Raw genomic sequence first — 55,433 nt, 5'->3', positions numbered from 1 at the left:
CTGGAACACGGCCAGATTGTCGGGCGGCTGGTCTATGAACGCATGATCGCCCGCCCCGATCAGCTTTACGGCGACGGGATCGCCTCGAACTATCAGGGACAGGGGCTGAAGCTGGCCAAGCAGTTCCGCTGAGCGGGCCGGTCAGCGGCTCATCCGGCGGGCAAGCTGGGCGGCCTTGCGGGCGCGCTTGACGCTCTCGCGCGCGGCCCTGGCCTGCTTGCCGGCCTGCGGCGCATCCGCCTTGCCGGTGCGGGCATCCTTACCTGCCGGGGGCGCAGGGTTCTTGCGTGCAGCCCGCTTCAGCAGCCTGCCCGCCAGAAAGCGGCCCATCCTGCCCATCATGCCGTTCAGGTTCATCGATCGTCCCTCAGTCGCCGAAAAGATCTTCGCCCGGCGCGTCGTCCTGCGCTATATCGGCCTGCGCCGCGCCATGGGCAAGCCCTGACTGCGCCGCCATGGGGCCGGCAGGGTCCAAAAGCCCGGCGGCGCGCAGCTCGGCCAGGCCGGGCAGGTCACGGGTGCTGGACAGGCCGAAATGATCCAGGAACGCCTCGGTCACCACGAAGGTGACGGGGCGGCCGGGGCCTTGCCGCCGGCGTCCCAGCCGCACCCAGCCCATCTCGATCAGCTGGTCAAGCGTGCCGCGGCTGACCGCGACGCCGCGGATCTCCTCGATCTCGGCGCGGGTGACGGGCTGGTGATAGGCGATGATGGCCAGCGTTTCCGTGGCGGCACGCGACAGGCGGCGCGTTTCGACCACCTGATCATGCATCAGGAACCCGAGATCGGGCGCGGTGCGGAAGGCATAGGCATCGCCGATGCGCGCCAGCTCCACCCCCCGATCCCGATAGCGAAGGGCCAGCCGCCGCAGCGCCTCGGCCGGGTCGCTGCCGGGCGGCATCCGGGCGGCCAGCTCGGGCACGCCCAGCGGCCGGGCACTGGCGAACAGCATCGCCTCAACCATGCGCTCCTGCGCCTCGATCGGTGTCGGCGCAAAGGGGGCGGGCGCATCGGTCATCGGGGGCGCAGGGCGATGGGTGCAAAGCTGCCGTCCTGCCGCAGGTCGATCCGGCCCTGCTTGGTCAGTTCCAGCGCCGCGGCAAAGGTGGCGGCGGCGGCCGACCGGCGGCGCGGCTCGGTCTCTGACCAGCCAGGGGGCAGAAAGGCCAGCAGGTCTGTCCAGCCCATTGCCGGGCCGATCGACCCGGCCAGACGTTCAAGCGCCTGTTCCAGGGTGCAGATGTCGCGGCGGTCAAAGGCATAGGGCCGAAACTCGTCGCGGGTGCGCAGGCGGGCATAGGCCTGCATCAGGTCGATCAGGCCGGCCTGCCAGCGGACCGTCCTGCTGCGCGCCACGGTTTCGGGCGCCCCGCGGGGGAAACGGTCCAGCCCCAGCCGCGGCCGCCCCATCAGCCGCGCCGCCGCCGCGCGCATGGCGTCCAGCCGTTCCAGACGGAAGGCCAGATGCGCGGCCATGTCCTCGCCCTCGGCATCGCCGGACTGCGGATCGGGGGGCAGCAGCAGACGCGATTTCAGAAAGGCCAGCCAGGCCGCCATCACCAGATAATCCGCAGCCAGTTCGATCCGCAGGCTGCGCGCCTGTTCGACAAAGGCCAGATACTGCTCGGCCAGCGCGAGAACGCTGACCTGCATCAGGTCAACCTTCTGCGTGCGGGCCAGCGCCAGCAGCAGGTCGAGCGGCCCGTCATAGCCGGGCACGCCCACGATCAATGTCTCGCCCGCCAGGGGCTGGATTTCGTCAGGCGGCGCCGGCATGGCCATCACCCCGCAGCCTGGGACAAGAGGGGCGCCAGGCCGATGGCGGCCGGCCCGACACGGCCCCTGGGCAGACAGTGGCTGCCAGCCGCGCCAGGGCGCAGATGCGGCACAAGGTCACGCCGCCCAGCTTGCGCGGCGTCGCGCAGGGCCGCATGGGGCGCGGAGTGGCAGGCGATGTTGCCGGCCTGTTGCGGCGCCTGCCCCTGCCCCGGCCTGGTGCATCGCCTTGTGCGGCGCGAGGCCTGAAAAAACCCCGCCGCCCGCATGCCGCGCGGGCCGGCGCCCCATGAAAAACGCCGCCCCATAGGGGACGGCGCTGATTGTGAAGGCACAGGCGCGATCAGTTCTTGGCGTAGTATTCGACGACCAGGTTCGGTTCCATCTGCACCGCATAGGGCACATCGCCCAGCGCGGGGGTGCGCACGAAAGTGGCGCTCATCTTGCCGTGGTCCACATCCAGGTAATCGGGCACGTCCCGTTCGGCAAGACCGACCGCTTCCAGCACGATAGCCAGCTGGCGGGATTTGTCGCGAACGGCGATCACATCGCCTTCCTTGACGCGGTAGGACGCGATGTTGACGCGCTGGCCGTTCACGGTGACATGGCCGTGGTTGACGAACTGGCGCGCGGCAAAGATCGTGGGCACGAACTTGGCACGATAGACGACGGCATCCAGCCGACGCTCCAGCAGGCCAATCAGCATCTCGCCGGTGTCGCCGCGCAGGCGCTCGGCCTCGGCATAGATGCGGCGGAACTGCTTTTCGGTCAGATCGCCGTAATAGCCCTTGAGCTTCTGCTTGGCGCGCAACTGGGTGCCGAAGTCGGACAGCTTGTTCTTGCGGCGCTGGCCATGCTGGCCGGGGCCGTATTCACGCTTGTTCACCGGGGATTTGGCACGGCCCCAGATGTTCTCGCCCATGCGGCGGTCGATCTTGTATTTGGCAGCGGTGCGTTTGGTCATCGCTGATCTCCTTCGTTCGTGTGAAGGGCGTTGTCCTTTCCCGCAAGCGGGCGACAGGCTTCCCCTTGCGGGGTCCACCAACACCAATGGAAGCGCGCGTTATAGGCCCATGCGGGGCCAAGTCAACCGCCTGCGCGGTTCAGCTGCGCATGAACCCCATGATCCACCATGCCAGGGCCGAGCAGACCAGCGCCGCCGCCGTCACCGGAACGGCGCTGCCGTCATAGGCCTGGCCGACCGGCGCCGCGATCAGCACCGCGCCCAGCGTCGACAGCGCCGAGACGACCGAGGCGGTCATGCCCGCGATATGGCCCATGCGCTGCATCGCCATGGCGTTCAGGTTGCCGAAGGTCAGCCCGGCCATCGTGAACAGGCTGACCGCCCACAGGAAGAACGCGGCAAAGCGCAGGCCCTGCGGCAGGAACCCCGTCAGCAGCGTCAGCAGAAAGACCCCGGCGATCACGATCTGCGCGCCATAGGCCCTGCGGGCGATGCGATACATCCCGATCCGCATGACCATGCGCGAATTGGCAAAGGTTCCGCAGCCCGACAGCACCGCCATGGCCGCGAACCACAGCGGAAAGCGATCGCCCCGTCCATAGGTTTCCCCGAACAGCTGCTGGGCCGAGGAAAGCAGCGCGAACATCTGCCCAAAGCCCAGCGCGATCACGACGGTGCACAGCACCACCTCGCGGTCGGCCAGCACCTCGCGCGCCCCTGCGATCAGCGGGGCAAGCGCCAGGGGGCGGCGGGCCGGGGCCGGCAGCGTTTCGGGCTGGCGCAGGCCGAACCACAGCCAGCCGACAAGGCCGAAGCCGATGAAGGCGTAAAAGACGCCGTGCCATCCCAGCGCGCGGCTGAACACCATCCCCAGCGAGGGCGCGATCGCCGGGACGATCATGAACACCATCATCACGACGCTGGTGATGCGGGCCATCTCGCGCCCCTGGTAAAGATCGCGCACCAGCGCCGTGCCGACGATCCGCGGCCCCGCCGCCCCCAGCCCCTGGACAAAGCGCGCGGCCAGCAGCAGCTCGAGCGAATTGGCAAACAGCGCCGCGGCGGCTGCCAGCAGATAGATCGCAAAGCCAATCCCCATGGCGCGCTTGCGGCCGATGGCATCCGATATCGGCCCCGCGAACAGCGTGCCCAGCCCCATGCCCGCCACGAAACTGGTCAGGACCAGCTGCGCCCGGTTCGCCCGCTCCGGGGTCAGCGCGGCCGCGATCTCCGGCAGGGCCGGCAGCATCGCGTCCATCGAGAAGGCGACCGTCGCGAACAGCAACGCGAGCAGCGCGATCAGTTCGCCCTGCGGCAGGCGGGCGGATGAGGACGGGGTGGCGGCGGAGGACATCGGCAGGCTCCCATGCCGCACAGCGGGTCGGCACTGTGTTCGGCTTTGCGCGACCGCTTAAACCCCGGGCGGCGCAGCGGCAAGGCGCGGCACGCCGGGGGCGGGGCCGGATGGCAGGGCGACAGGCGTGGGGGCGACCGCCCGCAGGCCGCCAGCCAGCCGCCAGCCATGGCCGCGCATGGGGGCACCGGCCGGCCCCGGCCCATCATCCGGGAGGGCGCTGGGCAGCAGCCGGGCTAAGCCTTGCGCCTTGCACTGACGGCTGCCCGACGGGCAGGCCGGGCGCCTGCGGGTATGATCGTATTTCCTGTGCGGCCCTCGCGCCGGGCAAGGCGCAGGGCCGGATCGTCGGCCCCTGCCGCATGCCTGACGGAAACATCCGTCCGGGTGATGACGCCCTGCTGGCAAACAGCTATGCTGGACCCGCGCCCTCAGGGATGATGGAGAGCTTGATGATCGCGCTTGCGCAGACCCCCATGCCACCCCAGCCACGGCCCGAGCAGCCCTTTCCCCGAACGGCGGGAATCCTGCTCGGCCTCGGCCTGGGCGGGTTTTTCGATGGGATCGTGTTTCATCAGATCCTTCAATGGCACCACCTGCTGACCTGCGCGGGCTTTCCCGCCGACAGCCTGCGCAATCTAGAAATCAATACGCTCGCCGATGGGCTGTTCCACGCCTCGACCTATGTCTTCGTGCTGCTGGGGCTGGTGGTGCTGACGCGCGCCGGGCGGCGGGCCTGCCTGCGCTGGTCGGCGATGCTGGTGGTCGGATCGGTGCTGATCGGCTTTGGCCTGTTCAACCTGGTCGAAGGGATCGTGGATCACCAACTGCTGGACCTGCACCACGTCAACGAAACCGTTCCGGTGGAACAATGGATCTGGTGGGACATGGGCTTTCTGGCCTGGGGCGCGCTGATGCTGGTGGCTGGCTGGCAGATCCACGCCATCGGCCGTCAGCGCGCAGCCTTGCACCGCCCCTGAGCGCAGGGGCAGGGGCCGGATGCCCGGCCCTGCCCCCCCCGGTCCCCTGGTCAGGGTGTCATGACGCATTTGATGCATTCAGACCGCTTGTCGCGGAAGGTTTCGTAAAAGCCAGGCCCGTCATCCAGCGTGCCGCGATGGGTGATGATGACGCTGGGGTCGATCTCGCCCGCGACGATGCGTTTCAGCAGGCGGTCCATATAGGCGCGGGTGTTGGTCTGCCCGCCCCGCAGCATCAGCCCCTTGCCGAAGGCGGCGCCGATGGGAAACTTGTCCACCAGCCCGGCATACACGCCGGGGATCGACACGGCCCCGCCCTTGCGGCAGCACATGATCGCATCGCGCAGGGCGTTGGGCCGGTCCGTTTCCATCATCAGGGTCGTCTTGATCCGGTCATAGGCCTTGCCGATGATCGACGCGCCATGCGCCTCGAGCCCGACGGCATCGATGCAGCGGTTGGGCAGCTTGCCGCCGGTCAGCTCCATCAGCGTGTCATAGCTGTCCTGCTTGGACAGGTCGATCGTCTCGGCCCCGGCCTCGCGCGCAAGGGCTAGGCGGCCTTCCTCGAAATCGAGGCTGAACACCCGTTCGGCCCCCAGCATCAGGGCCGAGCGCAGGGCGAACTGCCCCACCGGGCCGGCCCCCCAGATCGCCACGATATCGCCAGGCCCGGTGCCGATCTGTTCGACGGCCTGATAGCCGGTCGGAAAGATGTCGGTCAGGAACAGCACCTTTTCGTCGGGCAGGCCCTCGGGCACGGCCAGCAGGCCCACATCGGCATGGGGCACCCGCACCAGTTCGGCCTGTCCGCCCGCATAGCCCCCGAAAAGATGGGAATAGCCGAACATCCCGCCGCCCGCCTGGCCATAGAGCGGCTCGAGCTTTTCATGATCGGGATTGGTGTTGTCGCACAGCGAATAGGCATCGGCCCGGCAGAACGAACAATGCCCGCAGGCGATGTTGAAGGGTACCAGCACCCTGTCGCCGACCTTGTGACCGGTGACGGCGCTGCCCGTGGCGACGATCTCGCCCATGAATTCATGGCCCAGCACGTCACCCTTGCGCATCTCGGGCATGAAGCCGTCGTAGAGATGCAGGTCCGATCCGCAGATCGCCGTCGAGGTGACGCGGATCACCACGTCGGTGGGCTGTTCGATGGTGGGGTCTTCGACGGTATCGACCTGCACCTTGCCGGTGCCCTGGAAGGTGATCGCGCGCATGCTGGAAAGTCCTTTGGGGTTTCGCCCGTCAACGCGCCATGCCGGGCGGGGTTCCTTGCCGCCGGGCCGCGCAGCCCCGCCTTCCGAGCCGCAACCACCCCCCGGACCAAGCAGCGGGGGATGGCCGAGCCCGTTAAGCCCGGTCCGGCTTTCGCGGCACCGCATCTGCAAAGCGGGCTGTGCGGCGAATACCTTTCGCGTGATCTCACCGGCCGGCGCGCTGTCCCCTGCGCCGCGGCCTCAAGGGTGGCGCAGGGGCCGATCTGGCGCCAAGCCGGCAAGGGACCGGGGAAAGGACAGGCGGTTTGATCATCCGCAGGCCCGCCGGGCCGCCAGGCCGCTTGCCTGACGGGCCGGCGTCCTTGCGGGAGGGGATGTCGTTTCTATGTTCTGAGGCATGGAACTCACTCCCCTTCATGATCAGATGGCGCCTGACCGGCATGCCGGCCCGCCCCTGCTGGCCGGGTTCGAATGCGGCCGGCTGCACTGGAACGGCCACGACCTTCTGCACTCGACCGGGCATCTGCCCGATGGGCGGATGCAGCACCATTACGGCGTCGCGCTGGCCGAAGGGGCGGCAGGCGCGCGCGACGGGCTGTCATGGCGCCACGACATAGCCGCCCGCATCCGCGCCGTGCCCGAAGGATTTCCGGTCATCTGGGATCTGGCGCATTTCGACCTGCCGCCCCGCCCGGCCCAGCACGCGATCGCCTGCGCGGCCGCCCTGCCGCCCGGATCATGGGCCATCGCCGTCAACGAGCCCTCGGTCGGGCGCCGCGTTGCCGGGGTCATCCGCTCGCGCGCCGTCGATGCGGCGCTGCGGATGATGACCACGGTTGCGATGCTGCCGAACCGCCCCCGTTTCGCGACCTGCGATCCTTTCCACCACCTGCACCCCGAGGTGTTCCGGGCCACCGACCGGCTGGTCGCCAGCGGGCTGGTCGAGATGGTCGGCGTCAACTATTACCCCCATCACGCCGTCGAGCCGCTGCACCATGTTCTGCGCGTGGTCGCCGAACGCTGGCGCCTGCCGGTGATGATAACCGAAACCGGCTGGCACCAGGGCCTGCGCGCGGCGCACCAGCGCTTTCCCCATGTCCAGGACCGCTGGGACTGGCTTGCCCATGTGCGCGCCGAGGTCGCCCGCGCCGATGTCGATGTGCGGGGGATCTGCTGGTATCCATGGCTGGACATGCCAGACTGGCAGGATCCGGGCCGCGGCCGCTGGCCCTGCGGATGGCCGGGGCGGCAGGGCTGAAGGCGTCAACCCCGGGTTGCGGGTCAAGCCGCCCTGTCGCCTTGCGAGAGCGCCGCGATCCGCCTAACCCTCGGGGCATGAAGACGACCCTCGCCCATCATGCCGATTACCGCATCACCCTGCACCAGGCGGGATCCGCGCCGGCGACGCGGCTGGTCATCACCTTCGGCGGGCAGCCCTCGGACCTGCGCGACGATGGCTTCGGCACCGATTTCTGCCTGAAGAAGGGATGGGACAACATCTACGTCGCCCAGCGCCACGGCACGCAGTATCAGGGCCTGCCGCTCGACGCCTTTGCCGCGGCGGTGGCCCCCCTGTGCAAGGGCCGCGACGTGCTGACCTATGGGCCGAGCCTGGGGGGCTATGCCGGGCTTTACTATGGCGGGGTGATCGACGCGCGCATCATCGCCGCCGCCCCCATGCTGCCGGCCTGGCCGCCGCTGGGCCACAAGGCCTATCGCGACCTCGTGCTGACGCATCAGCCTCTGGCCAGGGCGCCGCGCGCCACCCGCGCGCCGGTGGTGATCCTTGATCCGGCGCTCAGGAACGATTCGCGCATCCTGGCCGAGATGATCCGCCCCGCCTATCCCGCCGTGCGCGTGGTCGAGGTGCCCCATGCCGGCCATGCCGTGCTGATCCCCCTGCAACGGGCGCGGGTGCTGGGGCCGCTGGTCGTCGGCCTGGTCGAGCGGGACGAGATCATCCCCTTTGTCCCGCCGGGCGAGGGAACGGCCATCTATCACGGCCAACGCGGGCAGGAACTGCTGCAAAGCGACCGGACGGCCGCCATCGAACAGCTGCGCATCAGCCTTGCGATCGAATCCAGCAAGCGTTTTTTCGGCATCCTCGTGAACACGCTGATCCGCTCGGGACGGCTGAAGGAAGCGCAGGCCGAGATCGACCGCGCCGCCGCCGCGGGCGACAAAAGGCTGACGCTGACCCCGCGCCTTGCCGCCGATGCCGCGTCCGCCGGCCTGCGCCTGCCCGCCTGAGGCAGGCGCCCCTGCCGATCCGCTGCTGGCCGCAAGGCGGCAGGCGGATGAGGGCCGGTCAGCTCGCGCTAGGCAGGCAGGGCACCCGGCCCGTGCCCCTGCCCCAGCAGGCAGCCGCTGCCGGCAGCGGGTGCGCGGGCTTTCTGCCCGCCAGCCGGGACAGGGCGGCGCTGGTCGCGGCCGGCAGGAACAGATGGTCCCAGTCATACTGTCCCGTCGCAACAAGCGCGGCAAAATCGTTCAGCCTGACCTCGAACCCGGAAAAGCTGCATATCCCTTCGGCGCGCAGCTCGCTGATCATCCGGTTCGTGTGCACGGCCGTCATGCCGCAAGCTTCGCCCAGTTCGCTCTGACTGATCGGCAGCTCATAGCCATCCAGCCCGCAAAGCCCGCGCGCGTAAAGGCGCACAAGCATTTCCGCCAGGAAGTTGGCGATGCGCGCGCGCCCCGCCAGCCGCCCCACCCTGAACACCTGATAGCGCTGGATCGCCGCATCGATCAGCACGATGCGCCACAGCATGTCATAAAGGGCCGGCGCCGTCTGGTGCAGGTGACCGACCGCCCGATAGGACAGATCCCTGACCGCGCCCTCGCCCAGCGTTTCCACGTCATGATCCAGATGGCCCATGCGATAGCTGGACAGGTCCACGAAATCGCCGGGGATCTGCACGGACAGGATCTGCCGCCGCCCCAGCCTGTCCGCACGGTGGCGGCTGACAAAGCCGCGGACCAGATAGACCGACCGGTCAAGCGGCTGATGGGCGCGGGCCAGGCATTGTCGGGGGCCAAGGGGGGTTTCGGTTCCCAGAAACGAGGCAAGCAGCTGGGCATCGCCTTCGCTCAGAAGTCCGGCATAGGCCCGGACGATGTCGATTCCCTGCACCGATTGCCCCCTTGGACATTAAGATCAATCATAGAACATCGCGCCATGGGCGAAAAGGAGGATCGCCGGCCGCAAGGGGCGCCGCCATGATCGGCCGGGCCGGCAGGGTGCCGGCCCCGGCAGGAGGGACGCAGGGTGCGCAATCCTGGCCTGCCGGCGCGGCTGTGTTCATGCAAGGGGGCTGCAAAACATGGCGCGGCCCGGCAGCAGCGGACAGCGGCGGGTGCGATCCTCGCGCGGGGATTCCCCCGCTCGCCCAAGGTGCCGATGATGGGCGCGGCGGGCAGTGGGACGGGCACTCCGTCCAAGATGCAGGCCAAGCGCGTGATCTGCCCGGCCTGCCCGGCTGCCCTCGCTCAGCGGCGGCGGCGCTGTGTCAGCAGGATCGCGGCCGTTGCGGCCAGCCCCAGGCCCAGTGCCAGCTTGGGCACGGCAGGGCTGCCCAGGCTGCGCGAATAGACGCTGGGCCAGCCGGCCTGCGGCCCGTCCTCGTTGCCGCCCGACAGGGACATGCGCAAGTTGCCGGCCCGCGGTGGATGGGGGTCGCCCAGCTGCGCCTCGTAAAGGGCCGTCGCGCTGACCCGGTCGGCCAGGGCAGGCATGAGCGCGCCCAGAATGCCCATGATCGGGGCAGCGCCGCCGACATAGACCTCGCGCACCGGATGGGCCACCGCGCCCAGAATGACGCGGGCAGCCTCCTCGGGGGCATAGACCGGCGGGGGCAGCTGCGCCTCGTGCCCGGTGATGTTGCGCGCATGGCGCGTCAGGGGCGTGCCGATCGAGGCCGGCTTGACCAGCGTGACCTGGATGCCCGCGCCGTCATGCAGCAGTTCGGCCCGCAGCGCGTCGGTGAATCCGCGCACCGCATGCTTGGACGCGCTGTAGATGCCCTGCAGGGGAAAGGCGCGTTCCGACCCGATGCTGCCCATGTTGATGAGCGTGCCGCCGCTGGCGCGCAGATGCGGCAGGGCGGCCAGGCTGCCGTGGACCACGCCCCAGAAATTCGTCTCGAACAGCTGGCGCATGTCGGCTTCGGATACCTCTTCCAGCCGTCCCCAGATCGACACGCCGGCATTGTTCACCCAGGCGTCGATCCGCCCATGGCGCGCAACCGCCGCGCCAGCCAGCGCATCGACCTGATCGCGCCGGGCCACATCGGTGGGAACGGCGATCGCATTGCCCCCTTGGGCGGTGATTTCATGCACGAGCCGGTCCAGCACTTCGGCCGAGCGGGCGGCCAGCACCACGCGCGCGCCCCGGTCTGCGGCGCGGCGCGCGGTGGCAAGGCCGATGCCGCTGCTGGCCCCGGTGATGACGATGACCTTACCGGACAATGATTCCGTCATGGCGATTTTTCCTTTTGCGTGGGCGGGACGGATGGCCCCCTGTCCCTGTCGGCTTGCGGCCCGCTCAGCGGGCCAGCGCGGATCGGTCATAGGCCGCCAGCAGGGCGGCCGCGTCGTCATGGATCTCGACCGCGCCGGCATCGGCCAGCGCCGCGTCGCCAAACCCGCCCGAACGCAGCGCGATGGCGGCGATCCCGCAGCGGCCCGCGGCCTCGATGTCATAGGGCGTGTCGCCGACGACGATCGCCTCATGGGGGCCGATGCCGTCCAACCTGCCAAGCGCGGCGGCAAAGATGTCCGGCGCGGGCTTGGTGTTTTCCACGTCGTCCGAGCAGGTGGTGGCCGCGGCCAGTTCCTGCGCCTTCAGAAGGTCGAGATAGTGGTCCACCTCGCCGCGCGAGGCGGATGAGGCCAGCACCACCCGCTGCCCCGCGGCATGAACGCGCGCCAGCAGCGAGCCGGCCTGGGGGAAAGGCATGATGCCTTGCAGGAAACGCTCCTTGAAGATCGCGCCATGCGCCTTGCCCAGCGCCTCGATGCGGGCCTCGTCAGCATCGGGCAGCAAGGCGGGCACCAGCATGTCCGCGCCCTTGCCCATCTGCTGATGCACGGCCTGCCGGTCGGGCGATGCCCCGACCTGTGCCAGCGCCTCCAGCCAGGCAGTCACATGCTGCTCGTTGCTGTCCACAAGTGTTCCGTCAATGTCGAAAAGAACGGCCTTTATCATGAAGGCTCCTGCCAGAATGGGTCATGCGGCGGCCGGGTATCGAATGATGCGGACAATGCGGCGGCACCGGAAAGGCCGGGGCAGCAGGCCCTTGCCTTTCCTTGTCGGCGGTCATGGCACCAGCCCGTATCCCGGACACCTGAGTGCCGTCGAACGCCTCAGCGCCTGCAGGGTTTCGCCAACAGATGTTTAGTCATGGCCCGCCCGGGCTCATCCACCAGGGCGCGGCGCCCGCCATGCGGCACCGTCGATCACCCGGAAATCACGTCCCGCAGCCAAGGATTGCACCGCCTTTCATGCCCCCATCCTTGCTGGCGGCCAGCAGAGGCAGCTGGCCGTGGCGGTGGCGGCTCCTGGATCGACTGCCCGCCTGCGACGGCGCAACATGGCTCTGCACGGCGCCCCGGGCGGCGCCGCGCCGGTGCCCCGCCCGGCCCGCCTCGCCCCGCCGCGGGCAGGCAAGGACAGCGCCCGGCAGGCAGCCACGTCCTGGGATCAGGCCAGGCCCAGCCTGCCGCGCAGGTTGGACAGATCCTCGGCCAGCGTGTTCACGGCGGCGGCCAGGACGTTCCGATCCTCGTCGGTCAGCTTGTCATAGAGGGCAAATCCGTCGCCTTCGCGATACTTGTCCAGAATGGCGTCCACGGTGGCGAAATTGGCGTCCACCTTGGCGGTGAAGGCGGCGTCGTCCAGCAGCGGGCGGACCAGTTCATAGATCTTCTGCGAGCCGTCCACATTGGCCCGGATATCCCACAGGTCGGTGTGGCTGTAGCGGTCTTCCTCGCCGGAAATCTTGGTGGCGGCGACTTCCTCCATCAGGACAGCGGCGCCCCCGACGACCACCTGGGGCGGAAAGGTCAGCCCCTCGATGCGGCCCTGCAGGTCGGTGACATCGGCCAGCAGGCGGTCCGCCGCGGCCTGAACGGATGCGGTGCTGTTTTCCTGCCACAGCGCATATTCGATGCGGTGAAAGCCGCTGAAGTCGGGATCCTTCTCGCCCCCCTCGAAATCATCGGCGCGGGCATCCATGGACAGGTCGAGATCGCTGAACAGTTCGGCGATCGGCTCGATCCGTTCATAGCCTACGCGCGTTCCGGCATACAGCGCCTTGGCCCGGTCCAGATCGCCCGCCTTGATCGCCGCGGCAAACACGGTGGTATCAGCCACCAGCTTGTCGGCGTTTTCGGTCACATACAGCTTGTAATCGCTGATCGGCCCGACCAGGTCGAGGCTTGCCTGCTGGGCAAGGGCGGGCGAGGCCATCAGGGCGCACAGCGCGGTTGCGTGCAGTCGCGTCATTCACATCTCCATCAGGGTCGGGACAGGCTGGCGATGAGCTTGCGTCCAAGATAATCGTCATCGTCCGCCATGCCGGGCAGCACGAAGAAATAGCCGCCCCCCACCGGCTTGACATATTCCTCCATCGGCTCGCCGTTCAGGGCGTTCTGCACATGGATGAAGCCTTTCTGCAGATCGGCCTGGTAACAGATGAACAGCAGGCCCTGGTCGATCTGGCCATTGCGCGTCACGCCGTTGGTATAGTTGAAGGGCCGGCGCAGGATCAGATGGGCGTCCGCGCCCGGACCCCGGGGATTGGCAAGCCGGATATGCGCCCTCAGCGGGGTGTGCCGGCCATCCGGGTCAGCGGCATAGTCGGGGGTGTCGAACTCGGTCCCGTCGGGGCGGTCGAGGGGCGCGCCGGTGATCTTGGAGCGGCCGAAGACGCGCTCCTGCTCGGCCAGGGGGGTTCGGTCCCAGCGCTCGACGAAATTGCGGATGATGCGCACGGCCTGATAGCTGCCGCCCTGCGCCCAGTCCGGCTCGCCCGCGCCGGCCCAGACGATGCGGTCCATCAGCCCATGGTCGGCCGCGTCAGGGTTGGCCGAGCCGTCGCGGAAGCCCAGGAAATTGCGCGCATTGGGCAGCCGCCCCGGTTCGGTCGCCGTCACCTGGGGGACCGATCCGGCCTGCATCCAGCCCAGCACCAGCCGGTCCGACAGGGTCTTGACCACGTCGCGCAGCGCATGGACGCATGCATCCGAACTGTTGGCGCAGATCTGCAGCGACAGATCGCCATGGCACAGGGATGCGTTCAGCGCGTCGTTGGGAAAGGCCGTCATCCGCACCAGCCGGACGGGGCGATGGGGGCGCAGCCAGTCATGGCGCTGGAAAAGCTGATCGCCCAAGGCAACGGTGATCGTCAGCGCATCGGGTTCGATCACCGGGCCCAGCAGGCCCGAATCGGCGGGGGGAAAGCGCGGGTCCAGCACCGGGACCGGCCCCCCGGCGGCCAGAAAGACGATCCGCGCCGACAGCCGCCGCAGCACATCCTCAAGATCGGCGGGCGATTGGGCGATCACGGCAAAGCTGGCCAGCAGCCCGTGCGCGGGGCGGGGCGTGGTGATCCCCGCCTGATGGATGCCGAAGGGCGCGATCCGCTCGGCGGCCTTGACGGCGCAGGCGCGCGGGGCGGCGGTGACCGAGGCATCGGGGGCAGCACCTGCGGGGGCTGCGGGCGCAAGGGCATCGGGCGCGGGCACCGCCCCCTGGGCGGCGCGGCCGGCCAGCGGGGCGACGGCCGCAAGGCCCAGGCCGCGCAAAACCGCGCGGCGGCTGCGGCTGGCGGGGGGCATGCTGCGAGTCATCGGCTCTCTCCCTCAGTCCAGGGCGATCGCGGCGGCGGCCCGCTCGATCGCGGGGGCCAGCAGGGCCGGATCATCGGCCCCCAGCGCCGCGTCCAGCGCAGCCGCGGCATCCGAATCGGCCGCAGCGACCAGCGGGCGCAGCAGCATCATGGGACGGGCGATCCCCTCGCGCAGGGCCTCCGACTGGGACGGATCGGCCGGCGCGTAAGGAGCAGCGGCCTCTTGGCGGCGGCCCGCGGCCTGCGCCGCCATCCGCGGCAGATCGCCCGGCTCAAGCCGCAGCGCCGCCAGCCTTGTGCCCAGATCGGCCGCATCGGCCAGCAGGGCCTTGGCCGTGGGTTCCAGCCCCTGGGCGCTGCCCTGCCGCCACAGCCCGTATTCGATGCGGTGAAGGCCGGTAAAGCCGGGATCATCCTCGCGCCGGGCCAGATAGATGGCCTGCGGCGCCATGCGGGCCGACAGGTCGGCAAACCGGTTCATCACCGGCGCCAGCCGCGCCCAGGGCAGTTGCGCGGCCTGCCAGGCAGAGCGTGCATCCGCCACGTTCCCCGCCGCGATCGCGGCATCCAGATCCGTCAGGGCCGCGTTCAGCCGGCGCGACTGGGTGATGAGGAACACCCGGTATTCCGACAGCGGCCCGATGAAGTCGGCAGCGGGCGGGGCGCTGGTCCGGGCTGCCGATTCGGCGGTTGCCTGGACGGTCAGCGTGCCGCGGGGATTGGACAGCAGGCCGCAGGTGATGGCGTATTCGCCCGGGCGCAGCTGTTCGGTCAGGGTGGCGGTCAGGCCGGGGGCGATGTTCTCGCGCTCGGCCACGACCATGACACCGTCGAGGATTTCCCATTCAAGCGGGCGATCGGAATCGTTGCGGACGACAAAGCGGGTCCGGCCTGCCGGAACCGTCAGCGCCATCGGCTCGCAGGCACTGCCGGTGACGCGCACGGCAACCGCCCCGTCCAGTTCCGCGGGGGCGCGGCCGCGCGCGGCCGCCCAGAACGCCCCCGCCCCCGCGATCACCAGCGCCGCCGCGCCCCCCACGGCCCACCACATCGCACGCCCTGGCGCGCCTGCATTCGCTTTGTCGGTCAATGAACTGCCCTCCGGCCGGATCGCGGCTCATCCTGCGGGCGCAGGAACAGCCACAGGGACGGGATCAAAACCGCCGCCCACAGCATCACCTCGCCCACCGCCGGCCGATCGTGATAGCCGAACAGGCCCGACAGGATCGCACCGGGAACCGAGCTGACCGGCAGCAGCCGGCCCAGATCCCAGGCGGTCTGCTGAAGATGGTTCCAGATGCCCGCCTCGTGCAGGCTGCGCAGCACCGTCGCGGCCAGCCCCGCGGCGACGACGATCACCAGAACGCCCGTCCAGCGGAAGAAGCGCGCCAGGTCGAGCCGCACCGAGCCGCGGTAAAGCCCGACCCCCGCCACCGCCGCCACCGCCAGCCCGGCAAGCGCGCTGAGCGGCACGGACGGGCCGGGCGACTGCTGGAACAGGGCCAGCAGGAAGAACACCGCCTCAAGCCCCTCGCGCGCGACGGCCAGGAAGGTCGTTCCGATCAGCGCCCAGGTGGCGCCGGCCGAGGCGAAGGCCCGCTCGACCCCCCCTTCCAGGGTGCCGCGCACCGAGCGCGCGGCGCGGCGCATCCAGATCACCATGGACATCAGCACGACAACGGCAACCGCGCCCAGTGCCGCCTCGAACAGCTCCTGCATGCGCTGGGGGAATTCGGCGCTGGCAAGCTGCAGCGCGGCGCCCGCGAACAGCGACAGGGCCACGGCCAGCAGAACGCCCACCCAGACCGCAGGCAGCCAGGCAGCCCGGCCTGTCCGCCCCAGATAGGCGGCGATGATCCCGACGATCAGCGCCGCCTCGACCCCTTCGCGAAACATGATGAGAAAAGCGACGAGCATACCGAACCGTCCAATTTTGACCTACCTTTTCGCTCAGCTTCAGCGCCGATGCAAGATGGCATGCTACACGACCCCGTGCGCGCCTGCGGGCCAGCGCGCCTGGTGCATGCAAGGCCGGCCGGGCGCTGGCCCTCAGGTGGCGGGCATCAGGGGGCCATAGAGGATCAGCGCCGGATGGGGACTGGCCCCGGCCAGCGCCGCCGCAAGCTCTGCCACGGTCGAGTGCAGCAGCTTCTGCGCCGGGGTTCCGACCGCCTCGGCCAGCAGCGCCGGGGTATCGGGGGGCAGGCCATGTTCGATCAGCCCGGCCGCAAGCACAGGAAATGTCCGCCGGCCCATATAGACGACGGTGGTCGCGCCCGGATCGGCCAGCGCCGCCCAGTTCAGCGCCTGCGGCAATGCGCCCGTCACATCGGCGCCGGTGACGAACTGCACGCGCCGCGCGGTCAGGCGCCGGGTCAGCGGCAGGCCCGCGACCGCCGCCGCCGCCGATCCGGCCGACACGCCGGGCACGATCTCATAGCTGATGCCCGCGGCAGTCAGCGCCATGATCTCTTCCTCAAGCCGGCCGAATATGCCGCTGTCGCCCGACTTGAGCCGCACCACCTGCGCGCCGCCTCGGGCATGCTGCACCAGCAGGCGGTTCACGTCCTCCTGCCGCGCCGAGGGCCGGCCCGCGCGCTTGCCCACGCTGACCAGCGCCGCGCCGGCCCGCGCCATGGACAGGATCGGGCCGGAGGCGAGGTCATCATACAGCACCACATCCGCCGCCCGCAGCCGTTCGGCCCCGCGCAGCGTCATCAGCCCCGGATCGCCCGGTCCGGCCGAAACGAAGGTGACAAAGCCGCTCATGCCGCCGGGCCGGCCCCGGCAGATCGGGACGGGCACACCGCCGCGGGCCGCGTCCGCGGCACAAAGGCGGGATGACGTTCACAGGAGGGTGCCATTGTAATCTTGTCCTTGCAGGCGCGACGGTCCCGGAAAGCTACAGCATATACACAGCGCCCGCGCCGATGCACGGCCCGCCTTGCGCCCTTCGCATCCCGCAGGCCCGGCCCGAAGCGGCATGGGGCACAACCCCTTGCCTGCCCCCATGTCCCGCGCGACCGGGCCTGGCACGTCCCTGGGTCGCGAGGCCTTGGCCCGTATTGCGGCCGCCCTTCCTCCCTGGCCGAAAGGCTGAACCCCGCCCCGTCGCGCAGCAAACGCGCCGCCAGTCCAGCAGACGCGCCTGCCCCGAAATCACAGCCCGCCTGTCACACCATGCGGGAAACCCGCCGCTTCCAGCAGCAAGGGGGCGCGGCCACGCAGCTTGCAGCCGACAAGCCGCAGGATCGAAGGGATGGGATGGAGCGGGTGAAGGGAATCGAACCCTCGTCGTAAGCTTGGGAAGCTTCTGCTCTACCATTGAGCTACACCCGCATGCGCGCTGCGATAGCGTGCGGCGCGCGCGCGGTCAAGCGCCCCGCGCGCGGCGGGGCGGAGCGCGCGTCAGAGCAGGCCCATCTCGGCCAGTTCGCGCGCCAGCCGCGGCGGCAGGGCCGCTTCGGCAGCGCGTCCGGCAGGCAGGTCGGGCGGCGCATCGGCGGCCGGCAGATAGCGCCAGCCCTGAAAAGGCCGGCGCGGCACCCCCGCCACCCGGATCAGCTGCGGATCGAGGATCAGCGCGCAGCGCGCGATCCCGTCATCGCCCTTGCGTTCCTCAAGGCCGATCAGGCGCTGGCGCGCCAGCATCGTGCCCCGGAACACCCAGTAGATCGAGCCGCCGGCCAGCAGCTCGTCACTGCGCTTGGGCCACATGCGGGTGACATGCTCGGCGGGGCCGCCGCCGAACCGCTCGCGCTGCCAGCATTCCAGAACCGCCGGGTCTGGGGCGCCGACGCACAGCTTCATCATGTGCAGGGGGGTCGTCATGGGGGCGATATGGGGATGAAGGGCGGCGGTTCACAAGAGGATCAGTGGACCGACTCGGGGCGGTCGCCAAGCCGCTTCATCAGATGGGGGGCGGCAAAGCCGTGGAACACCATCGACACCAGGATGACCAGCGTCATCACCGCCCACAGCCGGTACCCGATCTCGACCGAAAAGGGCGCATGGCTCAGGCCGTAGGCCATGTAGTAGATCGACCCCACCCCGCGGATGCCCAGCACGCTGACCGCCGCGCGCGAGGGCCGCGACAGCCCCGCGCCCGCAAGCGACACCCAGCCCGCCAGGGGCCGCACCAGCAGCAGGAACAGCAGCGCGACCGCGACCCCCGACCAGCCCAGCGGCCGCAGCAATCCCTGCCCCACCGTCATACCCAGCACGAACACGACCACGATCAGGCCCATCACCTCGGTCTGTTCGACGAAATGGTGCAGCTCGCTGTGGATCTTGTGCCGGTCCTCAAAGCGCCGGAACGTGATCGCGGACAGGAACACGGCAAGAAAACCGTATCCATGAAGGGCTTCGGTCAGGCCATAGGACAGCAGCATCAGCCCCAATGCCAGGAACGCATCGGCAACCCCGCCGCCCGATGCCAGGCGGAAGGCAAGCCAGGCCGTCACCCAGCCGACCGCCGGCCCGATGACCAGGCCGACGGCCAGCCGCCAGACCACGTCATGCATCAGCCAATCGCCCAGCACATGAATGTTGAACAGCCCGTAATCGCCCGGAATACCCACCTCGGCCGTCAGCGCCGCCGCGCCGGCCAGCGCCAGGTGGACGAACGGAAAGGCCAGCCCGTCATTCAGCCCGGCCTCGGATGTCAGGGCAAAGCGGGCCTCGTCGCCATCGCCCTCGCCGGGCGGGCCGACCTGCACCGAGGCCGCCAGCACCGGATCGGTGGGCGCCAGCGCCGCGCCAAGCAGCAGCGCCGCGGCAAGCGGCAGCCCCAGCAGCGCCCAGCCCAGCAGCGTCATTCCGGCGATGCACAGCACCATCGTCGGGCCCAGAAGCCGCCAGGTCGTCCCCCAGGACCGCCAGCCCGGCGCACGGTCGATCTTGAGGCCGCATCCGGTCAGCGACAGCAGCACCACGGTTTCCGTCACATGGGTGATGACCGTCCCGCCGTCGAGCACATCCAGCGTGGGCAGGTCGAAGAACCGCCCTACCACGATCCCGCCCAGCACGCAGCCGATAGGCAGCGTCATCACCCGCGGCAGGCGATAGCGTGAAACGATCGGCGGAATGAGCGCGGCGAGCAGGATGGCGGCCCCGAACAGCGCCAGCAGCAACGGATAGGTCAACGTGATCGTCAGGCCGGACATGGGCGTTTTCCTCGGGTCAGGGGCGTTGCCTTGCTGCAGGCAGTGCAGAACGCGCAAAAGCCCGGCGCGTTGCACACAATCTGCACGCATATGCGGCGGTCGCCGGTTTTCGTCCGCCCCGGAGGGGCAGGCGCGGCCTTGCAGGCGCGCCGCTGCCGCGCCAGTGTGCCCCCCACACCCAGCGGAGTCCGACGGATGTCCCATTTCATGCTGCTGCTCGTCGCCGGATTTCTGGGCGGGATGCTGAACGCGGTCGCAGGCGGGGGCACCTTCATCACCTTTCCGGCGCTGGTGTTCACCGGCGTGCCGGTGGTGGCGGCCAATGCGACGACGACCGTGGCGGCGCTGCCCGGCTATCTGGCGGCGGCGGCCGGCTTTCGCCGCGACATGGCGCGCATCGGGGGGCCGCTGATCCTGCGCACGACGCTGTGGACGATGTTGGGCGGGGCGGGCGGTTCGGCGCTGTTGCTGGTATCGTCCAACAAGGCATTCGCGGCAGTGGTGCCGTTCCTGCTGCTGGCGGCGACGCTGGTGTTTCTGGGGGGGCCGCGCATCCGGGCGGCGGCCGCCCGGCACCGCGGGGGCGTGGCCGCCTTTGGCGCGGGCACGATGATTCCGGTGGCGGTTTACGGCGGCTATTTCAACGGCGGTCTGGGGATCGTGCTGCTGGCGCTGTTCTCGTTGTGGGGGATGACGGACCTGCACATGATGAACGGGCTGAAAAGCTGGCTGTCCTTTGCCCTGGCCGTCATCAGCACGCTGATCTTTGCCGCAGGCGGGCAGATCGCCTGGCGCGAATGCGCCATCATGGCGGCGGGCACCGTCATGGGGGGGCTGCTGGGGGCGCCGGTCGCGCGCCGCATCGCCCCGCCGGTGCTGCGCGGCTTGATCGCGGTCGTCGGCTTCGGCATGACGGCGGTATTCTTCTGGCGCCTAATGAACGGAGCGTGAGCATGGCGGATATCAAGCGGATCGAATGCGGCAACCGGATGAGCATGGCGGTCGTCCATAACGGCATCGCCTATCTTGCCGGGCAGGTCGGCAAACCCGGCGACAGCGTGACCGAACAGACGCGCGAGGTGCTGGCGCAGGTCGATCGGCTGCTGGCCGAGGCGGGCAGCGACAAGACGCGCATCCTGACCGCGCAGATCTGGCTGGCCGACATGGCCGACTTTGCCGAGATGAACGCCGTCTGGGACGCCTGGGTGCCGCAGGGGCACTGCCCTGCCCGCGCGACGGGCGAGGCAAAGCTGGCCACCCCGGATTACAAGGTCGAGATCATCGTCACGGCCGCGCTGTAATCCCCGTCCTGCCGCGGACGGCCCTGAGGACCGAGCGCGCCGCCCGCAGGCCGGGCGGCGCATCGCCCCGGCCCAGCCGGTCCATCGTCAGCTCCATGGCGGCAAGCTGGTCCGCCCGCGTCCCCGGCTCGTCCAGAAGGCCCAGCAGCGCCGCCGACATCGGGCCGGGCTGGCAGCGCCGCCCGAGGAATTCGGGGATGGCGCGGGTTTCGCTGACCAGATTCACCAGCGTCACGGTATCGACCCGCAGCAGCAGCCCGATCAGCAACCGGCTGAGCGGGGCCATGTCATAACCGATCACCGTCGGCACGTGGTTGGCCGCCAGCTCCAGGCTGACCGTGCCGGATGCGGCAAGGGCAAGATCGGCCGCGCCGAAGGCTGCGCGTTTTTCGGCCTCGCCCTGCACGATCACGGGAGCCGAGGGCCAGCGCCGCGCCATGGCGCGGACCATGTCCGCAACCCCGGGCACGGTGGGCAGCACCACCCGCATCTCGGGCACCCGGTCGCGCAGCCGGATCAGCGTCTCGTCGAAACGCGATCCCAGCCGCGCAACCTCGCCCCGGCGCGAGCCGGGCAGGCAAAGCACCAGCGGCGCATCCGCGGCGATCGCATGGGCGGCGCGGAAGGCGGCTGCATCGGCAGGGCTGGCAAGCGGCTGGGACACGACAGGATGGCCGACGAAATCGCAGCTCATCCCCGCCTCGTGCATCAGCGGCGGCTCGAAGGGAAGGATGGCAAGGACATGGTCGATGACCTCGGCCATGGATTCCGCCCTGCCCGGACGCCAGGCCCAGACCGAGGGGGCGACATAATGAACCGTGCGCATCTGCGGCGCCTGCGCCCTGAGGCGGCGCGCGACGCGCAGGCAGAAATCGGGGCTGTCGATGGTCACCAGCACATCGGGATCAAAGGCGAGCGCGGCCCTGACGGCCTCGGCCATGCGGCGGCGCAGCGCGCGATAGCGCGGCAGCACCTCGGCCAGGCCCATCACGCTCAGATCGGACATGGGGAACAGGCTCTGCAATCCCTGTGCCGCCATCGCCGGGCCGCCGATGCCGGCGATCTGCAGCGCCGGTTCAAGCTGGCGCAGCCCCGCCAGCAGCGCGCCCCCCAGCAAATCGCCCGAAGGCTCGCCCGCGATCAGAAAGACACGCATCGAACGTCCTGCCGATTATGGAGGACGGTCCGATGAATGGATGTCAGTCCCGTGCCCACAGGAACAATCCCGCCTTTTCCGCCGCAGCCACCATGGCCGCGCCGTCCAGGACCAGAACGCCGCCCGCCGCCCAGGCGATCCCCGAAAGGCCGGCTGCTGACGCCTGTGTGATCGTTTCGGGCCCGATGGCCGGCAGGTCGATGCGCCGGTCCTGGCCAGGCTTGGGCGCCTTGAACAGCACACCGCCGCGCCGCTCGGCGCGGGTGCGGGCCACGAAATCGAGCATCGGCGCGGTGCCGGGCAGCGTTTCGATCGCAAGGCACAGCCCGCCCGCGACGACGCAGCCCTGCCCGATGTCGAGCGGGCCGGTGACAGAGAGGATCTCGGCCGCGCGGGCCGCATCGGCCCGGTCTGCCGCCGAGGGACTGCCCGCCAGCACCCCTGCGGCGGCGATCAGGTCGGGGCGGATCGCCTCGGCCCCCACCACCGTCAGATCCCATTCCTCGAAGATCGCGATCAGCTCGCGCAGCAGCGCGTCATCGCCCCGGCCCATGGCCGCGGCCACGCGCGGCACCAGCGCGGCGGTGCGCGGATCGAAAGCCTCGGGATCAAGGCGGGGCCGGCGCACCGCGCCCGCAAAGACGACCCGTCCGATCCCGTCGGCGGCAAGCTGGTCAAGCAGCGGCACCAGCCGTTCATAGCGAAAGCTGCGGGCGGGAATGCCCGGCGCGAACCCCTCGACGGCATAGACGGCGGGGTTGTCCAGCGCCTCGGCCAGCAGGCCCGGCAGAACGCCCTGCCCGGCGATGATGGCGGTGCGGCTCATCCGTGCGGGGCCAGAAAGCTGCGCTCGGACGGCGCAAGGATGAAATCGAGCACCTCACGTTCCATCCCCTCGGCGGCGCCCGAGGCCCGCTCGCGCGCGGTTTCCCGGAAATTGCCCGTCCCCAGCGCGGCAAGCAGCTCGCGCAGGGCGGCGATCTCGGCCCGGCCCGCCCCGCGGCGCCTGAGGCCGACAAGGTTCAGCCCGTCCAGATGCCCGCGCGGGCCGCTGACCAGCGCATGGGGCAGCACGTCGGCCGTGACCATCGTGACGGCCCCGATCATCGCTCCGCGGCCGATGCGGACGAACTGGTGAACGCCCGACAGCCCCCCCACGATCACCTCATCCTCAAGCACGCAATGCCCGGCGATGGCGACGTTGTTGACCAGGATGACGTGATTGCCGATGCGGCAGTCATGGGCCACATGGCTGCCGGCCATGAACAGCCCGTCATCGCCCACTTGCGTCAGCCCGCCACCCCCGGCGGTGCCGGGGTTCATCGTGACATATTCGCGGATGCGGTTGCGTGCGCCGATCACGAGGCGCGTCTGCTCGCCCTGGAACTTGAGATCCTGGGGCGCCTCGCCGATGCAGGCAAAGGGAAAGACGATGCTGTCCGCGCCGATGACGGTATCGCCCGCGACCACGACATGGGATTTCAGCGTGACCCCGTCGCCCAGGCGCACACGCGGGCCGACATGGCAGAACGGCCCGATGGCAACGCCCTGCCCCAGTTCGGCCCCCCGCTCGACAATGGCAGAGGGGTGGATCGTGGTCTCACGCATCCCGGGGATCGCGGGGCGCCATCATGGCGGTGAACTCGGCTTCGGCGGCAAGCTGGCCGTCCACATGCGCCTCGCCGGCGAATTTCCATATCCTGCCGCCGGGGCGCTTGACGCGGACATGCAGCTCGGCCACGTCGCCGGGCTGCACCATGCGGCGGAACTTGGCGCCGTCGATGCCCATGAAATAGGTCAGCATCGGCTTGTCGATCAGGTCAAGGCTGATGCCGACCACCACCGCCGCGGTCTGGGCCATCGCCTCGATCAGCAGAACGCCCGGCATCACCGGCTGTTCGGGAAAATGGCCGGGGAAATGCGGCTCGTTCGAGGTGACGCATTTGATCCCGACGCCGCTTTGATGGGGCACGATGTCCCGCACCCGGTCGATCATCAGGAACGGATAGCGGTGGGGCAGGATCCGCTTGATGAGGGCCAGATCGGCCGAGGTATGGGGGCGGGATCGCGCTTGGCCTCGGTCATCGGTTCGTCCTTGCTTGCACGGCATTGACTAGCAAACCCCTTCGGCGCTTGGCAAGGCGCTGCGGGCGGATGCGGGGCGGGGGTCAGCCGCAGGCGGCGGGGCGTGCGCGCCGGATCGCGCTTGACGACAGGGGCGACATGGGCACGTTGACCAGCACCCAGGCGGGCGCAGCCATGTCGGCAAGCCGGGGCGCGCAATGCTCCGGCACCCGGTGGGCAGCCAGCATCAGGGCCGCGCGGCTGGTGCGCGCCCGCGTGCGCGATCCGGGGCGGGCAATCACGCCGATCGGCACCCGCGCCGCGATCTCGCGCCAGCGATCCCATCGGTCGAACTGAACCAGATTGTCCGACCCCATCAGCCAGACAAAGCGGACAGCCGGCCAATGCGCCTGAAGCGCGGCGATCGTATCGGCCGTGCGCCGCGTGCCAAGGCGGGCTTCGGCCCCCGTGACAAGGATGCGCGGATCCTGGATCAGCCGCCGCCCCGCCGCGATCCGCGCATCCAGCGGCGCCGGCCCGCATGGCTTGAGCGGATTGCCGGGGCTGACCAGCCACCACACGCGGTCCAGACCGAAGCGCTGGAGCGCCATTCTGGTGATGTGCAGATGCCCCGCATGGGGCGGATCGAACGAGCCGCCCAGCAGCCCGATCCGCTGCCCCGGCAGCGCGGCCGGCAGCCCCCATCGATGGTGCAGCGCGGGCGTCAGGGCGCCGCGCCCCGGACCGGGGATGCGCCGCCATCCTGCGCCGTGCCGGGGGCGGGAAGGGCAAGCGGAAACAGCGGCGCCATGGCCGCGGCGCCATCGCCCGAGGGCGTGAACGCGGCCGACAGCCCATGCTCGCCGCCCAGCGCGGCGATTGCCCCGTCACGCGGCAGCGCAGCCGCCGCCCTGCCGGGTGCCACCCCATCGGCAGGCGCGGCAGGATTGCCAGCACCCGTCGCGGCGCCCGTCACGGCGCCCGTCACGGCGCCCGTCGCGGCAGGGCCGGGCAGCCGCAAGGCAGCACCGCCCCCGGCCCTGCCATCCTCGGATTGCGCCGCCGGTGCGCCTGCGGATGCCGGGTCAGCCGGGGAAGGGGCTGCCGCCCCGTCCTGTGCGCCGGCGCTCGCCTCTTGCCGGTTGGCCTCGGCGATGATGGCAGAGCCGTCGCCCAGCGCGCTGTCGAGCGCCTCGATGGTGGCAGCGGTCATGTCGATGCGCTCGTCCGAAATCAGGACGGTGCGCTGGTCCAGCACCACGCGGGCGCCCCGCGCCCTCATCACCCGCCCCAGCACCGGGGCGGCGGCCTGGAAGAACAGCACCCGATCGCGTTCGGCCATCCGGGCCAGGTCGGCACGGGCGGCATCGCGTTCCTGCCGCACCGCCGTCACGCGCTGGTCAAAGGCGGCGGCGCGCTTGCGAAACTCGTCAGGGGCCAGTGTCGCGCGCGCCGAGGTCAGCGCATCCTCGTCGGCGACCAGCGCGGCAAAGGCCTTGTCGTTGTCGGCGGCGACCTGGCGCGATTGCTGGGCGATCTGCCGTTCGGCGCGCCGGCCCCACGCGGACTGGCGATACATCGCCTCCTGATCCACGGTCAGCACCGCCTGGGCCAGCGGATCGGCGGGGGCGGTCGTTCCTGCCGGGGCAAGGCGCAAGGTGGATGCATTGCTGCCCGCGCCGCTCTCTGCACCCTCCTGCGGGGCGGCGGCGGCATCGGGCAAGGGGCGGGCGACCGGGCGCACGGGCTGCGCATCGGCCGGCTGAGCCCACGCCGGGCCGGCCAGGCCAAGCAGCAGGCATCCGACGATCGCCGCCCCCGCCCTGCCCCGCGCCAGGCGCATCAGAACTTGGTCGAGATCGACAGGTCGAAGGGCTGGTCCCGGTCGTAGTCCTCTTTCTTGACCGCCTTCGAGAAGTTGAAGCGCAGCGGGCCGACCGGCGTCGTCCAGAACAGCGACAGGCCGACCGATGCGCGCACCTTCATGCCGTCATCCACCTTGCCATCCACATGTTCGGTTTCGCGACCGTCATCGTTGCGATCATTGGCATCGCGGTCATACCCGGCCGTGTTGTCCAGCCCCCAGACCGACCCGGCATCGGCAAAGATGCCGCCGCTGATCCCGTATTCCTCGGGCAGGCCCAGGGGGAACTGCGCCTCGGCGCGGGCGGCCCAGAAATAGTTGCCGCCCAGCGCATCCTCGTTGGGCGCGTTCAGGTCGCGCGGGCCATAGCCGTTGGATTCGAACCCGCGGATGCGGCCGCTGCCGCGGAAGCGTTCGGTGATGCGGGTCGATTCGTCGTCCAGATGCTCGATCCCGCCCGCCTCGAATTCGGCCCGCAGCGTCACTTCCTCGCGCCAGGCGCGGCTCTCGACCCCGGCCAGCAGAGAGGTGGTCACGGATTTCACGTCGCCGCCAAGCCCGGCGAAATCCTGGCTGAAGTTCAGCTTGTAGGCGGTCAGCGGGTTCAGCCCGCCGATCCGGGTGTCGTAGGAATAGGTATAGCCCAGGGCCGAGCTGACCCGTTCGCCCTGCTCGCCGACCAGGATCGGCGACGATCCGACCCATTCGGCGCTTTCCGGGTCGATCTCGATGGGATCGACATCGAACAGCTTGTCCTTTGCCAGCCGATAGCGCAGCTCAAGCCGCCCGTTCCGGCTGATCGGGAACTGAAGCCCGGTCGAGAGGCCGGTGCTGCGCGTGTTGAACTTGGCGTTGTCGTAATCCGAGGTCGTATACCACAGCCCCAACCGGGCCCTCAGGTCGCGGCCGAGGAAATACGGCTCGGTGAAGTCGAAGTTGAAGCTCTGCGAGCCGCTGGCGGTCGAAAAGCCGAGGTTCAGCCCCTGCCCGCGGCCGAGGAAGTTCGTCTCTGACAGCGAGGCGTTGAACCCCAGCCCCGCCGAGGCGCCATAGCTGGCGCCAAAGCCCAGGCTGCCGGTCGGCTGTTCCTCGACATTGACATCGACGATGACCTTCTGCGGGCTGGACCCTTCGCGGGTTTCAACCTGAGCGTCGCTGAAATAGCCCAAGGCCCGGATCCGTTCGGCCGAATTGCGGATCTCGCGCGGGTTGAAGGGGTCGCCCTCGACGGTGTTGAACTGCCGCCGGATCACCTCGTCCAGGGTCGTGGTGTTACCCTCGATGTCGATGCGCTCGACAAAGACGCGGGGGCCGCGCACCAGGGCAAAGGTCAGGTCCAGCGTCTGGTTGCGCAGGTTGCGGGTGACGCGCGGCTCGATATTGACGAAGTTGACGCCCTGCTGGATCGCCAGTGCCTCCATCCGCTGGATGGTGGTTTCCACCGTCTGCGGGCTGTAGACCTGCCCCGACTTGACGCGGTTTTGCGCCAGAAAGGGCGCGGCATCGATGCCGGGCACCTCGCTGACGACATTCACCCGCCCGAAGGTGAAGCGCGGCCCTTCGTAGATGTTGTAGGTCACATAGAAGGCGTCGCGTTCGCGCGTCACCTCGGGGGCAACCGCCTGGACGCGGAAATCGGCATAACCGCGCGAGCGGTAGAAATCGGTCAGCAGCTTTTCGTCAAGCTGCGTGCGTTCGGGCGCAAAGGTGTCGCGGCTGATGAGGTTGCGCAGGATGCCCGCCTGCTTGGTGGCCAGCACGTTGCGCAGCCGCCGGTCCGAGAACGCCTTGTTGCCGGCAAAGCCGATGCGCTCGATTTCGGTCACGTCGCCTTCGCGGATCTCGAACACCAGGTCCACGCGGTTGTTGGCCCGGCGGATCACCCGCGGATCGACGCGCGCGGCATAGCGCCCAGACGAGGCATAGGCGGCGGCGATCGCCTGGGCATCCTGTTCGGCCTGGCTGGGCGAAAAGACGCGCCGCGTCTTGGACTGGACGATCTGCGTCAGCTTGTCGTCCTTGAGCTTGCGGTTGCCCTCGAAGCTGATGTCGTTGATCGTGGGATATTCGCTGACGCGGATGACCAGCGTCTTGCCCTGGGGGACGATCTCGACCGCCTCGAACAGGCCCGATGCCTGCAGGCGCTGCTGGGCATCGTTCAGATCGCCTGCCGAAAGATCGGCTCCGCGCCGGATATTGGCCAGCGACAGCGCCGTGTCGGCATCGACGTTCTGCGCCCCTTCAAGCCTGACCTGCGTATAGACCGCGGCGACGGCCGGCGCCCCCGTGCCCAGCACCGCCGCCATCGCCAGCCCCGACACAAGCGCCCGCGCGCGCCCGACCCTGATCCTGTCCGCCATCGCCCGCCCCTCATGCCCGCGTGTCCGCACCGGATTTGTCCGGCTGGTTTTGACGGCAGGCTTAACCCCGCGCCGGGGCCGGTGTCAAAATGAAACCCGGCCCTAGCGGCAGATGATGTCGTTGGTCAGCCCAAGCAGCATCAGCGCCAGCACCAGCGCCATGCCGATCCGGGTCAGGATGTCGCGCGCCCGATCTGGCGGGGGGCGGCGGGCCACCGCCTCCCACGCGTAGAAGGCCAGGTGCCCGCCGTCCAGCACCGGGATCGGCAGCAGGTTCAGGAACCCGATGCCCGCCGACAGAACGCCGATCATCCAGAAGAAATTGCCCAGGCCCGCGCTTGCCGCCTCGCCCGCGACCTCGGCGATCGAGATCGCGCCCGACAGGTTGCAGCGCCCGATCTGGCCGCTGACCATCGCCCAGATGCCGGACAGCGATCCCCAGACGACCTGCCAGGTCTGCGCCGCGCCCATCGCCAGCGCCTCGAGCGGGCCGGGCGTTCGCGTCGCGGGGCGCAGATAGCCCTCGCCCCCGGTGACGCCGATCAGCCAGCGCCGCTCGAAGCCGCCGCCGGCGGCGGGCAGATCCTGCTCGCGGGGGACAAGGACGAAGTCGTTCTCGCCCGCGCCCGCTCGCCAGGCGCGCAGCGTGACGGGTCGGCCCTCGGTCGCCTCGACCAGGGGGCGCAGCTCGGCAAAGCGGCGGATGGGCGCGCCGTCGACCGCCAGGATCACGTCCCCCGGCCGCAGATCGGCCGCCGCAGCCGGGCTGCGGGGGGCGATGCCCGACACGCGGGCGGGGGCCGGGTCGGGGCCGCGCAGGGTGATCTCGGCCCCGCCGCGCCGCACCAGCCAGTCCTGCTGGGCGGCGGGCGGCAGATCCTCGGACAGGCGCAGCAGCGCCGGCCAGCCGCTGACCGGCCGGCCCCCGACGGCCAGCACCTCGTCGCCCGCCCGCAGCTCGTTGACGATGGCGGCAGGGGCCGGCTCGATGGCGCCGATCACCACGCGGCCGGTGGCGATACCCTGCCATGCGATCACGCCGGCGAACACCAGGATCGACAGCAGAAAGTTGAAGGCCGGCCCCGCGGCCACCGTCGCAAAGCGCGCCCATAGCGGCGCGCCGTGCAGCGTCTGCCGCGCCAGGGCCGGATCGACCGCCCGCCCCCCCGCGTTGGCGGGATCGGCGTCGCCCAGAAAGCGCACATAGCCGCCCAGTGGGATCGCCGCGATCTGCCACAGCGTCCCGTGCCGGTCGCGCCGGGCGATCAGCCGCGGCCCGAAGCCCAGGGAAAACGCCTCGGCCCGAATGCCCGACAGGCGGGCCACGATGTAATGGCCGTATTCGTGAACCCCGACGATGACTGACAGCGCGGCGATAAAGGCCAGCAGCGCCCAGGCAAGCCCGCCCATCTGCGCGATGATGGTGCCGATCATGTCCGTGCGCCCCAGGCGGCGGCGTCACGCCGGGCCGCGGCATCCCAATCCAGCACCGCATCAAGGCTGGCGGGGCTGCTGGCAAAGCCCGCCCGCTTGGCCGCGGCATCCAGCGCATGGGCGACGGCGGGGGCCATGTCGGTAAAGCGGATGCGCCCGGCGATGAAATCGTCAAGCGCCTGTTCCTTGGCGCCGTTGAGAACCGCGCCCGCCGCGCCCCCGGCCGCGATCACCTGCCGCGCGAGCGCCAGCGCCGGCCAGCGCCCTTCGCAGGGCGCGCTGAATGTCAGGCTGCCCAGCGCGGCAAGATCGAGCGCCGGCAACGGCAGGCGCTGCCGGCGCGGCCAGTGCAGGGCATGGCCGATGGCATGGCGCATGTCGGGCGGCCCCATATGGGCCAGGGTGGCGCCGTCCACATAGCTGACCATGGCGTGAACGATGGACTGGGGATGGATCAGCACCGCGATCCGCTCGGCCGGCAGGGCAAAGAACTCGTGCGCCTCGATCACCTCGAGCGCCTTGTTGAACATCGAGGCGCTGTCGATCGTGATGCGCTGACCCATGGCCCAGTTGGGGTGGCTGGAGGCCTGCTGCACGGTGGCGCGCGGCAGATCCTCAAGCGGCCAGTCACGGAACGCCCCGCCCGAGGCGGTCAGCGTCACACGCTCGACCGCGTCGATCTTTCCATCCTCAAGGCATTGGAAAACTGCGGAATGTTCCGAGTCAACCGGCAGGATCGTGGCCCCCCTGCGGACTGCCGTCCGCATCAGCAGGGGACCGGCGGCAACCAGGCTTTCCTTGTTCGCAAGCGCCAGCGTGCCGCCGCGTTCCGCCGCCCGCAGACCGGGGGCCAGACCCGCCGCCCCGACGATGGCCGACAGCGTCCAGTCGGCCGGTCGCGCCGCGGCCTCGTCGATCGCCTGCGCGCCGGCCGCGACCTCGGTCCCCGATCCGGCAAGCGCATCCCGCAGATGGCCCAGCAGGGCCGGATCGGCGATCACCGCCAGTTCGGCCCGCAGGGCGCGCGCCATCTGCGCCAGGCGGGCGACATTGCGCCCCCCCGTCAGCGCGACCGTCCGCCACGCGGCCGGCCCCCCGACCCCATCAGAAGGTCGAAGGCGCTTTCCCCTATGGAACCGGTCGCGCCAAAGATCGAGACGCTGCGCATCACTGCCCGACCACCGGCAGCAGCCCCGCCAGCCCCAGCACCAGGGCGCTGGCCAGCGCGCCGCCCATCGCGTCGAAACGGTCCATCAGCCCTCCATGGCCCGGAATGATGTGCGAGCTGTCCTTGACCCCTGCCCGCCGCTTGAGCGCGCTTTCCGCGATGTCGCCAAGCTGTCCGCCCAGCACCAGCAGCGGGCCCGCGACCAGGGTGCCCGGCCCCGCCAGACCCAGGGCGACCAGCACCCCGCCCGCCAGGATCGCGCCGACCCAGCCGGCGGCAGTCCCGCTCCATGTCTTGTTGGGGCTGTAGCGCGGCCAGAACTTGGGCCCGCCCACCGCGCGGCCGACAAAATAGCCCAGCACGTCCGACAGCACGACAAGGATCACGATCCACCAGGCGGTGCCCTGCCCGTGGGTGGCGCGCACCCATGCCAGACCCGCCGTGGCCAGCGCCATCAGGATCGCCTGCCCCGCCAGGGCCGGGCGCAATGCAGGCTGCGCCAGCCGCCAGCCGAGGGCGACCGGCAGCGCCAGAGCCGCCCCCGCCCAAGGGCTGAGCAGCAGCGTCGCCGCCATGGCCAGCCCGGCCAGCAGGCCGATGATCAGCGCCATGCGGCCTTCGCGGATGCCGGGCCGGGGAACCGGCAACTGGCCGCCCGGCACCGGATCGACCGGGGCCACCAGCCGCGCCAGTTCCCACAGCAGCGCGCCGAACAGGATCGCCAGCCCCAGCCCCGACCACCTTGGCGGCGCCATGAGCAAGCCCCCGCCCAGCACCAGGATGACCAGCGCCGATCCGACGCGCTGCGCCAGGTCAGCCCAGCGGCCAGCCGGGGTCACGCGCGGGCGGGGCAGGCTCATGCGCCGCCGAAACGGCGCTGGCGCTGGCTGGTGCGATCAAGGATCTCGGCCAGATGCGCCGGGGTGAAATCCGGCCACAGCACCGGGGTGAATTCATATTCCGCGTAAGCCGCCTGGAAGGGCAGGAAATTCGATGTGCGCGTCTCGCCCGAGGTGCGGATCACCAGATCGGGATCGGGATGGCCCGCCGTGTCGAGGCAGGCGGCAAGGTCGGCCTCGGTCGGATGGGTGATCTCGCCGCGGGCGATGCGCCCTGCCAGGCGGGCCGCGGCCCGGGCCAGCTCGTCCCGGCCGCCGTAATTGATCGCGACGGTCAGGTTCAGCCGCCTGTTGCCGACGGTGCGCGCCTCGATCCAGGAAAACAGATCCCGCAACGCCGGGTCCAGCCGGTCGCGCCCCCCGATGAAGCGCATCCGCACGCCCTCGGCCGCCATGGCATCGGCCTCGCGCCGGATATAGCGGGCGAAGATACCCATGAGGCCAAGCACCTCGGCCGTCGAACGCTTCCAGTTTTCGGTCGAGAAGGCATAGAGGGTCAGCCATTCCACCCCCATGTCGGGGGCCGCCTTGACCAGCTGCTTGACCCGCTCGGCGCCCCGCCGGTGGCCCACCAGCCGCGGCCAGCCCCGTTCGGTGGCCCAGCGGCCGTTGCCGTCCATGATGATGGCGACATGACGCGCGCGGCTGGCGCCATCTGCCGTCACGGCTGCGGCATCGGCGGGAATGGCGGCCATGCGCGTCAAACCTGCATGATTTCGGCTTGCTTCGATTCGAGCGCCTTGTCCACCTCGGCGATCATCTTGTCGGTCAGTTCCTGGACCGAGGCTTCCCAGAACTTCTGATCGTCCTCGGCCATGCCCTTGGTCTTGGCCTTCTTGATCTGGTCCATCCCGTCGCGGCGGACATTGCGGATCGCGACCCGCGCGCTTTCGGCATAGCCCGCGGCGACCTTGGTCAGCTCCTTGCGGCGTTCCTCGTTCAGCTCGGGGATCGGCAGCATGATGATCGTGCCGTTCAGCTGCGGGTTGATGCCCAGGCCGCTTTCCCGGATCGCCTTTTCGACCTTGCCCACCAGCGCCTTGTCCCAGACGTTGATCGTCACCATCCGCGGCTCCGGCACGTTCACCGTGCCGACCTGGTTGATCGGCGTGGGCGAGCCATAGGCATCGACCGTGATCGGGTCGATCATGCTGGCCGATGCGCGCCCGGTGCGCAGCGACGAGAATTCGTGCCGCAGCGAATCCATCGCGCCTTTCATGCGGCGCTCGAGGTCATCGGTGTCGATCTCGATCTCGTCGGCCATGGGTCTGCTCGCAAGTTGTTTTCGGATATATAGTCAAAGGGGCGCCCCCTTGTATAGGCGCGCCGTCCCTCGTCCCCGACGGAAAAATCCGCCCCCCGCGCCGGCCCTAGCCGTGAACGCGGGTATAGGTGCCCTTGCCGGCCAGGATGCCGCGGAAGCCGCCCGGCTCGTCCAGCGAGAACACGATGATGGGCAGGTTGTTGTCCCGCGCCAGCGCGATCGCCGAGGCGTCCATCACGTTCAGATGCTTCTGCAGCACCTCGTCATAGCTGACCGTATCGTAGCGGACGGCATCGGGAAACTTTTTCGGATCGCGGTCATAGACGCCATCGACCTTGGTGCCCTTGAAGATCGCCTCGCAGTTCATCTCGTTCGCGCGCAGCGTCGCGGCGGTGTCGGTGGTGAAATAGGGATTCCCCGTGCCCGCGGCGAAGATGATGATCCGCTTCTTTTCCAGATGGCGCACGGCGCGGCGGCGGATATAGGGCTCGGCCACCTCGTCCATGCGGATCGCGCTGATCACGCGGGTGTGGATGCCCCGCCCTTCCAGCGCGGCCTGCATCGCCAGCGCGTTCATCACCGTCGCCAGCATCCCCATGTAGTCGGCGGTGGCCCGTTCCATCCCCTGGGCCGAGCCTTGCAGGCCGCGGAAGATGTTGCCCCCGCCGATCACCATGCAGATTTCCACGCCCATGTCGTGGACCGACTTCACCTCGTCGGCGATGCGCTGGACGGTCGGGGGATGCAGGCCATAGCCCTGATCGCCCATCAGCGCCTCGCCCGAGATCTTGAGCATGACGCGCCCGTAACCCTTGGAGCGGGCCTCGGCAGGCGCATCGGGGGCAGTTGCGGTCGGCACGGTCATCTTTCAGCCCCCAGGGTTTTGTCGCGGCGCAAAATGGCGCAAACAGCCGGCATGATCAACCGTTCCCTCATCGCCCCCCCCGGCCGGGACGAGGGCGCCCCGCCCGCCGCCGCTGCCGCGGCGATCATGCCTGCACTCGACCCCGACCGCCCGGTGCTGATCGCCGGGCCGACGGCAGCGGGCAAGTCGGCGCTGGCGCTGGCGATCGCGCGCCGGATCGGGGGGGTCGTGGTGAATGCCGATGCCCTGCAGGTGTGGTCCTGCTGGCGGGTGCTGACCGCCCGCCCCTCGCCCGGGGACGAGGCGGCGGTCCCCCATGCCCTTTACGGGCACGTCGCGCCGGGGCGCGGCTATTCCGTCGGCGACTGGCTGGCCGAGGTCGCGGCCCTGCGCGCCGGCGGGGCGCGGCTGGTGATCGCCGGCGGCACGGGGCTTTACCTGACCGCGCTGACACGCGGGCTGGCCATCATCCCGCCGGTGCCGCCCGAGATCCGCCAGCAGGGCGACCAGTGGCTTGCCGCGGGCGGGCTGGCCGGGATGACCGCCGCGCTGGACGGGCCGACGCGCGCCCTGATCGACACGCGCAACCCCGCCCGCGTCCAGCGCGCCTGGGAGGTGCTGGCCGCCACCGGCCGGGGGCTGAGCGCCTGGCAGGCCGACACCCCCCCGCCCCTGATCCGGCCCGAGGAGGCGCAGCGGCTGGTCCTGACGATGGACCGCGATCGCCTGGCCGCGCGGATCGCCGCCCGTTTCGACGCGATGATCCGCGACGGCGCGTTGCGCGAGGTCGATGCCCTGCGGGCCATCTGGGACGGGCGCGCGCAATGGACGCGGGCGATCGGGGCGGGCGAGCTGAAGGCCCATCTGGACGGCATGATGACCCTGGACGAGGCGCGCGAGCGTGCGGTCATCGCCACACGCCAGTATGCCAAGGCGCAGCGGATCTGGTTCCGCAGCAAGATGGGCGACTGGACCCCGGTGCCGGCATGAATCCAGCGGTCCTTTTGTCCCTAGCGGGAACCTTTTAACCGTTTCTTGTTGTTCATGAGGCAGGCTGGACGCGAATCGTCTGCCTCAGCGGCCGCAATGTCCCTTGACGCCAAACCCCTTGCCGATGCGCCGCCGGATGCGGCAGGGCCGCCTGCCCGCAGGGCGGTAGTCCCTGCCGCCGCCAACTCGACCGCACCCACCGTCCCGCTGCGGCCCTTCGCAGGGCGGCCCTCGCCGGTCGGCGGAGGGCTGCGCCTGCTGCCGCTGGACGGCTTTCACTGGGGCGGCAGCCCCCGGCCGGGGATGCCGCGCACCGCGCGGGTCCGGGGGGACAATGTCCTGATGCGCGTGGCCGCAGGAGGGCTGCGGCTGATCATGCCCGCAGGGGCCGAGGATTACGGACCGGGCAGCGTCATTTTCATACCGGCCGGATCGGCATTCGGCACCCTGCCCCTGCGGGACGCGGCGGGGCAGGTGCTGCTGGTGCCGCGTGACATCGCCCAGCGCCTGGCGGTGCCGCTGCCGGCGCGGCGGATTGCCGGCACCGACGCGCAAGGGGGCTTTGCCGGCCAGCTGGCCGCACTGGCTGACGAAACGGGTGCTGCGGCCCGCGCCAGCGCCCCTGCGCGGGTCGAGCTGCTCTCGGCCGCCCTTCACCGGCTGGCCGCCGCGCCGGCCGGCATAACGGACCACCGGACGGGGCAAGGTGGACGGGCGCTGTTTGACGCCTTTGTCGATCTGACCAGCCGCGAACTGGGCCGCGGGCGAACGCTTGCCGATCTGGCCGAGGCGCTGGGCACCACGGCGGGGGGGCTGGATGCGGTGTGCCGGACCCATCGCGGCTGCTCGGCACTTGAAATGACCTATGCGATCCGGATCGAGCGCGCCTGCGCCATGCTGCGCGATCGCAACTGCCCCACCGCACAGGTCGCGGCCGAACTGGGCTTTACCGGCATCGCCCATCTGAACCGCGCCTTCATGGCCGCGACGGGTCGCCCGGCCGAGGCGTTCCGGCCCCGCTGAGGCGCATGACGGATGGCTGCACCCCCCCGCCGCCGCGGCTGACGGAAACCTCGTTGCGCCGGCACCGAAAGCCGCCTGCCGCCGCGAATGTCACGGACCAGAACCAGCAGGATTTTGCGCTTGGCCTTGGGCCAGCGGGCAGGGCTGCGGCTCTGCCGAGCCTGCTCGGCGCAGCCTTGCCGGGTGCAGGGCGGTCAGCCGGCGGGGGACGCGGCGTCCCTGCCCTCGGCGCCGGCTTCATCTTCCTGCGGATCGCGCCGGCCCCGAAAGCCCATGGCCACGACGAACTTTTCCGAGGAATCAGGGCGGCTCGCCGGGGGCTTGACGTTGGCGACCGAGGCGAAGTTGCGCTTGAGCGTTGCCTGAAGGCCCTGTTCCGCGCCCCCGGCAAGAACCTTGGCGACAAAGGTGCCGCCCGGCTCCAGCACGTCAAAGGCAAAGGCGGCTGCCGCCTCGACCAGCGCGACGATGCGCAGATGGTCGGTGCCCTTGTGCCCCGACGAGGCCGCCGCCATGTCCGACATGACCACGTCGGCCTGCCCGCCCAGCCATTGCTTGACCATGGCATCGGCATCATCTGACAGGAAATCAAGCTGATGGATATCGGCCCCCGCGATGGGCGCGACCTCCTGCAGATCGACCCCCAGCACGGTGCCCTGCGGCTTGCCCGCCCGTTCGCCCAGCGCATTCACCCGCGCCACGGCGACCTGGCACCAGCCGCCCGGTGCGCAGCCCAGGTCCACGACCCGCGCGCCCGGCTTGAGAAACCCGAAACGGTCGTCCAGTTCGATGATCTTGAAGGCGGCGCGGCCGCGATAGCCTTCGCGTCTGGCGCGCGCGACATAGGGATCGTTCAGCTGGCGTTCCAGCCACAGCGTCGAGGACAGCTTGCGCCCCTTGGCCGTCTTGACCCGCACCCTCAGGTCGCGCTGCCCGCGCCCCGAGGCGCCCCGCCCCGACCGGCCATCCGGCCCCCTTGCCCCGCCGCCTGCGCCGCCCGTCATCACGCCACCCCCTTCAGCCCCTCGGGGGCAAGCACGCCGTCGCGCACCATCTGCGCATAAAGCAATCCCTCGCGCAGGCCGCGATCGGCCACCGACAGCCGGTTCGTCGGCCAAACTCGCATCAGCGTCTGCAAGATCGCCGCCCCCGACATGATCAGGGCATGGCGTTCGCGCCCGATGCGCGGATCGGCGCGCCGCCCATCGGGGCCAAGCGCAAGATAGTTGTGGATCACCCGGTCGATCTGCGCCGAAGTCATCGACAAGCCGTCCACCTTGGTCCGGTCATAGCGCTTCAGCCCCAGATGGCTGGCCGCGACCGTCGTTACGGTGCCCGAGGTGCCGATGATCTGGAATTTCTCATCCGCCCGTGCCCCGGTCGTATAGGGGGTAAAGCTTTCCAGCATCTGTTCGAACTGCCAGCTCATCAGGGCAAAGCGGGCGGGATCGTCCTCGACATCGATGAACTGGTCGCGCAGCGTGGCCACGCCCAGCGGGACGCTGATCCAGTCAACGACGCGGGCCATGCCGGGCCGGGTATCGGTGAACCCGTCGGCAAGGCGCATGATCGCGCGGGGACGTTCGACAGGCTCGACATCGCGCAGGTCGATCCAGACCAGTTCGGTCGAGCCGCCGCCGATATCCACGACCAGGAGCTGTTCGGTCCTCAGGCTGACCAGCGGCGCGCAGGAGATGACGGCAAGGCGCGCCTCCTCCTCGGCGGCGATCACCTCGACCGGCAGCCCCGTTTCGCGCCGGATCATGCGCAGGAAATCGCGGCTGTTGCGCGCGCGCCGGCACGCCTCGGTGGCCACAAGGCGCATCCGCTTGACATTGTGGCTTTCCAGCTTGCGGCGGCAGACCTGCAAGGCATGAACCGTCCGCGTCATCGACTGACGCGACAGGCGGCCAGAGGCCTCAAGCCCGAAGCCCAGCTGCACCGGCTTCGAGAAGCTGTCGATGACCTGAAACTGACTGCCCGTCGGACGGGCAATCAGCATCCGGCAACTGTTGGTGCCCAGATCGACCGCCGCATAGAGCGACGAATCATCGGGCTGGCGGGTGGCAGGCCGCTCGACCGCTGGCTTCGGGAACGCGTCCGCACCCGCGGGACGCTTGGGCGTCATGTCTAAACGCCCTCCGATATCGTGTTGACTGAAGGGTAGTCACGGCCGGGTCGAGGATCAAGGCCTTTGCGGCCCTGACACGAAAACGGGGCCTGTGCGGCCCCGTCCGTTGCATCGCGCCCAGGGCCCGAGGCTTATTGCAGGGCGATGCCGCCATGCTGCACGGCAAGCGCGCGGCCCTGCCGGCCGGTCAGGAAGGGCCGGGCGCCCTGCGCCGCAGCACCATCGGCCAGCTCGGGGAACAGGGCCAGGATCTCGGCCCGCGCGGCCTGGCCGACAGCCTCCAGCGCCTCGGCGCCGGTGAACAGCGATTCAGACTGCGCGCCTTCGGCAAAGACGATCTCATGGCGGTCGAACAGGATGTGGACATAGGTGATTTCGGTCACGTCATCGGCGACCGACACGCCCTCCAGGCCGATCAGGTGGCGGGCCGCAACCAGCACCTCGGACGCACCGAACATCTTCTGGGCGACATCCGAACGCACCAGCATCCGGTGCTGGGGCGAAACCAGCAGGTCGCGGCGCGGCAGGCCGGCACCCAGCGCCCCTTTGGCGATGCGCACCGGGCGCAGCTTCGGCGCGGCGGCCAGGTCGATCGCGTCAAGCCTGCGGGTGCCGATCCAGCGGACCGGCTGCAACCCGTTGTCGGCGGTTTCCACCAGATCGCCCACCGAAAGCTTTTCGACCGGACGCTGGCCCTTGGCCGTCATCAGGCGCACTCCGGCGGCAAAGCAGGGCACCGGCTCGTGCGGGTCGGCAGGGCACCAGTGGTAATCGTTGTCACAGTCGCGAATCGGGCAGCCCAGCGTGATCGACTGGATCGGCTGGGGCAGCAGCCCGCCCGAGGTGCCGTTCTCGTTCGGAACCATGAAGGTGCGGCCCAGATCGTCCTGGATGACGGTGACGCGCACATCGCCGGTGGTGCCGTCGGTATAGGTCACCTTGGCCGTGTACATCGAGGTGCCGTCATAGTTGAACGTGCTGACCTCCTTGACGATGTTGGTGCCGCGCACCGGAACCTTGACGGGCGGATTGGTCGAAAACGTGTCCGTGGCGGCGTTCCAGAACTGCTCGCCCTCGAACGAGCCGTCGCGGTTCACGTCGCGGGTGACGTTGATGTCCACGATATGGCCGGCCAGCGCGTCACCCTTGCCGCCGAAGGTCGTGCCGGTCAGGCTGCCGGCATTCTCGGAACCAAGGATGAATTCAAACCTGTCGATATACTGGTCTTCATGCACATCGCCCAGATAGATCGCCTTGAACGATGTATCGCAGGGCTGCTTGGGCGGACAGGAGGAGAAGGTCATCATAAGGCTCCAAGGCTGGCAGAACAGGCGCCCTAAGGCGGTCGAGTGCCGCCCACCTCAGACAGCACGGGCCTGTCATACCCTAAAAACGCGCCCGAGGGAAGCGCGTCGATCCGCCCCGGCGCGTCCCGCACAGCCTTTGCAAGCGCCCCCGCGGCCCTGGCGGCCCGCCCGTGCCGCCCCGCCCCCGCGGCCCTGGCGGCCAGCGGGCGGGCGCTTGTCTGCGCCCCGGCTTTGTCCTAGAGGAAGGGCCTGTCCTGACCGCTATGGGTGCCCGCCATGATCGTCATTGCCGCAGCGATCATCGGGGCGATCATCGGCGACCGGCGCGCCTGCGCCGCACGGGGCGACCGCAAGGACCGCCTGCAATTCGCGGCCATCCATGCGCTGATCTTCGGCCTGCTGGGGCTGTTCGCCTCGATCCTGATCGATCGCTGGCTGCGCGGCTGACGGGGCGCGCGGCGATGTTCCTGCCCTTTCTGGACGCGCTGCGCCGGCAGGGGGTGCCGGTCAGCCTGCGCGAATGGCTCGATCTCATGGCGGCGATGGATGCCGGCGCGGCGGGCTGGTCGGTCGATGAGTTCCACAGCCTCGGCCGCGCCGTGCTGGTCAAGGACGAGCGGCACATCGACCGATACGACCGCGCCTTTGCCGAAAGCTTTTCGGGGCTGGAGACTGTCCCCGTCGAGGCGCTGGTCAGCGAAACCGCCCTGCCCCGCGAATGGCTGGAAAAGCTGGCCGAACGGCTGCTGACCGACGCGGAAAGGGCCGCCGTCCAGGGCACGGGCAGCTTTCAGGCGCTGATGGACAGGCTGCGCGAGCGGCTGGCCGAACAGAAGGGCCGCCACCAGGGCGGCAGCAAGTGGATCGGCACCGCCGGCACCTCGCCCTTCGGCGCCTACGGCTACAATCCCGAGGGCGTGCGGATCGGCCAGCAGGAAAGCCGCCACCGCCGCGCCGTCAAGGTCTGGGACAGGCGCGAGTTCCGCGATTTCGACGACCGGGTGGAACTGGGCACCCGCAACGTCAAGGTGGCGCTCAAACGGCTGCGGCAATGGGCGCGCCAGGGGGCGGCGGACGAGCTGGACCTGCCCGCCACGATCCGCGCCACGGCCGACCACGGCTATATCGACGTGCGGACGCGCCCCGAACGGCGCAATGCCGTCAAGGTGCTGCTGCTGCTGGACGCAGGCGGCAGCATGGACGATCACGTCCGCATCGTGGACGAGCTGTTTTCCGCCTGCCGGTCCGAGTTCCGCAACCTCGAACACTATTATTTCCACAACTGCCTTTACGAGGCGGTCTGGCGCGACAACCGCCGCCGCTGGGACGAGACGGTGCCGACCTGGGATCTGCTCAACCGCTATGGCCGCGACTGGAAGGTGATCGTGGTGGGCGATGCCGCGATGTCGCCCTATGAGATCGTCGCGCCGGGGGGCGCCAGCGAACACTGGAACCCCGAACCGGGCGAGCTGTGGCTGCGGCGGCTGTGCGAAACCTGGCCCGACCATGTCTGGCTGAACCCGGTTCCCCGCCAGCACTGGGATCATACCGCCTCGATCGGGATGATCGGCGGCATCTTCGTGGGGCGCATGATGCCGCTGACGCTGGACGGGCTGACGGCGGCGATGCGCCTTCTGGGCTGAGCCCTTTGCGCCCTAGAGGATGAAGTCTCCGGCGGCGACCTGCTTGACCCCGGCCAGTTCGATCCACATGTCCGCGCGGCTGTCGCCATTCACGTCCACCAGGACGGTGCCGCTCGCGAACCAGACCGCATGGGCCGCCGGCCCTGCCGCATAGGTGAAGGCATCATTGGTCGAGGTGGCGGGATCGGCGTCGATCGCCGACAGGTTGATGCGGTCGGTGCCGCTGCGGAAATCGTAGATGACATCATGCCCCGCATCCGCCGGGCTGTCCGATGCGGACAGAAAGACGAAATGGTCCCGCTCGCCCACCGGGCCGGCGCCCCACAGCTTGTCGCGGCCCGCGCCGCCGATCAGGATGTCCTGGCCGGCATCGCCCACCAGCAGGTCGTCGCCGACGCTGCCGTTCAGCACGTCATCGCCGTTGCCGCCGTAAAGCTGGTCCCGGTCGCCCATCCCGTTCAGCGTGTCGTTGTCATCGCCACCCTTGAGCACGTCGAAGCCCGCGCCCCCGTCCAGCTTGTCGCGGCCCGCACCGCCCGACAGGGCGTCCTCGCCATCGCCGCCGGCAAGCTGATCGTCGCCATCCCCGCCGATCAGGATATCGCGGCCGGCGCCCGCCGACAGCAGGTCGTCCCCCGCATCCCCGACAAGGGAATCGGCCCCGTCCATGCCGACCAGCGTGTCGTTGCCGACCCCGCCGGCGATCGTGTCATTGCCCAGGCCGCCCCAGGCATAATCATTGCCGCGCCCGCCCGAGAACCAGTCGTTGCCCAGCCCCATATCTACCGAATCCGCATAGGACGTGCCCGTCACATGGTCGGCGGCCGCGCCGAACTGCCGCGCCTCGACATCGTATCGCATCGTCGCCCAGGCATTGAAGAACGACACCCCATAGACCGCCGGGACCGGCGCGCCGTTGTGATAGACATCGCTGCGGCTTGCAAAGGCCACGGCGATGGCGAAATCGGCGCGCGGCACGGCGCTGCACGGCACGGGGCTGCTCAGCGCATGGGCATGGGTGAACGGGGTGCCGAAGCCCCAGCTTGGAACATAGACCGCGGTCGAGACATGCGTGCTGGCCACCTCGGTCACCGGCAGGCGCGGGGCGCCCGCGCCGGGGGAAAAGGACGCGATCGCCACGGTGGTCATGTTGGCAAGCCCCGGATCGCCCGCCACCATCGTCTGGGCCAGGAACTGCGTCTCGAACTGCAGGACGGCGGCGCTGGCGGTGCCCATGCCCCGCCAGCCGGGCACGATCAGCGTCCCGCTGGCGACCTGGCCTATCGGGGCTTCGGCGGCGGTGCTTTCAACGGCGACGATCGAACGGGACATGCGCTTTCTCCTGCAGGGCGCCGGCAGGATCGGCGAGGCCCGTGACAGAAGCGTGACACCGCGCCCGGCATGCGCGACGGAATGCCGGTTCCGCCCGGCCGCGCGCAGTCCGGGTTTGAGCAGCCCGCCCCATGGGTGCTAGAGGGGGCGGCACAGGACAAGGCGAAAGGCAGGGAACATGCGGACGATCATGGCTGCGGGGGCGATCCTGGCGCTGGCCGCCTGCGGAATAGAAAGCGCCGCGCGAAACGCCACCTCGGCGCCCACGATCGCGGCCAGCACCCGCCCCTCGCCGCTCGGCCGGGCGCTGCACCCGGGGCGCGCGGAACCCCCATCCCAGCAGCCGGACCCCGAATGGACCGAGGCGGCGATGGCGGCGCTGAACGCCGAAGGGGTCACGCTGCTGTCCTCGATGCCCAGCGACGTGCTGCAATACTGCCCCGGCTATGCGCGCGCCACGCGCGAAAACCGCGCCGCCTTCTGGGCCGGGCTGATCGGATCGATCGCAGGCGAGGGGCGGGGCAAGGCAGAGGGCGCTGAAAAGGCGCCCGCGCTGGTGCAGATCACGAACCCGCTGGCGCGGGCGCATGGATGCAGCGGCTCGATGCTGAGCGATGGCGACAGGCTGCGCTGCGCGGTGCGCATCCTTGATCGCAGCATTGCCCGCGACAACGCCATCGCCGCACCCGACACCGCCGGCAAGCGCGGCTGGCTGGGGGCGGCGCGCGAATGGCTGCCGCTGCGCTCGGCCCAGAGGCGGGCAGACATCGCCGGTTTCACCCGCAGCCAGCGCTATTGCCGCTGACCGGCGCGGGCCAGGCGCGGCCTCAGGCGGCGTCCAGCCCGTGTTCGGGCGCCTCGTCCTGCGATGCGGCGCCGTTTTCAAGCGGATCGACACTGCCGGAAAAGCGTTCCATCAGCGCGGTTTCCAGCGCCGCGTTCAGCTCGCGTGAGCGGCGGATATATTCGGCATTCTGGTCGAGCGGGACGCCCGGCTTCCACAGCTCGGCCAGCTCGCGCAGCCCGGCGCGGTCATGGCGATAGAAGATGCGCTCAAGCTCGTTGGCCTCGTATTGGGACAGGCCTAGATTTTCCAGCACATAGCGCCCCGCCCGCAGCGAACTGTCGAACATCTCGCGCACGATATGGTCGGCCTTCGCGTCGAACAGCTCATAGACGCCCACGCGGTCGCGCGCGCGCGCGACGATCACCAGATCGGGGCGCTGTTCGCGCGCATAGCGCACCAGACGCAGGTTCGCATCGCGGTCATCCAGGGCTGCCACCAGAACGGATGCCTTTTCCAGCCCCGCGGCCGCCAGGATCTGCGGGCGCGTCGGATCGCCGAAATAACCCTTGCCGCCGAAACGGCGCATCAGCTGGATGGTGTCCAGATCATGATCCAGCACCACCGTCCTGAAGCCCGCATTGGTGACAAGCCGGTTCACCACCTGCCCGAACCGGCCGATCCCGGCGATGATGACGGGCTGCTGGTCGTCGATCCGGTCAGGCAGGCGGGGGGCGCGTTCCTCGCTCAGCCAGGCGGCCGTCTGGTCATACAGGATGAACAGCAGCGGCGTGGCCAGCATCGACAGGGCGATGACCAGCAAGAAGCCCTCCGCAAGCTGCTGGTCAAGGATGTCCAGCCCCATCGCATAGGACAGCAGCACAAAGCCGAACTCGCCCGCCTGCGCCAGCGACAGCGTGAACAGGATCCGGTCGCGCCCGGCCATTCCCGCCATCCGTGCGGCGGCAAACAGCACCCCTGCCTTGATGGCGATGACCAGCACCGTCACGCCCATGACCACGACCGGTCGGTCGAACAGCATGGTAAAGTTCATCCCCGCCCCGACGGTGATGAAGAACAGCCCCAGCAGCAGCCCCTTGAAAGGCGCGACCTGGGCCTCAAGCTCGTGCCGGAACTCGGACCCCGCCAGCATGACGCCGGCCAGGAACGTCCCCAGCGCGGGGGACAGCCCCACCATGTTCATCAGCGCAGCGATCCCCACCACGATCAGCAGCGCGACGGCCGTGTTCATCTCCTGCAGGCGGGCGGCCTGGACAAAGCGGAACAGCGGGCGAAAGGCGAACTGCCCCAGCACCACCACCAGCCCCACGGCGCCCAGCGTGACCAGCGTCGCCGCCCAGCCCGGCAGGTCGGCCATGAACTGTGCGCCCGGTCCGCCATGGTCGTCCGAACCCGCCCCCGACGCGGCCAGCAGCGGCAGCAGCGCAAGGATCGGGATCACCGCGATGTCCTGCGTCAGCAGCACCGCAAAGGCGCCGCGGCCGCCGCCGGTCTTCATCAGGCTTTTTTCCGAAAGCGTCTGCAGCACGATGGCGGTCGAGCTGAGCGACAGGATCAGCCCCAGCGTCAGCGCCACCTGCCATGTCTGGTGCAGCACCAGGCCCAGAACGAAAAGCGAGACGGTGGTGCCGACGATCTGCATGCCGCCCAGCCCGACCAGCCGCTTGCGCATCGCCCAAAGCTGGCGCGGCTCAAGCTCAAGCCCGATCAGGAACAGCATCATGACGACGCCGAATTCGGCGAAATGCTGCAGGTCGGCGACATCGCCCGCGGTGCCGGCAAGATGCAGCACCGGGCCGATCACGATGCCCGCCATCAGATAACCCAGCACCGACCCAAGGCCGAGCCGGGCCGAGATCGGCACGGCCACCACCATCGCGGAAAGGTAGACGGCAGAGATCAGCAGGAACGCTGCCATCAGGCCACCCGCGCCCGCCGGAACGCGGTAGAGGCCGGGGCCGCCTCAGCGCCCATTGAGGATCGGCAGGTTGAATTGCCTGCCGCCCTTGACATAGCTGATGCGCCCGTTCCCGATCGAATTGATCGCCCCGCCATCGATGCGGTCGCCAAGGCGGACCGTCACGATCTTGCCGCTGCGCAGGCGGATCAGCCCGCGGCTGGCGCGGCCTGCGCCGATGACGCCGATCACCTGGGTCTTGCCGATGTCCATGCCCCCGACGGTGGCGGCGGTGGCGACCTGGCCCTTGCTGGTGCCCTTGGCGGGGGCGACGGCGACATCGGGTTCGTTGTCCACCTCGGGCGGGGTATAGGTGCGCCCCGAGGCGATGGCGGCCCGTTCCTCGGCCGCGGCCTGGGCGCGCGCGCGCGCCTCGGCGGCGGCGCGGGCCTGAGCCTCGGCCAGTTCGGCCCCCGCGCGTGCGCGCGCGGCGGCCTGGGCCTGAAGCTGTTCCTCCACGGCCGACTGCGCCTCCGCCGGCTGCTGCGCCAGCGGAGCGGGCGACAGCCCCGCGGCAGGTGCCCGCGCAGCGATCTGGGGCTGCACCTGGGCCGGGGGCTGGATGACGGGCGGGATGGCAGGCTGCGGCGCCGCATCGAAGCGCGGCTCGACCTGCGGAACGCGGCGGCTGGCGGCGGCAGCGGCGGCGACGGCCTCTGCCTCGGGGTCGGCCTTGGCAGCCGCGGCCTTGGGCGCGCCGGCCCGGTCAGCGCCGCCCTTCTTGTCTGCCCCGCCAGCGTCGGCGGCGCGCTTTTCCGGCGCAGCCTTGTCCTTGCCGCCCTTGCCGGCATCGCCCTCATCCGTCTGGGCGGGCTTGCGTGCGGGTATCAGCGATTTCGGCGCCGCCAGGGCGACCGCGCCCGGCGTCGCGGTGGATTTTCTCACCGCATCGGCGATGGCATCCTCGACCGCCTTTTTCGAGGCGATCTCGCCGCCCCCCGCCTTGCCCTTGCGCCCGGGCCGGTCGGCCGGACGGTCGGCAGGCGCGCTGGCGGACCGGACAGGATCGTCCTTGCCGGCATCCTTGCCGGCCGGGTCCTTGCCCTTGTCCTTTCCAGCCGAGTCCTTTCCAGCCGCCTTGCCCTTTTCGGCGGGGGCCTTGTCGTTTCCTTCATGCGCGGTCGAGGCGCCGGCCGACTTCTTCCGCGCCGCGGAGGCGCCGTCCTTGCCGCTGTCGGCATCTTTTGCGGTGTCAGCGCCCTTGGACCTGGCGGCGGGGCGCGCCCCGTCCGCCCCGTCGCTTGACTTGGCCTTGGCCGGCTCCGACTTGGCTTCCGCCTTGGCCTTGGCCTTGGCCTTGGCCTTGGCCTTGGCGGCAGGGGCGGGCTTTTTCCGTTCGGGCGGCGCTTCGGCGACGGCCCGTTCCACGGCGGCATCGATGGCCGTCTTCGCCGCACCTGGCCGGTGCGAGGGGCGCACCTCGGCCAGCCGCACGGGCGCCTGTGCCCCGCCGGGCGTGTTCGCCAGCCGCAAAAGGCCGGGATTGGCGCGGTAAAGATCGGCCAGCCAGGCATCGGCGGTCGCCCGTTCGGCCGGCGTCATCTCGGCCGGGGTCACGGATTCATCAGCCGATCCTTCATCGGGGCGCGGGCGCGGACGGGGCGAGGCTGCCGGCGCCGCCGCTGGCTGGCGGGCCCGCTCGGGCGCGGCGGTGGGCTTTGCCGGGGCCTTGGCTGGGGCGGAGTTGGGCTTGGGGTCGGCCTTTGCCGGGGCCGCGGCGGGCTTTGCCTCGGCCTTGGCCGGGGCGGCTGCCGGGGGGCGGGCGCTGCGCGCCGCCGGCCCACGGACGGGGGCCGAGGCGGCCGGCTCGGCCCCGGCGGGACGCAGGGCGGGGCGTTCCGAACGGGTCAGCGCCCGCCGCCCCGGCACCACGGCGGGAAGCGGATCGGCATCCGCCGCGCGCGGCGCGGCCGCCGGTTGCGGGCGCCGGGGGGCGGTGGCGGGCCGCTGGGCCGCTGGCTTAGGCGCCGCTGTCCGGGCGGGAGCCGCAGGCGCGCCCGCGGCCTTGGGGGCCGGGGCGGCTGCCGGCGCGTCGGAGGCTCGGGCCGGGGCGGCTGCCTTTGCCGCCTGCGTGCCCGCCGATTGCGCGCCCGCGTCCTGCCTGCCTGTCCCTTGCGCCGGTCTGCCTTGCGTGCCGCCCTCGCGCGGGGTCGCCGCAGCCGGAGCGGTATTGCCGATCGGCGCCGCAGGGGCGGCAGGCGCTGCGGAGGGTGCCGTCGCAGCCATGCCGGGCGGTGCCGATGAGGCGGGCGTGCCCACCGGCACGGTCAGCCTGGTCGAGGCGCCGGCACCCTGAGCGGGCGCAAGCGGGCCGGCGGCCGAGGGGGCCGCGGCGCCGGGCTGCGCGATGACGGGCTGGCCGGCAGCAGGCCGCGCCGGGGCCGCGGCGGGGGCCGGGCCAGTCTGGGGGACGCTGGCTTGCGGGGCCGCAGGCGCCTGAACCACAGCCGCCTGGGGACGGGATGCCTGAACGGTGGATGGTTGGACCATGGGCACGGGCACGGGCACCGCCGAACCCGTCCCGGCTGGGGCGGCCCCGCCTGTCGCGACCGGGGCCGCAGGGGTCGGCGCAGCCGCCGCGCGCGCTTGCGAGGAAGCCGAAGCAGCGGGCTGGCCCGTCGCCGCGACCGCTTGCGCCCCCGCGCTCTCCCCGGCCAAGTCATCGCCGGCCAGGCTCTCCGTCCCGGACGGATCGGGGATCACGAAGGACCAGATCAGCAGCAGGCCCAGCAGCAGCGCGGCCAGCATCACCAGCAGCCCGCCCAAGCCCCCGCGCGCGCCCGGATGACGGGCAGGCGCGGCAGGCGGCTCGTCCGCGATGTTTGCGCGGGCGGCGGCGGCCCGGTCCAGCACCGCCTTGGCCCGCGGGTTGAGAGGCGGCGGCGCGGCCGGATGGGCCGGCGCATCGGCCGTGTCGGTCAGATCCGACAGGGGCATGACCGGCGCGGCAGGCACAGCCGCAGCCTGCGGGGCGGCTGGCGGCAGATCGTCGGGCAGGAAATCGGTGACGCGAGAGCCGGTCTTTCGGCCAGGCTCGCGCCGCTCTGTCAACGCGGCGGCAGGCCGGGCCGAGGATGACAGGACCGGGGCCGGACCAGCCGCGCCCGAACCAGCCGCCCCTGGCGGAACTGCCGCAACCTGGGCCAAACCCTTATCGGTCACGCCATCGCCCGGCGCATCCGCCGCAGCATCCGTTCTGCCGGCAGGCCCGCCCTCCGCCCCGGCCGCATCCGGCGCAAGCGCGCCGGAAAGCGGCGCGACAGCGTCCGCCTTGGCGCCCTCTGCCTCGCCGTCAGGCAGGGCAGCGGTTGCGGCATGAACAGCTTCACCAGCCTCGGGCCCGGCGCCCCCCTGGGACATGCCTTCGGCCATTGCGGCGGCGGAAGGCTCGGGCCGCGCCTGCGCCGCAGCGGCCGTTCCGCCCGCCATGTCGGGGCCCGCGTCCGCAGGCTCCGATGCGGCGCTGTCTGCCTGGACGGCATCGCCCGGGCCGCTGCCCGCCGCAGCCCCCGTCTCATCATCGCTGACGGACAGTCCCGGCTCGTCGGCCGGCGCCGGCTCGGGGGCTGCCGCATCCGCCGGTGCGGCGGCCTCCGCCTGCTGGTCGGGCCCGATGTCGGCAAAGCGCGGCTGCTCGGGGAACAGGCCCTCGGCGGGATCGGCCAGAAAGCCGTCGGCATCAAAGCCGTGGCGGCGGGCAAAGGCCTCTGCCTCGCGCAGGGTCTGGCGGGCCACGGCGGCCACGCGCACATCCTGGGACTGCGCGCCGGGCCGCCAGTCCCATGCAAGATCCGCCACCGCGTAAGGGGTCAGCCCGTCCAGCGCCGGCCCAAGGCCCGCCGCCACGTCGCCATCGGGCCGGATTGGCAGCGAGGTATAAAGGATCTGGTCATCGGGGATGATCAGCGCCACCCGCGCATCAGGCCCGTTGGCGACCAGCTTGCGCAGGCGCGCCATCTCGGCCCGGAAATCGGGGGCGTCGAACGGGGCCGAGGCCCTTTCGCGCCAGCGCAGCGACGCAAGCGCGCCGCTGGCGGGCCGCTCCATCAGGTGCACCGCATCGCTGCTGAACGACAGGGCGTATTCGGGCGCGGTGCTCGTGCTCATCAGGCCGGTCTTTTCTTTGGGTCTGGCCGGCTCGTCGTTGTTGCGCGATCCGGTCCGTTGCTGCTCAATCTCTGGATAACTGAAGGCATCCGCGCAGGCAAAGCAAAACACCGCTTTGTGACGGAGCCGCGGCCCGGCACCGGGCGTTGGCGCGTGATCCCGGCAGCGGCCGGCGGCCGTGCCTTTGCGCCCCGGCCCCGCGCCGCGCCCCGGATGCCACCTGTCCGCCAGAGGAGCGACCCTGATGCCCCACCCCGCCCGCCACGCCCGGCCCGCCATGACGCCCGGCCTGACCGCCCGCCTGCCGGCCGCCCTTGCCGCGGGCCTTCTTGCGCTGGGCTGCGCCGCCGCCGCCCAGGCCCAGGACCAGGTCCAGGTCCATCCCATGGCGCCGGGCGCGGATGGCATGCCTGCCCCTGCGGCGGGGATTGTCCGGGTCTGGGGCGAAGGGCAGTCGATGGTGGCCCCCGACCTTGCCACCGTTTCGGTCGGCGTGACGACACAGGCCCCGACGGCCGCGCAGGCCATGGCTGACAACAGCGCCCGGCAGGCCCGCGTGATCGAGGCGGCCCGCGGCCTTGGGATTGCGGCCGAGGACATGCAGACCCAGGCGTTGAACCTGTCGCCGGTGCAGGACTATTCGCGCGAGAACCAGCCCCCCGTCGTCAGGGGCTATCAGGCGCAGAACATCGTCTCGGTCCGGGTGCATGACATCGCCAAGCTGGGCGGGCTGCTCGATGCACTGATCGGCGCCGGGGCGACGGACGTGCAGGGGGTGGCCTTCTCGCGCGAGGATGACGCCGCCGCCCGCGATGCGGCCCGCACCGAGGCCGTGGTGGACGCCCGCCGCCGCGCCGAGGTGATGGCCCGCGCCGCCGGCAGGCAGCTCGGCCCGCTGCTGTCACTGTCGGAAAACGGCGATCAGGGCGGGCCGGTGCCCGTCATGATGATGGCCCGCGATGCCAAGGCCGGCTCGGCACCCGTGGAGGCGGGGCAGATGAGCCTTGCCGCGCGGGTGGATGCCGTCTGGGCGCTGGCCCCGGCCACGGGGGCCGAAGGCGCACCGGCCGCCCCGGCCGCGCCGGCCACGGCGGCAACGCCTGTGCCGGGCGCCCCGCCTGCGGCGCCCGCCGCCCCCGCTGGTCAGAACTGAGCCGCGGCCGGGTGGCCCGGCGGGTCAGCCCAGCGCCCGGTCCAGGTCGGCGATGATGTCCGCGGCATCCTCGATGCCGATGGACAGGCGCACCATGTCGGGTCCGGCGCCCGCGGCCTCTTGCTGGGCGGGCGTCAGCTGGCGATGCGTGGTCGAGGCGGAATGGATCGCCAGCGTCCGCGCATCGCCCAGATTGGCGACATGAGAGATCAGCTTGAGCCGCGCGATCATCGCCGTGCAGGCGTCATAGCCGCCCTTCAGGCGGATGGTGAATAGCGCCCCTGTCCCATGGGGATAAAGCTCGCGGACGCGGTCCTGGTAGGGGCTGTCCGGCAGACCGGCATAGCTGACCGCCTCGACCCTGGGATCAGCGGCAAGCCATGCGGCCACATGCTCGGCGTTTTCCACATGGCGGCGCATGCGCAGGCCCAGCGTCTCGATCCCCATCAGCGTGTAATGGGCCGCCTGCGGGTTCAGCGTCATGCCAAGATCACGCAGCCCCACGGCGATGCCGTGGAAGGTGAAGGCGGCAGGGCCGAAGGTTTCGTGAAACTTCAGCCCGTGATAGGCAGGCTCGGGCGCGGACAGCGAGGGGAACCTGTCCGACGCGCTCCAGTCGAAGCGGCCTGAATCGATCACCGCCCCGCCGGTGACCGTGCCGTTCCCCGTCAGGTATTTGGTCAGGCTGTGAACGACCAGCGTCGCGCCCATCCCGATCGGCCGGCACAGCGCCGGGGTGGCCAGAGTATTGTCCACGATCAGCGGGATGCCGGCCGCATCCGCAATCGCCGCCAGCGCGGGGATGTCGGTGACATAGCCGCCGGGATTGGAGATCGATTCCGCAAAGATCGCCCGCGTATCGGCATCGATGGCACCGCGCACGGCATCCGCATCCTCGAGATCGACAAAGCGGCAGGACCAGCCGAAGCGCCGGATCGTCTGCCCGAACTGCGTCATCGTTCCGCCATACAGCCGGTTCGAGGCGACGAGATTCAGGCCCGGACCCATCAGCGGGAACAGCGCCATGATCTGCGCCGCATGCCCCGAGGAGCAGCAGACCGCCCCTGCCCCGCCCTCCAGCGCCGCAAGGCGCGCCTGCAGCGCGCTGACCGTGGGGTTGGTCAGGCGCGAATAGATATAGCCGGCCTCCTGCAGGTTGAACAAGGCGGCGGCGTGATCGGCGTCGCGGAACTGATACGCCGTGGTCTGATAGATCGGCACCTGCCGCGCGCCGGTCGCGGGATCGGGCGCGCTGCCCGCATGGATGGCGATGGTATCAAAGCCCTGCGGGCGCGCGTCCTCGGTCATGGTATCCCCCTGATAACCCGCCTGGCTGCCGCAGGCAGGCCGAGGTTATGCCGGGCCGGTGCGGCTCGCAATCGGGGACGGCGGCGGCAAGCGCCGGAACGGGCCTTGCCGCGGCGGGGGCGCGCCTTGGCCGCCCGCCTGCCGCCTTTGGCCCGGCCCGCCGGCGATCATCCGCCGTTACGGGTTGAACCGGCGCGCGCAAAGGAACAGATGAGAGCCGGACAGCCCGAGGAGAGACGCCCATGACCCGCACCCCCATCCATGATGCCGAACAGTCCGGTGCGGTCCCCGTCGATCTTGGCCCGCTGCCCGAATGGGATCTGTCCGATCTTTACCCCGCCCCCGACGCGCCGCAGATCGCCGCCGATCTGGACCGGCTGCAATCGGCCTGCGCGGCCTTTGCCGCCGATTACCAGGGCCGGCTGGCCGATCTGTCCCCTGCCGGGATGCTGGCCTGCATCGAACGCTGGCAGGAGATCGACCTGATCGCCGGGCGCATCATGTCCTATGCCGGGCTGCGCTATTACCAGAACACCACGGATGCCGGCCGTGCCAAGATGATGGGCGATCTGCAGGCCCGCATCACCGAGATGACGACGCCTCTGGTGTTCTTCAGCCTCGAATTCAACCGCATCCCCGACGAGGCCTATCAGGCGACCTTCACCGCCCCCGACGGTCCTGCCCGCTACAAGCCCGTGTTCGACCGGATGCGCGCCATGCGCCCCCATCAGCTGTCGGACGAACTCGAGCAGTTCCTCCACGACAATTCGGTCGTCGGCGCCGCCGCCTGGAACCGGCTGTTCGACGAGACGACCGCCGCCCTGACCTTCGATGTGGATGGCGAGGAACTGGGACTCGAGGCGACGCTGAACCTGCTGACCGACCATGACCGCGCGCGGCGCGAGGCCGGGGCGCGGGCGCTGGCGGCGGTGTTCGGCCAGCAGGTCAAGCTGTTCGCCCGCATCCACAACACGCTGGCCAAGGAAAAGGCCATCGAGGACAAGTGGCGCAAGATGCCCACCCCCCAGCATGGGCGGCACCTGTCCAACCATGTCGAACCCGAGGTCGTGCAGGCCCTGCGCGATGCCGTGGTGGCCGCCTATCCGCGCCTGTCCCATCGCTATTACCGCCTCAAGGCGCGCTGGCTGGGCCTTGACAAGCTGCAGGTCTGGGATCGGAACGCGCCCTTGCCGCAGGAAAGCCCGCGCCTGATCGGCTGGGATGAGGCGCGCGCCACCGTGCTGGACGCCTATGCCGGCTTTGCCCCCGAACTGGCGCAGCTGGCCCAGCCGTTCTTTGACAAGGGCTGGATCGACGCGGCGGTCAAACCCGGCAAGGCCCCCGGCGCCTTTGCCCATCCCACCGTCACCGACGCCCATCCCTATGTGCTGCTGAACTATCTGGGCAAACCGCGCGACGTGATGACGCTGGCGCATGAACTGGGGCACGGCGTCCATCAGCGGCTGGCGGCCTCGCAGGGCGAGCTGCTCGCCTCGACCCCGCTGACGCTGGCCGAAACAGCATCCGTGTTCGGAGAGATGCTGACCTTCCGCGCGCTGCTGGCCAAGGCCACCGATCCGGCCCAGCGCAAGGCGCTGCTGGCCGGCAAGGTCGAGGACATGATCAACACGGTCGTGCGGCAGATCGCCTTTTACGATTTCGAATGCCGCCTGCATGCCGCCCGCGCGCAGGGCGAGCTGACCCCGGACGACATCAACGCCATATGGATGGACATCCAGCATGAATCGCTGGGCGATGCCTTCGACTACATGCCGGGATATGAGACCTTCTGGGCCTATATCCCGCATTTCATCCATTCGCCCTTCTATGTCTATGCCTATGCCTTCGGCGACGGGCTGGTGAACGCGCTTTATGCCGCCTACGAGGCCGCGCCCGAGGGCTTTCCGGCGCGCTATTTCGACATGCTGCGGGCGGGGGGATCGCAGCATCATTCGACATTGCTGCAACCCTTTGGCCTGAACGCCGCCGACCCGGCATTCTGGGACAAGGGCCTGTCGATGATCGAGGGCATGATCGACGAGCTTGAAGCGATGGAAAGCTGAGCGCGTGGCGGGCAACCCGTTCCGCCGCCGCCGGCCGCAAAGGCTGCGCCGGGTTCTGATGGGGGCGGCCGGGCTTGCCGCCCTGGCGGCGCTGGTGGTGCCGGTGCTGGGACCTCGGCTGGTCGCGGACCGGCTGAACCCCGTCATTGCGGCGCAGCCCTGGCATGTCTCGGCCGAGGCGCAGGCGCTGCATAAACGGCTGGCCATTGCCGACCTGCATGCCGACGCCCTGCTGTGGGATCGCGATCTGTCGCATGAACGCCCCGAGGGTCATGTCGACCTGCCGCGGCTCGACCGGGGCAATGTCGCGGTGCAGGTGTTCAGCACGGTGACAAGATCGCCGCGCGGGCAGAACTATGCCGCAAACCCCGCTGACGCGGCGGACAACATCACCCCCCTGGTGATCGGCCAGCTACGCCCGGTGCAAAGCTGGTTCAGCCTCAAGGAACGGGCGCTGGACCAGGCCGCGCGGCTGCGGGCGCTGGCCGAGGCCGATTCGGGCAGGCTGCGGCTGGTGCGGACCCGCGCCGACCTGGATGCCGTGCTGGCCGATCGCAGGGCGGGCAAGCGCACCGTCGCCGCCCTGCTGGGGATGGAAGGGGCGCACCCCCTGCAGGGCCAGCTGTCCAATCTTGCGGTGATGGAGGCTGCCGGGTTCCGGCTGGTCGGGCTGACCCATTTCTTCGACAACGAACTGGGCGGATCGCTGCACGGCACCTCGCAACAGGGGCTGACCGCCTTCGGCCGCGCGGTGGTGGGCGAACTGGTGGCGCGGCACATGGTCATCGACCTGGCCCATGCATCCCCCGCAATGGTCCGCGACGTGCTGGCGATCCCGGATGCGCGCCCGATCATCAGCCATACCGGCATCCGCAGCGCCTGCGACACGCCGCGCAACCTGCCAGACGATCTGGTGCGGCAGGTGGCGGCGCAAGGCGGGATCATCGGCATCGGCTTCTGGTCGGATGTGACATGCGAGGGCACGCCCGCAGGCATCGCCCGCATGATCCGCGCCGCGATCGACCTGGCGGGCGAGGATGCCGTGGCGCTGGGCTCGGACTGGGACGGATCGGTGGGTGTTCCCTTCGACGCGGCGGGCCTGCCGGCGCTGACGCAGGCGTTGCTGGACCAGGGCCTGACCGAGGCGCAGATCGCCAAGGTCATGGGGGGCAACACCATTCGCTATCTGCGCGCGGTGCTGCCGCAGGGGTAAGGCCGCCCCCGCTTGCCCGGATGGCAGCGGCATGCTCTTCTCCGCGCGGAAAAGGGCTTGCTGACCCGCGGCATGCGCGCCCTGATCCGCGGGTGTTCCCGTCGGGGCGGGCAAGGGCATCATCGAGGATCATGGCATGACCGTGACGATCTGGCACAACCCGAAATGCGGCACATCGCGCAAGGTGCTGGCGATGATCCGCGCCAGCGGCGTGGAACCCGAGGTGATCGCCTATCTGAACCATCCGCCCCCGGCGGAAACGATCCGCCGCCTTGCGGCCGAGGCAGGGCTGACCATCCGGCAGCTGCTGCGCCAGAAGGAAGCCCCCTTTGCCGAACTGGGCCTGGGCGATCCGGCCCTGAGCGATGCGCAGCTGCTGGATGCGGTCGCCGGCCATCCGGTGCTGCTGGAACGTCCGCTTGTCCGCACGCCCAGGGGCACCCGGCTTTGCCGGCCCGCCGAAGCCGTCCTTGACCTGCTGGACCCGGCGCCCGCCGCGGGCGGCGCCCCGGCGGGTGCGGGCGCGCCCTCAGCCTGCTGAGCGGCGCGTGATCCTGTTGACATGGCCCATCTTGCGGCCGGGCCGCGCCTCGGCCTTGCCATAGAGGTGAATCTGGGTACCCGTCTGGCGCAGCAGGGTCGGCAGCTGGGCCATATCGGCGCCGATCAGGTTTTCCATGACCACATCGGCATGGCGCCGCCCATCCCCCAGAGGCA

At 70.2% G+C, this 55,433-nt stretch carries 52 protein-coding genes, 1 tRNA gene and 1 pseudogene (2 of these 54 cut by a window edge); 15 read left to right on the top strand and 39 right to left on the bottom strand.

The genetic code is table 11. The features are described from left to right. Positions 1–132, top strand: partial view of a 2'-deoxycytidine 5'-triphosphate deaminase gene (locus B0A89_RS10295; protein WP_085378081.1) — the final stretch only. Its footprint begins 936 nt before the window's first position; the window shows 132 of its 1,068 coding nt (coding positions 937–1,068); its start codon lies off the left edge, out of view; its stop codon occupies positions 130–132. Between the two features lie 9 nt (positions 133–141). On the opposite strand, the gene B0A89_RS10290 is transcribed toward B0A89_RS10295, so the two are convergent. The 6 genes from B0A89_RS10290 to B0A89_RS15175 form a co-directional block, all read right to left on the bottom strand. Continuing rightward, positions 142–357, bottom strand: coding sequence for a hypothetical protein (locus B0A89_RS10290; protein ID WP_085378080.1), 216 nt, complete (start codon positions 355–357; stop codon positions 142–144). A 10-nt stretch (positions 358–367) separates the two neighbouring features. Beyond that, positions 368–1,018 (bottom strand): SMC-Scp complex subunit ScpB, encoded by a 651-nt coding sequence (scpB, locus tag B0A89_RS10285; protein WP_085378079.1) that lies wholly within the window; start codon positions 1,016–1,018, stop codon positions 368–370. Further along, complete coding sequence (locus B0A89_RS10280) at positions 1,015–1,782, bottom strand: segregation and condensation protein A (protein ID WP_085378078.1); 768 nt, start codon at positions 1,780–1,782, stop codon at positions 1,015–1,017. Before B0A89_RS10280 ends, scpB begins: the two co-directional genes overlap by 4 nt. A 337-nt stretch (positions 1,783–2,119) precedes the next feature. Beyond that, a complete protein-coding gene (gene rpsD, locus B0A89_RS10275) occupies positions 2,120–2,740 on the bottom strand; it encodes a 30S ribosomal protein S4 (protein ID WP_085378077.1) in 621 nt (206 codons plus the stop codon). 139 nt (positions 2,741–2,879) lie between these two features. Next, positions 2,880–4,094 (bottom strand): multidrug effflux MFS transporter, encoded by a 1,215-nt coding sequence (locus tag B0A89_RS10270; protein WP_085378076.1) that lies wholly within the window; start codon positions 4,092–4,094, stop codon positions 2,880–2,882. A gap of 431 nt (positions 4,095–4,525) precedes the next feature. Beyond that, the gene (locus B0A89_RS15175) at positions 4,526–4,669 is read right to left on the bottom strand and encodes a hypothetical protein (RefSeq protein ID WP_240558516.1); all 144 of its coding nucleotides are present in this window, start codon (positions 4,667–4,669) and stop codon (positions 4,526–4,528) included. Here B0A89_RS15175 and B0A89_RS10265 point away from each other — a divergent pair. After that, complete coding sequence (locus B0A89_RS10265; RefSeq protein WP_240558514.1) at positions 4,661–5,074, top strand: DUF2243 domain-containing protein; 414 nt, start codon at positions 4,661–4,663, stop codon at positions 5,072–5,074. The genes B0A89_RS15175 and B0A89_RS10265 overlap by 9 nt on opposite strands. Before the next feature lie 50 nt (positions 5,075–5,124). Here B0A89_RS10265 and B0A89_RS10260 read toward each other — a convergent pair whose 3' ends face one another. After that, positions 5,125–6,294, bottom strand: coding sequence for a zinc-dependent alcohol dehydrogenase (locus B0A89_RS10260; RefSeq protein ID WP_085378075.1), 1,170 nt, complete (start codon positions 6,292–6,294; stop codon positions 5,125–5,127). 397 nt (positions 6,295–6,691) lie between these two features. On the opposite strand from B0A89_RS10260, the gene B0A89_RS10255 reads away from it, so the two are divergent. Both B0A89_RS10255 and B0A89_RS10250 read left to right on the top strand, forming a co-directional pair. After that, positions 6,692–7,552, top strand: a complete 861-nt coding sequence (locus B0A89_RS10255; protein WP_157115316.1) for a hypothetical protein — start codon at positions 6,692–6,694, stop codon at positions 7,550–7,552. 77 nt (positions 7,553–7,629) lie between these two features. Continuing rightward, entirely contained in the window at positions 7,630–8,544 is a 915-nt protein-coding gene (locus B0A89_RS10250) for a hypothetical protein (RefSeq protein ID WP_085378073.1), read from the top strand. A gap of 58 nt (positions 8,545–8,602) precedes the next feature. Here B0A89_RS10250 and B0A89_RS10245 read toward each other — a convergent pair whose 3' ends face one another. The 11 genes from B0A89_RS10245 to B0A89_RS10195 all read right to left on the bottom strand — a co-directional run bounded on the left by B0A89_RS10245 (position 8,603) and on the right by B0A89_RS10195 (position 19,309). Continuing rightward, positions 8,603–9,427, bottom strand: a complete 825-nt coding sequence (locus tag B0A89_RS10245) for a Crp/Fnr family transcriptional regulator (protein ID WP_085378072.1) — start codon at positions 9,425–9,427, stop codon at positions 8,603–8,605. Positions 9,428–9,783: 356 nt separating this feature from the next. Continuing rightward, the gene (locus tag B0A89_RS10240; RefSeq protein ID WP_085378071.1) at positions 9,784–10,773 is read right to left on the bottom strand and encodes an SDR family oxidoreductase; all 990 of its coding nucleotides are present in this window, start codon (positions 10,771–10,773) and stop codon (positions 9,784–9,786) included. A 64-nt stretch (positions 10,774–10,837) separates the two neighbouring features. Beyond that, positions 10,838–11,500, bottom strand: a complete 663-nt coding sequence (locus B0A89_RS10235; protein WP_085378070.1) for an HAD family hydrolase — start codon at positions 11,498–11,500, stop codon at positions 10,838–10,840. A 495-nt stretch (positions 11,501–11,995) separates the two neighbouring features. Further along, a complete protein-coding gene (gene efeO / locus B0A89_RS10230; RefSeq protein ID WP_085378069.1) occupies positions 11,996–12,799 on the bottom strand; it encodes an iron uptake system protein EfeO in 804 nt (267 codons plus the stop codon). Positions 12,800–12,810: 11 nt separating this feature from the next. Continuing rightward, positions 12,811–14,145, bottom strand: a complete 1,335-nt coding sequence (locus B0A89_RS10225) for a Dyp-type peroxidase (RefSeq protein WP_085378068.1) — start codon at positions 14,143–14,145, stop codon at positions 12,811–12,813. A 12-nt stretch (positions 14,146–14,157) separates the two neighbouring features. Continuing rightward, a complete protein-coding gene (locus B0A89_RS10220) occupies positions 14,158–15,195 on the bottom strand; it encodes a cupredoxin domain-containing protein (protein ID WP_085378067.1) in 1,038 nt (345 codons plus the stop codon). Between the two features lie 35 nt (positions 15,196–15,230). Further along, positions 15,231–16,061 carry an iron uptake transporter permease EfeU gene (efeU, locus tag B0A89_RS10215; protein ID WP_085378066.1) on the bottom strand — a complete coding sequence of 277 codons (831 nt, stop codon included), beginning with the start codon at positions 16,059–16,061 and terminating at the stop codon, positions 15,231–15,233. 132 nt (positions 16,062–16,193) lie between these two features. Beyond that, entirely contained in the window at positions 16,194–16,913 is a 720-nt protein-coding gene (gene cobA, locus B0A89_RS10210) for a uroporphyrinogen-III C-methyltransferase (protein ID WP_085378065.1), read from the bottom strand. Between the two features lie 496 nt (positions 16,914–17,409). Continuing rightward, a tRNA-Gly gene (locus B0A89_RS10205) sits at positions 17,410–17,483 on the bottom strand. Between the two features lie 69 nt (positions 17,484–17,552). Further along, a complete protein-coding gene (locus B0A89_RS10200; RefSeq protein ID WP_085378064.1) occupies positions 17,553–17,975 on the bottom strand; it encodes a DUF1489 family protein in 423 nt (140 codons plus the stop codon). Positions 17,976–18,016: 41 nt separating this feature from the next. Further along, positions 18,017–19,309, bottom strand: coding sequence for a cation:proton antiporter (locus B0A89_RS10195; RefSeq protein WP_085378063.1), 1,293 nt, complete (start codon positions 19,307–19,309; stop codon positions 18,017–18,019). 195 nt (positions 19,310–19,504) lie between these two features. On the opposite strand from B0A89_RS10195, the gene B0A89_RS10190 reads away from it, so the two are divergent. Both B0A89_RS10190 and B0A89_RS10185 read left to right on the top strand, forming a co-directional pair. Beyond that, positions 19,505–20,260: a sulfite exporter TauE/SafE family protein gene (locus B0A89_RS10190; RefSeq protein WP_085378062.1), complete on the top strand. Its 756-nt coding sequence runs from the start codon at positions 19,505–19,507 to the stop codon at positions 20,258–20,260. 2 nt (positions 20,261–20,262) lie between these two features. After that, positions 20,263–20,610, top strand: a complete 348-nt coding sequence (locus tag B0A89_RS10185) for a RidA family protein (RefSeq protein WP_085378061.1) — start codon at positions 20,263–20,265, stop codon at positions 20,608–20,610. Here B0A89_RS10185 and lpxB read toward each other — a convergent pair. The 13 genes and pseudogenes from lpxB to pyrH all read right to left on the bottom strand — a co-directional run bounded on the left by lpxB (position 20,594) and on the right by pyrH (position 33,615). After that, a complete protein-coding gene (lpxB, locus tag B0A89_RS10180) occupies positions 20,594–21,766 on the bottom strand; it encodes a lipid-A-disaccharide synthase (RefSeq protein ID WP_085378060.1) in 1,173 nt (390 codons plus the stop codon). The two genes, B0A89_RS10185 and lpxB, sit on opposite strands and share 17 nt — an antisense overlap. 43 nt (positions 21,767–21,809) lie before the next feature. Continuing rightward, a complete protein-coding gene (locus B0A89_RS10175) occupies positions 21,810–22,592 on the bottom strand; it encodes an LpxI family protein (protein ID WP_085378059.1) in 783 nt (260 codons plus the stop codon). Further along, positions 22,589–23,374, bottom strand: a complete 786-nt coding sequence (lpxA, locus tag B0A89_RS10170) for an acyl-ACP--UDP-N-acetylglucosamine O-acyltransferase (protein WP_085378058.1) — start codon at positions 23,372–23,374, stop codon at positions 22,589–22,591. The genes B0A89_RS10175 and lpxA overlap by 4 nt, the downstream gene beginning before the upstream one ends. After that, positions 23,367–23,876, bottom strand: a complete 510-nt coding sequence (gene fabZ, locus B0A89_RS10165) for a 3-hydroxyacyl-ACP dehydratase FabZ (RefSeq protein ID WP_085378057.1) — start codon at positions 23,874–23,876, stop codon at positions 23,367–23,369. Before fabZ ends, lpxA begins: the two co-directional genes overlap by 8 nt. A 58-nt stretch (positions 23,877–23,934) precedes the next feature. Beyond that, entirely contained in the window at positions 23,935–24,546 is a 612-nt protein-coding gene (locus B0A89_RS10160) for a nicotinate-nucleotide adenylyltransferase (protein ID WP_085378056.1), read from the bottom strand. 8 nt (positions 24,547–24,554) lie between these two features. After that, positions 24,555–25,673: an OmpH family outer membrane protein gene (locus B0A89_RS10155; RefSeq protein ID WP_085378055.1), complete on the bottom strand. Its 1,119-nt coding sequence runs from the start codon at positions 25,671–25,673 to the stop codon at positions 24,555–24,557. Then, positions 25,673–28,054: an outer membrane protein assembly factor BamA gene (gene bamA, locus B0A89_RS10150; protein ID WP_085378054.1), complete on the bottom strand. Its 2,382-nt coding sequence runs from the start codon at positions 28,052–28,054 to the stop codon at positions 25,673–25,675. The genes B0A89_RS10155 and bamA overlap by 1 nt, the downstream gene beginning before the upstream one ends. A 102-nt stretch (positions 28,055–28,156) precedes the next feature. Further along, a complete protein-coding gene (rseP, locus tag B0A89_RS10145) occupies positions 28,157–29,488 on the bottom strand; it encodes an RIP metalloprotease RseP (RefSeq protein WP_085378053.1) in 1,332 nt (443 codons plus the stop codon). After that, positions 29,485–30,656: pseudogene (gene dxr, locus B0A89_RS10140) on the bottom strand (1-deoxy-D-xylulose-5-phosphate reductoisomerase). The gene rseP and the pseudogene dxr overlap by 4 nt, the downstream one beginning before the upstream one ends. Further along, the gene (locus tag B0A89_RS10135; protein WP_085378052.1) at positions 30,656–31,516 is read right to left on the bottom strand and encodes a phosphatidate cytidylyltransferase; all 861 of its coding nucleotides are present in this window, start codon (positions 31,514–31,516) and stop codon (positions 30,656–30,658) included. The pseudogene dxr and the gene B0A89_RS10135 overlap by 1 nt, the downstream one beginning before the upstream one ends. Further along, positions 31,513–32,250, bottom strand: a complete 738-nt coding sequence (gene uppS / locus B0A89_RS10130) for a polyprenyl diphosphate synthase (protein ID WP_085378051.1) — start codon at positions 32,248–32,250, stop codon at positions 31,513–31,515. Before uppS ends, B0A89_RS10135 begins: the two co-directional genes overlap by 4 nt. 5 nt (positions 32,251–32,255) lie before the next feature. Continuing rightward, positions 32,256–32,819, bottom strand: a complete 564-nt coding sequence (frr, locus tag B0A89_RS10125; protein WP_085378050.1) for a ribosome recycling factor — start codon at positions 32,817–32,819, stop codon at positions 32,256–32,258. A gap of 106 nt (positions 32,820–32,925) precedes the next feature. Next, the gene (pyrH, locus tag B0A89_RS10120) at positions 32,926–33,615 is read right to left on the bottom strand and encodes a UMP kinase (RefSeq protein WP_240558698.1); all 690 of its coding nucleotides are present in this window, start codon (positions 33,613–33,615) and stop codon (positions 32,926–32,928) included. A 195-nt stretch (positions 33,616–33,810) separates the two neighbouring features. Here pyrH and miaA point away from each other — a divergent pair, with 195 nt between their 5' ends. Together miaA and B0A89_RS10110 are read left to right on the top strand one after the other, a co-directional pair. Beyond that, positions 33,811–34,674: a tRNA (adenosine(37)-N6)-dimethylallyltransferase MiaA gene (gene miaA, locus B0A89_RS10115; RefSeq protein WP_240558697.1), complete on the top strand. Its 864-nt coding sequence runs from the start codon at positions 33,811–33,813 to the stop codon at positions 34,672–34,674. 96 nt (positions 34,675–34,770) lie between these two features. Next, a complete protein-coding gene (locus B0A89_RS10110; RefSeq protein WP_085378047.1) occupies positions 34,771–35,697 on the top strand; it encodes a helix-turn-helix domain-containing protein in 927 nt (308 codons plus the stop codon). Positions 35,698–35,891: 194 nt separating this feature from the next. Here B0A89_RS10110 and B0A89_RS10105 read toward each other — a convergent pair whose 3' ends face one another. The 3 genes from B0A89_RS10105 to B0A89_RS10095 all read right to left on the bottom strand — a co-directional run bounded on the left by B0A89_RS10105 (position 35,892) and on the right by B0A89_RS10095 (position 39,132). Next, complete coding sequence (locus tag B0A89_RS10105; protein WP_085378046.1) at positions 35,892–36,701, bottom strand: RlmE family RNA methyltransferase; 810 nt, start codon at positions 36,699–36,701, stop codon at positions 35,892–35,894. After that, the gene (locus tag B0A89_RS10100; protein WP_085378045.1) at positions 36,701–37,825 is read right to left on the bottom strand and encodes a Ppx/GppA phosphatase family protein; all 1,125 of its coding nucleotides are present in this window, start codon (positions 37,823–37,825) and stop codon (positions 36,701–36,703) included. The genes B0A89_RS10105 and B0A89_RS10100 overlap by 1 nt, the downstream gene beginning before the upstream one ends. A gap of 134 nt (positions 37,826–37,959) precedes the next feature. Then, positions 37,960–39,132, bottom strand: a complete 1,173-nt coding sequence (locus B0A89_RS10095; RefSeq protein WP_240558511.1) for a Hint domain-containing protein — start codon at positions 39,130–39,132, stop codon at positions 37,960–37,962. 279 nt (positions 39,133–39,411) lie between these two features. Here B0A89_RS10095 and B0A89_RS14680 point away from each other — a divergent pair, with 279 nt between their 5' ends. Then, positions 39,412–39,582 carry a hypothetical protein gene (locus B0A89_RS14680; RefSeq protein ID WP_169712158.1) on the top strand — a complete coding sequence of 57 codons (171 nt, stop codon included), beginning with the start codon at positions 39,412–39,414 and terminating at the stop codon, positions 39,580–39,582. A 14-nt stretch (positions 39,583–39,596) separates the two neighbouring features. Then, the gene (locus B0A89_RS10090; RefSeq protein ID WP_085378043.1) at positions 39,597–40,778 is read left to right on the top strand and encodes a vWA domain-containing protein; all 1,182 of its coding nucleotides are present in this window, start codon (positions 39,597–39,599) and stop codon (positions 40,776–40,778) included. Positions 40,779–40,790: 12 nt separating this feature from the next. Here B0A89_RS10090 and B0A89_RS10085 read toward each other — a convergent pair whose 3' ends face one another. Continuing rightward, positions 40,791–42,110, bottom strand: coding sequence for a calcium-binding protein (locus tag B0A89_RS10085; protein WP_085378042.1), 1,320 nt, complete (start codon positions 42,108–42,110; stop codon positions 40,791–40,793). A gap of 178 nt (positions 42,111–42,288) precedes the next feature. Here B0A89_RS10085 and B0A89_RS10080 point away from each other — a divergent pair, with 178 nt between their 5' ends. Next, positions 42,289–42,915: a hypothetical protein gene (locus tag B0A89_RS10080; protein ID WP_085378041.1), complete on the top strand. Its 627-nt coding sequence runs from the start codon at positions 42,289–42,291 to the stop codon at positions 42,913–42,915. A 22-nt stretch (positions 42,916–42,937) separates the two neighbouring features. Here B0A89_RS10080 and B0A89_RS10075 read toward each other — a convergent pair whose 3' ends face one another. Together B0A89_RS10075 and B0A89_RS10070 are read right to left on the bottom strand one after the other, a co-directional pair. After that, complete coding sequence (locus tag B0A89_RS10075; RefSeq protein WP_085378040.1) at positions 42,938–44,833, bottom strand: cation:proton antiporter domain-containing protein; 1,896 nt, start codon at positions 44,831–44,833, stop codon at positions 42,938–42,940. 45 nt (positions 44,834–44,878) lie between these two features. After that, entirely contained in the window at positions 44,879–48,979 is a 4,101-nt protein-coding gene (locus tag B0A89_RS10070) for a hypothetical protein (RefSeq protein ID WP_157115313.1), read from the bottom strand. A gap of 244 nt (positions 48,980–49,223) precedes the next feature. Between B0A89_RS10070 and B0A89_RS10065 the strand changes: the two genes are divergently transcribed. Then, positions 49,224–50,132, top strand: coding sequence for an SIMPL domain-containing protein (locus B0A89_RS10065; protein WP_085378038.1), 909 nt, complete (start codon positions 49,224–49,226; stop codon positions 50,130–50,132). A 24-nt stretch (positions 50,133–50,156) separates the two neighbouring features. Here B0A89_RS10065 and B0A89_RS10060 read toward each other — a convergent pair whose 3' ends face one another. Further along, positions 50,157–51,440 (bottom strand): O-acetylhomoserine aminocarboxypropyltransferase/cysteine synthase family protein, encoded by a 1,284-nt coding sequence (locus B0A89_RS10060; RefSeq protein ID WP_085378037.1) that lies wholly within the window; start codon positions 51,438–51,440, stop codon positions 50,157–50,159. Between the two features lie 242 nt (positions 51,441–51,682). On the opposite strand from B0A89_RS10060, the gene B0A89_RS10055 reads away from it, so the two are divergent. The 3 genes from B0A89_RS10055 to arsC all read left to right on the top strand — a co-directional run bounded on the left by B0A89_RS10055 (position 51,683) and on the right by arsC (position 55,257). After that, on the top strand, positions 51,683–53,503 hold the full coding sequence (locus B0A89_RS10055) for a M3 family oligoendopeptidase (RefSeq protein ID WP_085378036.1): 1,821 nt from the start codon (positions 51,683–51,685) through the stop codon (positions 53,501–53,503). Positions 53,504–53,507: 4 nt separating this feature from the next. After that, complete coding sequence (locus B0A89_RS10050) at positions 53,508–54,716, top strand: dipeptidase (protein ID WP_240558510.1); 1,209 nt, start codon at positions 53,508–53,510, stop codon at positions 54,714–54,716. A gap of 136 nt (positions 54,717–54,852) precedes the next feature. Next, positions 54,853–55,257: an arsenate reductase (glutaredoxin) gene (arsC, locus tag B0A89_RS10045; protein ID WP_085378035.1), complete on the top strand. Its 405-nt coding sequence runs from the start codon at positions 54,853–54,855 to the stop codon at positions 55,255–55,257. On the opposite strand, the gene B0A89_RS10040 is transcribed toward arsC, so the two are convergent. Then, on the bottom strand, positions 55,246–55,433 hold the end of the coding sequence (locus B0A89_RS10040) for a 5-(carboxyamino)imidazole ribonucleotide synthase (RefSeq protein WP_085378034.1). 883 nt of this gene lie beyond the right edge of the window; 188 of the gene's 1,071 nt are visible here — the last part of the coding sequence; its start codon lies off the right edge, out of view; it ends in the stop codon at positions 55,246–55,248. The genes arsC and B0A89_RS10040 overlap by 12 nt on opposite strands.

Source organism: Paracoccus contaminans, from assembly GCF_002105555.1.
Classification (GTDB): Bacteria; Pseudomonadota; Alphaproteobacteria; order Rhodobacterales; family Rhodobacteraceae; genus Paracoccus; species Paracoccus contaminans.
Note: the sequence above shows the minus strand (reverse complement) of the source record. Positions and strands in the feature narration are given on the sequence as shown.

What these genes read in the sequence shown, in the direction of transcription:
- B0A89_RS10290 (WP_085378080.1), bottom strand. Translation starts at nt 357, where the DNA reads ATGAACCTGAACGGCATGATGGGCAGGATGGGCCGCTTTCTGGCGGGC.
- scpB (WP_085378079.1), bottom strand. Translation starts at nt 1,018, where the DNA reads ATGACCGATGCGCCCGCCCCCTTTGCGCCGACACCGATCGAGGCGCAG.
- B0A89_RS10280 (WP_085378078.1), bottom strand. Translation starts at nt 1,782, where the DNA reads ATGGCCATGCCGGCGCCGCCTGACGAAATCCAGCCCCTGGCGGGCGAG.
- rpsD (WP_085378077.1), bottom strand. Translation starts at nt 2,740, where the DNA reads ATGACCAAACGCACCGCTGCCAAATACAAGATCGACCGCCGCATGGGC.
- B0A89_RS10270 (WP_085378076.1), bottom strand. Translation starts at nt 4,094, where the DNA reads ATGTCCTCCGCCGCCACCCCGTCCTCATCCGCCCGCCTGCCGCAGGGC.
- B0A89_RS15175 (WP_240558516.1), bottom strand. Translation starts at nt 4,669, where the DNA reads ATGAAACACGATCCCATCGAAAAACCCGCCCAGGCCGAGGCCGAGCAG.
- B0A89_RS10260 (WP_085378075.1), bottom strand. Translation starts at nt 6,294, where the DNA reads ATGCGCGCGATCACCTTCCAGGGCACCGGCAAGGTGCAGGTCGATACC.
- B0A89_RS10255 (WP_157115316.1), top strand. Translation starts at nt 6,692, where the DNA reads ATGGAACTCACTCCCCTTCATGATCAGATGGCGCCTGACCGGCATGCC.
- B0A89_RS10250 (WP_085378073.1), top strand. Translation starts at nt 7,630, where the DNA reads ATGAAGACGACCCTCGCCCATCATGCCGATTACCGCATCACCCTGCAC.
- B0A89_RS10240 (WP_085378071.1), bottom strand. Translation starts at nt 10,773, where the DNA reads ATGACGGAATCATTGTCCGGTAAGGTCATCGTCATCACCGGGGCCAGC.
- B0A89_RS10235 (WP_085378070.1), bottom strand. Translation starts at nt 11,500, where the DNA reads ATGATAAAGGCCGTTCTTTTCGACATTGACGGAACACTTGTGGACAGC.
- efeO (WP_085378069.1), bottom strand. Translation starts at nt 12,799, where the DNA reads ATGACGCGACTGCACGCAACCGCGCTGTGCGCCCTGATGGCCTCGCCC.
- B0A89_RS10225 (WP_085378068.1), bottom strand. Translation starts at nt 14,145, where the DNA reads ATGACTCGCAGCATGCCCCCCGCCAGCCGCAGCCGCCGCGCGGTTTTG.
- B0A89_RS10220 (WP_085378067.1), bottom strand. Translation starts at nt 15,195, where the DNA reads ATGTGGTGGGCCGTGGGGGGCGCGGCGGCGCTGGTGATCGCGGGGGCG.
- efeU (WP_085378066.1), bottom strand. Translation starts at nt 16,061, where the DNA reads ATGCTCGTCGCTTTTCTCATCATGTTTCGCGAAGGGGTCGAGGCGGCG.
- cobA (WP_085378065.1), bottom strand. Translation starts at nt 16,913, where the DNA reads ATGAGCGGCTTTGTCACCTTCGTTTCGGCCGGACCGGGCGATCCGGGG.
- B0A89_RS10200 (WP_085378064.1), bottom strand. Translation starts at nt 17,975, where the DNA reads ATGACGACCCCCCTGCACATGATGAAGCTGTGCGTCGGCGCCCCAGAC.
- B0A89_RS10195 (WP_085378063.1), bottom strand. Translation starts at nt 19,309, where the DNA reads ATGTCCGGCCTGACGATCACGTTGACCTATCCGTTGCTGCTGGCGCTG.
- B0A89_RS10190 (WP_085378062.1), top strand. Translation starts at nt 19,505, where the DNA reads ATGTCCCATTTCATGCTGCTGCTCGTCGCCGGATTTCTGGGCGGGATG.
- B0A89_RS10185 (WP_085378061.1), top strand. Translation starts at nt 20,263, where the DNA reads ATGGCGGATATCAAGCGGATCGAATGCGGCAACCGGATGAGCATGGCG.
- lpxB (WP_085378060.1), bottom strand. Translation starts at nt 21,766, where the DNA reads ATGCGTGTCTTTCTGATCGCGGGCGAGCCTTCGGGCGATTTGCTGGGG.
- B0A89_RS10175 (WP_085378059.1), bottom strand. Translation starts at nt 22,592, where the DNA reads ATGAGCCGCACCGCCATCATCGCCGGGCAGGGCGTTCTGCCGGGCCTG.
- lpxA (WP_085378058.1), bottom strand. Translation starts at nt 23,374, where the DNA reads ATGCGTGAGACCACGATCCACCCCTCTGCCATTGTCGAGCGGGGGGCC.
- fabZ (WP_085378057.1), bottom strand. Translation starts at nt 23,876, where the DNA reads ATGCCGTGCAAGCAAGGACGAACCGATGACCGAGGCCAAGCGCGATCC.
- B0A89_RS10155 (WP_085378055.1), bottom strand. Translation starts at nt 25,673, where the DNA reads ATGCGCCTGGCGCGGGGCAGGGCGGGGGCGGCGATCGTCGGATGCCTG.
- bamA (WP_085378054.1), bottom strand. Translation starts at nt 28,054, where the DNA reads ATGGCGGACAGGATCAGGGTCGGGCGCGCGCGGGCGCTTGTGTCGGGG.
- rseP (WP_085378053.1), bottom strand. Translation starts at nt 29,488, where the DNA reads ATGATCGGCACCATCATCGCGCAGATGGGCGGGCTTGCCTGGGCGCTG.
- B0A89_RS10135 (WP_085378052.1), bottom strand. Translation starts at nt 31,516, where the DNA reads ATGAGCCTGCCCCGCCCGCGCGTGACCCCGGCTGGCCGCTGGGCTGAC.
- uppS (WP_085378051.1), bottom strand. Translation starts at nt 32,250, where the DNA reads ATGGCCGCCATTCCCGCCGATGCCGCAGCCGTGACGGCAGATGGCGCC.
- frr (WP_085378050.1), bottom strand. Translation starts at nt 32,819, where the DNA reads ATGGCCGACGAGATCGAGATCGACACCGATGACCTCGAGCGCCGCATG.
- pyrH (WP_240558698.1), bottom strand. Translation starts at nt 33,615, where the DNA reads ATGCTCAAGATCTCGGGCGAGGCGCTGATGGGCGATCAGGGCTATGGC.
- miaA (WP_240558697.1), top strand. Translation starts at nt 33,811, where the DNA reads ATGCCTGCACTCGACCCCGACCGCCCGGTGCTGATCGCCGGGCCGACG.
- B0A89_RS10110 (WP_085378047.1), top strand. Translation starts at nt 34,771, where the DNA reads ATGTCCCTTGACGCCAAACCCCTTGCCGATGCGCCGCCGGATGCGGCA.
- B0A89_RS10105 (WP_085378046.1), bottom strand. Translation starts at nt 36,701, where the DNA reads ATGACGGGCGGCGCAGGCGGCGGGGCAAGGGGGCCGGATGGCCGGTCG.
- B0A89_RS10100 (WP_085378045.1), bottom strand. Translation starts at nt 37,825, where the DNA reads ATGACGCCCAAGCGTCCCGCGGGTGCGGACGCGTTCCCGAAGCCAGCG.
- B0A89_RS10095 (WP_240558511.1), bottom strand. Translation starts at nt 39,132, where the DNA reads ATGACCTTCTCCTCCTGTCCGCCCAAGCAGCCCTGCGATACATCGTTC.
- B0A89_RS14680 (WP_169712158.1), top strand. Translation starts at nt 39,412, where the DNA reads ATGATCGTCATTGCCGCAGCGATCATCGGGGCGATCATCGGCGACCGG.
- B0A89_RS10090 (WP_085378043.1), top strand. Translation starts at nt 39,597, where the DNA reads ATGTTCCTGCCCTTTCTGGACGCGCTGCGCCGGCAGGGGGTGCCGGTC.
- B0A89_RS10085 (WP_085378042.1), bottom strand. Translation starts at nt 42,110, where the DNA reads ATGTCCCGTTCGATCGTCGCCGTTGAAAGCACCGCCGCCGAAGCCCCG.
- B0A89_RS10080 (WP_085378041.1), top strand. Translation starts at nt 42,289, where the DNA reads ATGCGGACGATCATGGCTGCGGGGGCGATCCTGGCGCTGGCCGCCTGC.
- B0A89_RS10075 (WP_085378040.1), bottom strand. Translation starts at nt 44,833, where the DNA reads ATGGCAGCGTTCCTGCTGATCTCTGCCGTCTACCTTTCCGCGATGGTG.
- B0A89_RS10070 (WP_157115313.1), bottom strand. Translation starts at nt 48,979, where the DNA reads ATGAGCACGAGCACCGCGCCCGAATACGCCCTGTCGTTCAGCAGCGAT.
- B0A89_RS10065 (WP_085378038.1), top strand. Translation starts at nt 49,224, where the DNA reads ATGCCCCACCCCGCCCGCCACGCCCGGCCCGCCATGACGCCCGGCCTG.
- B0A89_RS10060 (WP_085378037.1), bottom strand. Translation starts at nt 51,440, where the DNA reads ATGACCGAGGACGCGCGCCCGCAGGGCTTTGATACCATCGCCATCCAT.
- B0A89_RS10055 (WP_085378036.1), top strand. Translation starts at nt 51,683, where the DNA reads ATGACCCGCACCCCCATCCATGATGCCGAACAGTCCGGTGCGGTCCCC.
- arsC (WP_085378035.1), top strand. Translation starts at nt 54,853, where the DNA reads ATGACCGTGACGATCTGGCACAACCCGAAATGCGGCACATCGCGCAAG.